The sequence below is a fragment of the Sphingobacterium sp. BS-2 genome, assembly GCF_046161205.1.
Taxonomy (GTDB): Bacteria; Bacteroidota; Bacteroidia; order Sphingobacteriales; family Sphingobacteriaceae; genus Sphingobacterium; species Sphingobacterium mizutaii.
In genome coordinates this window covers 1-57,671 of record NZ_JBIXGO010000021.1, presented here as the reverse complement: position 1 = coordinate 57,671, position 57,671 = coordinate 1, and the positions used below count along the sequence as shown (strand labels likewise).

Sequence of the window (57,671 nt, the reverse complement as noted above, 5' to 3'; positions counted from 1 at the left end):
CACCGATAAGGGTGATCCTGAAATCGATGCTACAACAATACCACCGATGATACCGGTCAAAATACCGGCAAATAGAGGCGCTCCAGACGCCATTGCGATTCCCAGACATAATGGCAAAGCCACTAAAAATACTACAATACTAGCTGGGAAATCATATTTTAAGTCCCTTTTTGATAATTTCAAAAAAGCGGACGTACGTGTACCAAACATAAACCTACGTTTTAAATTTTTAATTCAATAAATGTTAATTTGATTCAGTATACCTATTAAGACGTCGATCCAATGAGGTCAGAATAGGGTATACCCTTAGGATATTGAATTAACAATTAGGAGGTGGTGTGGGTACGGAGGCATGGTAGGCACAGATACTCTTTTCGTTTTTCAGGTAGTGTTTAATACCAGCGCTATTTTCTACGGTTGGGTTGAAAAGCATGAAATCGATATCACCTGGTCTAAAGATCTTGATACCTGTCTCGTGCAGGTCTTCATTGTTGCTGTTAGTACCTTTTGCGGTGTTTTCTATTTCAAGCTGCATGACTACTTGTAAGACCGTACCTTTATCCAGTACATCCACAAACATAGGCGTAATAGAAATCAGCATCTTCGTGAAGAAGATAAAGAAGCAAAGTTTTGCCGCCAATATTCTATATGCTTTTGTAAACATGTGATTCTTAGTAATCATTTCTGCAACAAAAATAAAATTAAATTTTAAAATAGTTTCTTTTTTGAAATTTTATTATGAAAAAATTACAAAAGTCGCCTCTTTAATCTGAATCCTTAATATTGTGTTAACATAATTTTGTTGAAAATCTTAATTTGAATAATTATATCTTTATTTATTAATTCAATTAGCGTTTTAATGCTATAACTTATGAAAGAACAGTTTATTGAAAGAATAATTGCCTCTTATAATCCAAAGGGGCCATTTATACAATTAGGTTCTGGTATCCTGAATGGGGAGATTGTAACAGAGGCCAGGGTTAACTTAGCCTTAAAGATGATGAACCGCCATGGCCTGATCGCTGGTGCAACGGGTACTGGTAAGACGCGGACCTTGCAATTGACGGCTGAACAGCTCTCAGATGCTGGTGTCCCTGTTTTTATGTTGGATGTCAAGGGTGACTTGTCCGGTTTAGCAGAACCTGGCAAAACCAATGATGCCTTGATCGAACGTGGAAATGCTGTTGGGATTCCCTTTGAACCTGCGAGTTTCCCGATAGAATTGTTTTCTCTTTCAGGAAACTTAGGTGCTCCAATGCGTGTTACGGTGGAGGATTTTGGTCCCGTACTCCTTGCACGTATCTTGGACCTGAACGATACCCAAGCCGGTGTGTTGAGTGCCATCTTCAAATATGCCGATGATACCCAATTGCCTATCGTCGATTTTCCAGACCTCAAGAAATTGTTGAGCTACCTGTCTGATGGGCCTGGTGCGGAGGAAATCAAGAATGACTATGGTAAGATATCCACTGCGAGTGCCAATACGATTTTGAGAAAGATCGTGGCCATCGAACAGCAGGGATTGGCCCATATCTTCGGAGAAAAGGAATTTGATATACAGGACCTGTTTGGAAAAGTGGATGGTAAAGGGGTGATTACCTTATTGAACATTTCTGATATTCAAGACCAACCCTTATTATTTTCAACTTTTTTATTGAGCCTCTTGGCCCAATTATTCAAGAAACTTCCAGAAGTTGGTGATTTAGATAAACCTAAATTGGTGTTTTTCTTTGATGAGGCACACTTATTGTTTAGTGGAGCATCGAAAGCTTTCTTAACCCAGATTGAACAAATCGTTCGTTTGATCCGATCAAAAGGCGTAGGGGTGTTTTTCTGTACACAGGCTGCCACCGATATTCCTGAGTCCGTATTAGGGCAATTGGGAAATAGGGTGCAACATGCTTTGCGAGCATTTACCCCGAATGATGCCGACAACCTGAGGAAAACGGTTAAGACCTATCCTACCTCTGAATTTTATGAGATCGATAAGGTTTTGACTTCATTAGGAACAGGACAGGCTTTGGTGACCGTCTTGAATGATAAGGGGATCCCAACAGAAGTGGTTGCTACGCATTTAGTGCCTGCAAGGGCGGTGATGGGGCCATGTAGCCCGCAGCTGTATGAGGAATTGGTTCAGAGTTCGGATTACCGATCGAAATATCAAGAACGCGTGGAAAGACAGACTGCCTCGGAAATCATCGAAGAGCGCATGAAGACTTTTGAAGCAAAGAAAGAGGCTGAGGAGGCGAAAAAAGAAGCGGAGAAAGCTGCAGGGAAAACGAGGTCGTCTGGATCAAGAAGGCAAACACCTTTAGAAGCGGCCCAGACCCAAGCGAGCAGGACCTTGGCGAGAGAAGGAGCCAAATTATTAGGCAAAATTGCCAATGGAATCCTTAACTCTATCTTCAAAAAGAGATAATATATAAAACATTATATTTGCAAACGAAAAACGAGTACTAAACAAAAATTTACATTATGGGAAAACCAACTTTGGTGGTTCTAGCAGCGGGAATGGCTAGCCGTTACGGTTCATTAAAACAAGTGGATGGTTTTGGTCCACATGGAGAAACAATTATAGATTATTCCATTTTTGATGCGATCCGTGCCGGTTTTGGAAAAGTAGTTTTCATTATCCGTGAAGAATTTGAAGCCGTGATGCGTGAGAAATTTGACGCCAAGCTTGCCGGTAAAATCGACGTAGCGTATGCTTTCCAAGATTTTAACTTGAGAAAATTCGGAATTGATAAAGATATTGAACGTGCTAAACCTTGGGGTACTGCCCACGCTGTAATGAGTGCAAAAGATGAGGTTGATGGACCTTTCTGTGTAATCAATGCGGATGACTTTTATGGTTATGACGCTTTCAAGAAAATGGCTGATTTCCTAACCAATGAAGCTGATGATAAGCACATGTCTTTGATGGGGTTTGCATTGGGTAATACCATGTCTGACTATGGATATGTTTCTCGTGGTGTATGTGAGGTAACTCCGGAAGGCCATATGGCTTCGGTTACTGAAAGAACGAATATCTATTATGATGGTGCTGATGGCGACAAGAAAATTGTATTCGAGGAAAACGGTGTGAAAAATGAATTGCCAGCTGATGCTCGTGTATCGATGAACTTCTGGGGATTCACGCCTAAGATCTTTGATGTAGCGATGGAGATGTTCCCTAAGTTTGTGGAAGAGAATGGCGATAATCCTAAATCAGAATTCTTTATCCCTTCTGTTCCTGATTATATGGTTAAAAAGGGACAAGCGGACTTTAAGGTAATCCCGACATCTTCGAAATGGTTTGGTGTAACCTATATGGAAGATAAGCCAATCGTACAAGAGAGTATCTCGAAATTGGTTGCTGACGGTGAATACCCTCAGAAATTATTTTAAGACCAAGTTTTAAAAATATATGGAATGGCAGGCTTCGTCCTGCCATTTGTTTTTCCACAATATTGATATCTTTATTTCTTTAATCGATCTATGATGAAGAAAGTTATGATGAGCCTTCTCTATGTTTTTATTGGATTAATCGTGTTTGCAGGTCTTTACTTTGCTTCGGATTATATCTTATCCAGGATTCCTGCAAGTAATGCGGATGGTAAAGGTGAGAAGAAGGATATTACAGTCTATGTGCTTTCCAATGATGTGCATACCGATATTGTTCTCCCTATTCGGAATGAATTACAAGACTGGACGGAAGTATTCCCCATTGAAAACAGTAAGGGCAAGGACATGAACCAACAATTCGTTTCAATAGGTTGGGGAGATAAGGGTTTTTATCTGAATACACCGGAATGGAAGGATTTGACCTTAAAGACGGCCTTGGTAGCAGGATTAGGGATTGGAGAGACTGCTCTGCACGTCACTTATTATAAGAATATGGTTGAAGATGATCTGTGTTATAAGGTTCAGATCGATAGTAATCAATACAAAATCTTAAAAACTTATGTGTTGAATTCGCTCGATTTGGGCAAAGATGGAAAACCTATTTTGATTGAGACGGATGCGCAATATGGCCCTGATGATGCTTTTTATGAAGCGAAGGGAGCCTATAGTTTATTTTATTCTTGTAATACTTGGACGAATGCTGCTTTGAAAAAGTCGGGAATGCCTTCAGGTCTGTGGACTGTCTTTGATAAAGGGATTTTGAGGCACTATAGGGATTAAGGTTGGATTGGTCTTGTCTGAATAAAAAAAAGCTGCAAACGCAGCTTTTTTTTATTCAGACAATAATTTTGTCAATTCTTTTTGGATTTCAACGCCTTTATCTTCGTTGTACCATCTTTGGATATTTTCTTTGATTTCCTCCATCGATTTACCTTCAGCTTTTTGCGTTTCGAAGATTTCTTGAAGTGCATCTGGACGTGGCCCCCAAACCACTTTATCATGCCCTACATCATTACGGATGATCAATTTTGGAATGGATTTTCCGCCGTTGGTCAAGTAATCGTCGATTAAATAAGGTTCAGTATCGCGAAGCTGGATATCTAAGTCAATAAAAGGATTGTCCTTTACGATTTTATAGATCTGAGCTACGGAGTGTGCTGCATCCCCACACCAAGGTTCAGTGATTAAGATCCAGTGTTGTGGATCTTTGATGTTTTCAATGCATACTTTCATTTCTGCTGATGGTTCAAATTTTTTCAACCATCTGTTCATTCTGGACCAATTGAGTTTAGAGTAACTTAAATAGTCAGGGTTAGATGAGTATGCTTCGTGTTTTTCGGTATTGTTTAAGATATCCTCGAAGTAACTCTGGTATTCGTCAAAAGTCATGTTGGATTAATTTTTCCAAAAATACATATATTTCCAATATTTGAGAAAAAATGACAGAATGTCACGCTCAAATGACAATTCCTTGCAGATTTTTCCGACTTTGGAATGACAAAGGCAGATAAAACCGTTTGGCATAAGCGTTGTTAATAAAGAATAAGTAATCATTAAACATTAAAGAAAACACAACAAGATATGTCAAAAATTATAGGAATCGACTTAGGAACTACCAACTCATGTGTAGCCGTAATGGAAGGTAATGAGCCGGTAGTTATTGCAAACAACGAAGGCAAGCGTACAACTCCTTCAGTTGTTGCATTCGTAGCAGGCGGGGAACGCAAGGTTGGTGATCCAGCAAAACGTCAAGCCATCACAAATCCACAGAACACGATCTACTCGATCAAACGTTTCATGGGGGTTACATATAATGAGGCTAAAGACGAAATCGATAAAGTTCCTTATAAAGTAGTAAAAGGCGACAATGATACTCCACGTGTTGAAATTGGCGACCGTAAATATACTCCTCAAGAAATCTCAGCAATGATTCTTCAGAAAATGAAGAAAACTGCAGAGGATTACTTAGGACAAGAAGTTTCTCGTGCAGTAATTACTGTACCTGCTTATTTTAATGACGCACAACGTCAAGCTACTAAAGAAGCTGGTGAGATTGCAGGTTTGAAAGTAGAACGTATCATCAACGAGCCTACAGCAGCAGCATTAGCGTATGGACTTGAGAAAGCAGACAGAGACATGAAAATCGTTGTTTTTGACTGTGGTGGTGGTACCCATGACGTTTCAGTATTGGAATTAGGTGATGGTGTATTTGAAGTAAAATCTACTGATGGTGATACGCACTTAGGTGGTGACGACTTTGATAACGCAATCATTAACTGGTTAGCTGATGAGTTTGCAGACGAAAACGGTGGATTGGACTTGAGAAAAGACCCAATGGCATTGCAACGTTTGAAAGATGCTGCTGAGAAAGCGAAAATCGAGTTGTCAAGCACTACTTCTACAGAGATCAACTTACCATATATCACTGCAGATGGATCTGGTCCTAAGCACTTAGTTCGTTCTTTATCACGTGCTAAATTTGAAAGCTTAGTAGGTCCACTTATCGAACGCACTATCGAACCTTGCCGTACAGCATTGAAAAATGCAGGATTCAATACTTCTGATATCGACGAAGTAATCCTAGTAGGTGGTTCAACTCGTATCCCAGCAATCCAAGATGCTGTTAAGAAATTCTTTGGAAAAGAACCTTCAAAAGGTGTTAACCCAGATGAGGTAGTAGCATTAGGTGCTGCAATCCAAGGTGGGGTATTGACTGGTGAAGTAAAAGACGTGTTGTTATTAGATGTAACTCCACTTTCTTTGGGTATTGAAACTATGGGTGGTGTAATGACCAAATTGATTGAGGCCAACACAACTATCCCTACTCGTAAATCAGAAGTATTCTCTACCGCGTCAGACAATCAACCATCTGTTGAGATCCATGTATTACAAGGTGAAAGACCAATGGCTGCTCAGAACCGTACTTTAGGACGTTTCCAATTGACAGACATTCCTCCTGCACCTCGTGGAATCCCTCAAATTGAAGTAGTATTCGACATCGATGCTAATGGTATCATCAAAGTATCAGCAATCGACAAGGCTACTGGTAAAGAGCAAAACATTCGTATCGAGGCTTCTTCAGGTCTTTCTGACGAAGAGGTTAAGAAAATGAAACAAGAAGCTGAAGCAAATGCAGAAGCGGATAAAAAAGTAAAAGAGGAAGTAGATAAATTGAACTCTGCTGATGCCTTGATCTTCTCAACTGAAAAACAATTGAAAGAATATGGCGATAAAATCTCTGCAGATAAAAAAGCACCTATCGAATCTGGTCTTGAGAAGTTGAAAAAAGCACATGCTGACAAAAACTTCGCAGAAATCGAAACTGCATCTACTGAATTGAATGCTGCATGGAGTGCTGCATCTGAAGAAATGTACGCTGCATCGCAACAAGGAGCTGGTCAACAACAAGCTCAAGGTGATGCTGGTCAAGCAAACAATGGCGGAAACCAAGGTGGTGGCGCTGATGACGTGCAAGACGTAGATTTCGAAGAGGTTAAATAAAACATTAAGTTTACCCCCTTATATTAAAAAAGGAGTTGCCTGGAAATGGTCAACTCCTTTTTTAGTATCTAGTAGGAAGTATTTAGTATTTAGACCTTGGGGATGGATAAATATGGATATAAATCATTATTTTGTTATATCTAAATACTAAATATTTAATATTAAATACTAAATACTAAATACTACTACCCATGAACATCGAAGAGCTTAGGGATTATTGCATTGCGAAAAGGGAAAGCACAGAGGAAACTCCATTTGGACCGGATACTTTGGTTTTTAAGGTTCTGGGGAAGGTCTTTCTTCTGGTGGGATTGGATCAAGTAGATCAACTTAGTTTCAATGTGAAGTGTGATCCTGAGTATGCGGTTGAATTAAGGGAGAAATACGAACATACGGTTTTACCTGGTTATCATATGAATAAAAAACATTGGAATACGGTACATGCAAACAGGCAACTGAATGACCAAAAACTATTTGAACTTATCGACCATAGTTATGAGCTAATCGTACAAGGATTGCCTAAGAAAGATCGCGAAAAATTGGCGTGATTGATTGCTAAAGCCTGAACTTTTCCTTTACTTCTTCAAGATAACTTCCGCCAATTGGAATCTCCCTGTCTTCTATCCAGATAGAATGACGGTCGAGTTTATTGATCTTGTTCATGTTGATGATGTAAGATCGATGGACCTGTAAAAAGGAATCATCAGCCCATTCGGATAAAAACTCCTTAATGGTCATCCTTGCCAATACCTCACGACCTTCCAGAATAAACCTAATATAATTTCCAACGGCTTGAAGCGCCAAAACTTCCTTCAAATCAATCTTTATCATTTGGTACCCATCCTTGACAAATAAGGTCGGGTTATTGTCGATGACGCCCTTCAGTTCCAAAAGCTCTTTTGCCCTTACCACTGCCTTTTCAAAGCGATCGAAGGTATAGGGCTTCAGTAGATAATCTAAGGCCTCCAGCTCAAATCCAGATAGGGCATATTCTGAATAGGCAGTAGAGAAAATCACAAGTGGTTTTTCTTCTAAGCCTTTGAAAAGGTCGATTCCGTTGATGTCGGGCATACGTACATCCAAGAACAACAATTGCACCTCATTTTGTTGTAGGTATTCTTTAGCCTCTAGACCATTCAAGAATTGCTTTTCTAAATTCAGGTACGGAATCTGATCGGCATATCTTCTAATGATATCTAGTGCAATTGGTTCATCATCTATGGCAATGGCTTTAATCATTTTCGTTGATTTTGGAGGCTATTTCCGAATGTGGGACTTCATCGAGGTCAATCGTCAGAAACACAAAATACTCTTGTTGGTTTTGTTCCATCACAAGCATATAGTGGTCTGGATAGGTTAGGTCCAATCTGGACTTTACATTTTCTAATCCTATTCCGGATTTAGTCCTTTCCAGGTCGGTCCCTGTACTTTTGTGGATGCTATTGTAAACGGAGAACTTCAATTGGCCATCAACGACATCCGCATTGACCTTGATCCAGGAAGGTTTACTCATACTGATGCCATGCTTGAAAGCATTTTCCACAAAGGGGATCAGGAGCATGGGGGCAATATACAGACTGTCCAGGCTGTCAATGATATCCTGCTCAATCTTGACGTTAGGGACATTCTCCGTCCTAAGGCTTTGGATCGCGATATATTCTTTCAGGTAACTCAAATCGCGAGAAAGGGGGATTTGATCCTGTTGGTTTTCGAAGATCAGAAAGCGCATCATTTGGCTCAGTCGTTGCACGGAGTCGGCAGTACGGCTAGCATTTTCCTGCAAAGCTATCCCATAGATGCTATTCATTACATTGAACAGAAAATGAGGGTTAACCTGTGATTGCATCAATTTGTATTCTGCTGCGGTCTTGCCCAAGTCTTTTCGCAGGTAGTCGATGGTCTTTTTGTCAGCTCGATATCGAAAAAAGTAGAGATAAGTCGCCAAAATCACTACTGAGGCAAATAAAGCCCCAACAAACAGGATCTTGTCGCTGTAGCGACCATGAATAAGTTGCACGAGGATCAGGAATGGGATGAAAATAAGGATTGCACTTAATATGCTTATCAATACATACTCCACTTTAGTGATCTTCTTTTTGACCAATAGCTCCAATAAGGAAAAGTTGTTCAAAGCATAGATCAGGTAGCCAAATGGAGCGTAAAGGAATAAAATGGCCAAATGTCTGTGTATGGTAAGTGAGATTATAAAGAATACTATAGACATCCCGATAACAAAGAGGAATTCAGTAATGAATCTCCTGAAGGTCATTTTATGGTTGGATTTAGTGCTGCTTACATTCATAATCGAATTATAAAATTATAAAAAAGAAAATAGTATTAGCCTAAAGAGGTTTTTTCTTGAGAATAATTGACCGAAAGAATCGGAAAATTGAGAAACTCATGCTGCTGATTTGGCAAGATTTCCAGATTGGGATCTATAAGTTGAATGATTCCTTGAGGATACTCTTCCTGTAAATTGAAATAGGATTCAATGGGATGAAAGGGTGCCTCAGGTGCCTGGTTTTGGTAGTTCATTTCAAATATGCTGGTCAATAATCGGATTAGATAATAAAACATCATAGCTTTTCAATTTTCTGCCTTTGTTTATTCCTAACACAATAATATTGAAGAATTTGATTGCCCCTAAATTTTTGTGATGAACCTATGGAATGAAATGATGAATCATGTTTTTAATGTAAAAAAGATGAATCAAACGGTAATATAGTTGGCGGAAATAATCGAAACGGGTCAAATAATTCTATCTTTTCCAATCATTTGGATATCTACCCATTTGAATATCTACTATACGTAAGTTAAAAACATGCCGCAATCAAAATTTATTTAGGCCCTATGGGGGGGCGTGTTCTTTATTTCAAGCTGTATTAAAGACGAGGCGAAAAACATGGAAGCTGATATTACTCAGGTTTCTATCGCCGATAGTTTGATTAATGTCAAACCTATCATCAACAACAGAAATGTTGTAATCTATGTCAAACCTTGAAAAGTGGATCTAAAGGAATTCGCTCTTGATTTTGACTTAACGCCTGGCGCTACTTCTCAACCTGCTGCAGGCTCTGTCCTAGATTTTTCTGCCCCTGTATTTTATGAGGTTACATCGGAAGATGGACAGTACACAAAACAGTATTCCGTGACCTTATTGGAGTCTTAGGTTCCTGAAAAGTTCGATTTTGAACTATTCAAGCATGATGAGCAGAAGAAGTGGATTTATTTCTATGAGGATGTCGAAGGTATCCAGCAAGAACTTTGGGCTTCGGGAAACTCGGGTTTTGCCTTGACCGCTGGTTCGAATCCTACTGAAAAATCTTACTCAACACAAGCCACCGATGATGCAAAATATGTGCAATCAGGTAAATACGCCGCTTATTTGGAAACTAAATCTACTGGTTTCTTGGGTTCGTTGGTTAAGAGACCTATAGCAGCCGGTAACTTGTTTATTGGTTCCATGTTCACGAAAAGTATCATTGATATCCAAACCCGTTTTGGTCTTCCATTTAATAAGATCCCGGTTTCTATGACAGGTTATTATAAATATGAGCCTGGTAAGAAAGTGATTGACATGAATGGCAAAGAAGTGAATGTAACTGATGAATGCGATATCTATGCGGTATTATTTGATCGTGTTGCCTTAATGCAAGCTACTGCAAATGATAAAGTGGATGCAGGAAGAACTTGGTTGAACGACAAAGATGTGTTGACTAGTCCGCATATCATCGCCCTTGCACAACTGAAGGAAACTTCTGCAACAAAAGGTGATGGCTTGGTGAAGTTTGATCTCCCATTTGAATTCAAGAAAGAATATAGCCAAAGAGATGCCGACGCATACCGTTATAGCATTGCCGTAGTGCTTTCTTCCAGCAAAAATGGAGCAATTTTCCAAGGAGCTGTTGGAAGTAAGTTAATTGTAGATGAAGTGAAAATCAACGTAAGATAATGAGATTAAGTAAAATCGAGATAAAATACGCTCTATTGAGTGTATTAGGTTTATTTTTTGCCTTGAACCTAAATGCGCAAGCATTAGAGCTAGGGAAATTTAGAGTAGATGCTGAGCTAGGAACTAAGATTGGCGGGGCATCTCCTTTGGGCTTGCCCGTAGAAATCCGCAAGATCAATGGTTTCAAACCTGCTTTGCCTTTCTTCGTAGGAGTGAAAGTTGATTATGGCATCGATGATAAATGGGGCGATCGCTCAGGACTGATCTTTGAAGGAAAAGGAATGAAAACAGAGGCTACCGTTAAGGGCTACAAAACCACATTTAATGCGGATGAAGATCCTTCTCAAAATGTTAGAGGCTATTACTACGGCGATATCACCACCAATGTAGAAAACCTATACTTCACCATCCCTGTAATGGCGACCTATCAATTAAATCCAAGCTGGCCCCTATGTTTCCATGGCTGTACAGCGCAAATTTTATGGAATGGCAACTGATGGCTATATCCGTGATGAAGTGCCCACTGGAGAAAGAGTCGGAATCGTAAATGCCGCTTACGATTTCAAGAGCCAGATTAGGAAAGTAGATGTTGGAATGAGCGTTGCAGGGAAATATGACTTTGCAAAACGTTATTATGCGACCGCACAATTTGACTATGGCTTCAACAGCATTATGAAAACTGGCTTCGAAAGCATCAGTTTCAATATGCACAATATCTTTATGAATGTTGGAGTAGGAGTGAGGGTTTTTTAGAAGAGATTAATAGATATGAGATTTGAGATATTAGAAATGTCCATCCTTAATTAGGTTTGACAGTTTTCTATCTCAATACTCATATCTCAATACTCATATCTCTCCTTACATTTTAAGTCCGATCTCTCTCAATCGCTCATCCAGATATTCGCCTGCTGTATAGTCTTCGTAGGCTTTAGGATGTTCTGCGTCGATACATGAATCCAATGAAGCCAAGCTCATGGTTGATTTTGGATGCAAGAAGAATGGAACTGAATATCTTGAAGTTTTCATTAACTCTCTTGGCGGGTTTACGACACGGTGGGTTGTCGATTTTAATTTGTTGTTGGTCAATCGCTGCAACATGTCACCTACATTCACGACGATATCTTCACCTTTTGCTTTGATAGCAAACCACTCACCATCTTTCGTCAATACCTCCAAACCATCTGCGCTAGCACCGATCAATAGGGTAATCAAATTGATATCCTCATGAGCACCTGCGCGCACCGCATCCGCTGGAATTGCATCAGGGTTCTCAATTGGGAAGTAATGGATAGCACGTAAGATAGAGTTACCATTGATCACGAATTTTTCGAAATAATCTTCAGGTAATTCCAGGTAAGTCGCAATTGCTTTCAGCAAGTTACGGCCCGCATCTTCCAGTTTTTTGTAAATCTCCGCAGTTACAGCATTGAATCTTGGTAGTTCGCTCACCTCAGGATTATCCGGGAAATCCACTTTCGAATACTCTTCACCAACGATCGTTTGACCTCTTTGCCAAAACTCCTTCAAGTCCGGAGTTTTCGAGTCTTTCGCTTTTTCTTTTCCTTTTGAAGTATAGCCACGCTGTCCAGCTAGTTCAGGAAATTCATATTTATCCTTGATTTCTGCAGGTTGGTCGAAGAATTCTTTCACTACTTTATAGAGCTCATCGATCAGTTCATGCGATAGGCCATGGTTGGCGATGGTTACGAATCCCGTTTCGTTGAATGCCTTGCCAATATCCGCAACAAATTGTTCGCGTTGTTCAGCACTGCCCTCGGTATAGTGCGTCAAGTCTAATCTTGGAATATTTACTAATGCCATGTTTCTTTTGTTTGATGCAAAGTTAATGTAATAATAATATTGAAGAGTAAAAAGTGTTTATAACCTGTTTTGTAATATTTGTAATACCTTGAGTTACAGTTTTTAAAAGTTATCAACATTTATCATTTTTAGTTCCAGAATACCGAATGTGAATTATTATAATCTAATTGTGTCAAGTATTTATTAAAAAATCACAAAACAGTTTGATTTATCAATTGTAAAATTTAAATTTGTTATGCTTGCATAATAAATGTTAGAAAACCCGAATATGAGCCAAGACAATACCATCGACTATTTTTTAAAGACGGCATGGCAAACAGTTGCCAACAAGTACAATGTAATCGCCTCTCAGCATGGTTTCACTCAAGCTGCTGGCTATATTTTGATCAATATCCATAAGGAAGGCACGCCAGTGTCACAGATAGCAAACTCTACCGGTGTCAAAACCACTTCCTTATCGCGCGTATTAAACAATTTGGAATCCCTTGGCTTTATATATAGAGAGACCAGTGATACCGATAAACGTTCGGTAAAGGTCTACCTCACAGAGTTGGGCCAAGAGAAAAGGAAGATTGCCAAGGACGTTGTCAGAGAATTTAATGAACATTTAAATACATCTTTTTCAGAAAAAGAAAAAGCCACACTAGTCAAGTTTTTAAAGAAAATAAATGAAGTAGCCACAAACTACTCCCCAGTAATACAAATTGAACCATAGGAAATTAGAAAATATACGTGATATGAATAGAAATATTAAAAAAGTAGCTGTATTGGGATCCGGAGTAATGGGTTCTCGAATTGCTTGCCACTTTGCTAATATAGGTTTAGAGGTATTGCTTTTGGACATTGTTCCGAGAGAGCTGTTGCCTGCAGAAGAAGCAAAAGGCTTAACATTGGAAAGCCCTGCTGTCCGAAATCGTATTGTGAACCAATCTCTGGATACGGCAATCAAGTCAAACCCTGCACCTTTATATAGCAAATCCTTTGCTACGCGTATTTCAACAGGAAACTTTGATGATGATATGAGCAAGATTGCTCAGGCAGATTGGGTAATCGAGGTGGTTGTTGAGCGTTTGGATATCAAAAAATCTGTTTTTGATAAAGTTGAGCAGTTCCGTAAACCAGGAACATTGATTACAACCAATACTTCTGGTATTCCGATCCACCTGATGGAAGAAGGACGTTCTCAAGATTTCAAAGAGAACTTCTGTGGTGCCCACTTTTTCAATCCGCCGCGCTACCTTCCTTTATTGGAGATTATCCCTACCAAGGATACCAAAAAAGAAGTCGTGGACTTCTTGGTAGCCTATGGAGATAAAATGCTAGGTAAAACCGTAGTACTATGTAAAGATACGCCTGCCTTTATCGGCAACAGGATCGGGGTTTACTCCATGTTGGCCGTAACACATCTAATCGAAAAATTAGGACTTACTGTAGAGGAAGTCGATAAATATACCGGACCAGCTATGGGGCACCCTAAATCAGCAACTTTCCGTACAGCGGATGTGGTTGGTTTGGATACCTTGGTGAATGTAGCTAAAGGTCTGGAGCAAAATGCTCCTAACGATGAAGCAAAAGGAGTATTTGTACTTCCTGAGTTCATCAGCAAAATGGTTGAGAACAAATGGTTGGGCGAAAAGACCAAAAAAGGGTTCTACGAAAAGGTTAAGGATGACAAAGGAAATTCTGAAATCCTTTCCCTTAACTTGAAAGACCTGACTTATGGTCCGCAACAAAAAGTTAAATCTTCAACCTTGGAAGCAACCAAACCTGTTGAAGATATCCGTAAGCGCATGAAAGTTTACGAACAGGGAACAGACAAAGCCGCGGAGCTTTTCCGTGCGATGCATTATCCTTTGTTTGAATATGTATCCAACCGTGTGCCTGAAATCACGGATGATTTCTTCCGTATCGATGATGCCATGCGCGCAGGATTCGGATGGGAAATCGGTCCGTTTGAGGTATGGGATGCACTAGGTGTTAAAGAAACCCTAGAAAAGATCAAAAAAGTAGAAAAACGTCTTCCTGGACAGTCTGGTGAAGTTGCTCAATGGGTAAAAGATATGTTAGATGCAGGATTTGATAGTTTCTATAAAGTAGAGAATGGAGTTCGTCATTATTATGATATTGCTTCCAAATCCTACAAACCAATCCCTGGAACCGAAGAGTTGATCGTATTAGACCACATCCGTGAAGCTAAGACCATCTGGAAAAACTCTGGAGTTTCCATCATCGACCTGGGCGATGGGATCATTAACTGTGAATTCCATACCAAAATGAACACCATCGGAGGTGATGTCATCCAAGGTTTGAATAAAGCAATTGATCTAGCGGAAAAGGAATACCGTGGTTTAGTTATTTCCAATGATGGCAAGAACTTCTCGGCTGGTGCCAATATCGGTATGATCTTTATGATGGCTGTTGAGCAGGATTACGATGAGTTGAACATGGCCGTTAAGATGTTTCAAGACACTTCGATGCGCTTGAGATATTCGGCAATTCCAGTAGTTGCAGCACCATTTCAATTAGCATTGGGTGGTGGATGTGAGTTCTCTATGCATGCCGACTTTGTACAGTTGCATGCCGAAACATACATGGGCTTGGTTGAGTTTGGTGTAGGTGTTATCCCAGGTGGAGGTGGATCCAAAGAATTTGCCCTAAGAGCATCCGATGATTACCGTCCTGATCAGATCGATCAAAACTTTATGAAAGATCGTTTCTTAACCATTGGCCAGGCAAAAGTATCGACTTCAGCCGTAGAAGCCTACGAATTAGGTTATTTACAAGAAGGAAAATATGCCATCACAATGAACCGTGCTCGCCTATTAGCTGATGCCAAAGCCAAAGCACTTGAGTTAGCCGACGCAGGATACGTTCAACCGGCACATCGCAAAAACATCAAAGTACTAGGAAACCAAGGTCTCGGAATAGTATACGTAGGAGCATCCTCTATGGAAGCCGGACACTACATCTCCGAACACGACAAACTGATTTCCGAAAAACTAGGTTGGGTAATGTGCGGCGGAGACCTATCCGCTCCTAACGAAGTCGACGAGCAATACCTTCTAGACATGGAACGCAAAGCCTTCTTGGAGCTCTGCGCCACCCGCAAAACCCTAGAAAGAATTCAAGCGATGTTGACGACGGGGAAACCTTTGCGTAATTAGTCTTTAGGGATTTGAGATATGAGATATGAGATCTGAGATAGAAACCGAATATCAAAATGCATAAACTGGAGGAACTTAAAGTGTGGCATAGAGCCATAGAATTATCTACTGAGATTTACAAAATAGTCTCAAAATTTCCTTCAGATGAAAAGTATGGTTTATCTTCTCAAATTAAAAGATCTGCTGTTTCAATAGCATCGAATATTGCAGAAGGAGCTGGGAGAAATTCTGATAAGGAATTTCACCATTTCCTCGGAGTAGCGGCGGGTTCGTCTTTTGAATTATTAACGCAGGTATTGATAGCGTCTAAACTAGGGATGATTTTTAAAGAAGATGCAGAAAGAATTTATATCTCATTGATTCAAATCCAAAAAATGATTTACGGTTTCCAAAAGAAGCTTAAACAAGGAAAACAAGGAGAGCCAAAAAGGCTCCATATTTAAAATAAATGTGAGGTTTTAGGTTTTCCAATATCTCAAATCTCAAATCTCACATCTAATATCTATTTAAAAAAATGGAAGCATACATTGTAGCAGGATTTCGTACAGCAGTTGGGAAAGCTCCGAGAGGAGGATTTCGATTTATGCGTGCGGATGATTTGGCGGCGGATGTGATTAAGCATTTAATGGCATCGGTTCCAAATGTAAATAAAGAAGATATTGACGATGTAATCGTTGGAAATGCCATGCCCGAGGCAGAGCAAGGGCTTAATATCGGACGTTTTATCTCTTTGATGGGATTGGATACCGATAAGGTTCCTGGGTTGACGGTAAACCGGTATTGTGCCTCTGGATTGGAAACCATTGCTACGGCAGTGGCGAAGATCAAAACTGGAATGGCGGATATGATCATTGCCGGTGGGGTAGAGGTGATGTCTGGAATGCCATTTGGTGGCTGGAAGATCGTTCCGAATGCCGTAGTGGCTAAAGAGCATCCGGATTGGTACTGGGGAATGGGCCTAACAGCGGAAGCTGTTGCCAAGGATTACCATGTATCCAGGGAGGATCAAGATAAATTTGCCCTAAAATCAAATGAGAAAGCTGTTGCAGCGATCAAGGCGGGTAAGTTTAAGGATGAAATCGTTCCGATCAAGGTGAAGGATAACTACGTGAAAGATGGCAAGATCGCAACCAAAGAATATGTAGTCGATACAGATGAAGGACCTCGTGCTGATACCTCTTTGGAGGCTTTAGGCAAGTTGAGACCTGTGTTTGATGCCAAAGGATCGGTGACTGCTGGTAACTCTTCACAGACTTCAGATGGGGCTGCTTTTGTCTTGGTGGTTTCTGAAAAGAAAATGAAGGAATTAAACCTGAAGCCAATTGCCAAATTGCTATCCTTCGCCGTAGCTGGTGTGCCACCGCGTATCATGGGTATTGGACCTATCTATGCGATTCCAAAGGCGCTGAAACAAGCTGGCTTGAAACAAGAGGATATTGATCTTTTCGAATTGAACGAAGCATTTGCTTCACAATCCTTGGCCGTTATCCGTGAATTGGGATTGGACGAAGAAAAAGTGAATGTGAATGGTGGTGCTATCGCATTGGGTCACCCACTTGGATGTACCGGTGCTAAACTGACAGTGCAAGTGCTGCACGAACTGAAACGCAGAGGCAAGAAATATGGTATGGTTACCATGTGTGTGGGAACAGGACAAGGCGCTGCAGGTATTTTTGAACTACTATAGACAAATTAAACTAACAAAATATAAAATCAGAAGAAGGTGCTTGTTCACTTATTCTAAATCAAAAAGGATATCATGAGCGAAGAAGTAAAAAATAAGGCAATCAAAGGTGGTGAGTTCGTAATTCGCGAAACTCCATACACTGATATTTTCATCCCAGAGGAGTTTGATGAGGAAGCGAAAATGATCCGTCAAACTTGTATTGATTTCTTGGATACTGAGGTTCTCAATAAATTGGAGAGAATCGATGCCCAAGAAGAAGGATTGATGCAGAGCCTAATGGACAAATCTGGTGAGCTAGGTATGTTAGGCGTATCGATTCCTGAGCAATACGGTGGGTTCGGTAAGAACTTCAATACGTCCATGTTAGTGGCTGATGCTGTAGGTGGGGGATTCTCCTTTGCCGTGGCATTATCTGCCCATACAGGGATCGGAACCTTACCAATCTTGTATTATGGGAATGATGCGCAGAAGGATAAATATATCCCTAAGCTAGCAACGGGTGAGTGGAAAGCTGCTTATTGTTTGACAGAACCTAATTCAGGTTCCGATGCAAACTCTGGCCGTACCTCTGCAAAGTTAAATGCTGAAGGAACACATTACTTGATCAATGGACAAAAGATGTGGATCACCAATGGTGGTTTCGCAGATGTATTCATCGTTTTTGCCAAGATTGATGATGATAAAAACTTAACGGCATTTATCGTAGAAAAGGATTTCGGTGGTATCTCCATGAACCCTGAAGAGCATAAATTGGGTATCAAAGGATCTTCAACCCGTCAAATCTTCTTCAATGACTGCCCTGTTCCAGTTGAGAACATGCTTTCTGAAAGAGAGAACGGATTTAAGATTGCCGTAAATATCTTAAATATTGGTCGTATCAAGCTTGGAGCTGCAACTATCGGTTCTTCACGTGCCGTATTGACCACTGCGATCAATTATGCTAACGAGCGCGTGCAGTTCAACTTGCCAATCTCGAAATTCGGAGCTATCCGTTATAAATTGGCAGAAATGGCTACCCGTCTATTCGCGAATGAATCTGCGGCATACCGTGCCGGACAGAATATCGATGATGCTTACGAAGCATTGATCGCTTCGGGAATGGATGAAGCAAAAGCGAAACTGAAATCAGTAGAGCTATTTGCCATTGAATGTGCTATCATCAAAGTATGGTGTTCAGAGATGTTGGATTATGTGGTTGATGAAGGCGTTCAGATCTATGGGGGTATGGGTTATTCCTCTGAAGCTCCAATGGAAAGAGCTTACCGCGATTCCCGTATCAACAGAATCTTTGAAGGTACCAATGAGGTCAACAGACTATTGGTGGTGGATATGTTGTTGAAACGCGCGATGAAAGGCGAGTTAGACTTAATGGGACCTGCTCAAGCCGTAGCAGGAGAACTGATGTCTATCCCTGACTTTGGCCCAGAAGATGAAACAGCATTTGCAGCTGAAAAGAAAATCGTTGCCAACTTGAAGAAAGCTGGTTTAATGATTGCTGGCGCTGCGGTTCAAAAACTGATGATGTCCTTGTCCAAAGAACAAGAAATCTTGATGAATATCGCTGATATTATCGGCTATGTATATGTTGCTGAATCGGTGTTGTTGCGTGCAGAAAAATTGCAGCATACACAACCAGGAGAGCATGCAGACTATGCTGCTGATATGGCTAAAGTATATCTATATGGAGCGATTGACAGAGTCAATGCTGCCGGTAAAGAAGCATTAAATTCCTTTGCAGAAGGAGATGAGTTGAACATGATGTTGGTGGGTCTACGTCGCTTTACAAAAGCACAACCATTCAATGTCAAAGAAGCTCGCCAAAGAATTGCGAAGAAATTAATTGAAGAAAATAAATACTGTTTCTAAGTATTAAAGGTTGATTATGATTAAAAGCCCCAGCAATGGGGCTTTTTCTTTTTTGTAGCCCTTCATTTTAGCAATTCACATTGCTTTATCTTAACTTTAAGATTCATAGCGATAATTTGAAAAGTTACGATGCCATTATAATAGGATCCGGACCCAACGGACTCGCCGCTGCCATTACCCTTCAAAAACAAGGGCTAAGCACCTTGATTGTCGAGGGTGCCGATACGGTAGGTGGCGGAATGCGAACCAAGGAACTTACTCTTCCGGGTTTTAATCATGATGTCTGCTCGGCAATCCATCCCATGGCTCTGGGCTCGCCCTTTATGCGCTCCCTTCCCCTAGAGGATTTTGGACTGACTTTCAAAACAGCGGAATATCAAGTTTCCCAACCCTTAGATTCAGGTCGTGCCGTTGTGTTACATCAGGATATGCAATTGATGCAACAGGAGTTAGGGCAGGATTTCAGATCTTACGATGCTCTCCTCGAACCTTTTGTCAAAAATTGGGATTCTTTGTCCAAAGACCTACTTGGTCCACTAAGAATTCCGAAAAACCCATTTTTAATGGCCAAGTTCGGTTTATCCGGATTGCGCAGTGCAGATGCCATTGCCGATCGATTCCAGACTGTAGAAGCCAAAGCTTTATGGTCAGGGCTAGTGGCTCATGGCATTTTGCCTTTCAACAAATTGAGTACAGCAGCGATTGGAATGGTATTGGGAACCTTGGGACATAAAGTAGGCTGGCCGATTCCGGTAGGTGGATCGCAAGCCATTGCGGATGCCATGTTGGCTTATTACCAATCATTAGGCGGAGAATTGCAGCTTAATTTTTGGCTAGAAGATGTCAATGATCTTCCAAAACATAAGCTTCTGATCCTTGACCTCACACCTCAGCAGATCTTAAAGATCAATGGCCTTGACTTGAAGGAAGGGTATAGAAAACAATTGGAAGCTTATCGTTATGGCATGGGTGTATATAAAATGGATTGGGCATTGTCCGAACCTACACCCTTTACTGATAAGAGGAGCCAATTGGCAGCAACCGTACATATTGGAAATACCTTTGAAGAAATTGCGAAAAATGAATTAGATACTTTCAAGGGCAAGCTTGTGGAAAGGCCATTTGTCTTATTCGCTCAGCCAAGTAGATTCGATCCTAGCCGAGCACCTGAAGGAAAACATACGGGTTGGGCTTATTGCCATGTTCCTCATGGCTCCTTTGCGGATCGCAGTGAGGCCATCGAAAATCAGATTGAAAGGTTTGCTCCAGGCTTTAAGGATACCATTTTGGCGAGGTCATGCATGAATACCCAGCAGCTGGAACAATACAATCCAAATTATATCGGTGGTGATATCAATGCCGGACAGATGGATGTGATGCAGCTTTTCACCAGGCCAACCCGATCCTTGACCCCTTATCGCACATCCAATCCTAATGTTTATATCGGTTCTTCATCTACTCCTCCAGCCGGTGGAGTTCACGGGATGTGTGGATTCCATGCTGCGCGGATAGCACTGAAGGACCATTACCACATCAAAATAAAAATTTAATTATGGCAAAGATCGTATTGGCGGGAGGCACCGGGAATTTAGGGAGTTTATTGATCAGTCTATTTAGAGAACAGGATCATGAGATCATCGTATTGAGTCGGAAGCGAATGGTCAAACATCACCCTCAGGTAGACTTTGTGTATTGGGATGCAGAAAACCTCGATTCTTGGCAAAAAGAATTGGAAGGAGCAGATGTGCTCATCAATCTTTGCGGACTTTCCATCAATAGGAGATTTACCAAAAAAAACAAAGAATTACTCCGAAGTTCGAGGATAGTTCCAACCCGGTTACTGGGCGAAGCAATATCGAAATTGAATGATCCGGTCAAACTCTGGATCAATTTCTCTGGGGTATCCATTTTCGATGGAGCCATAGGTCTAAAGGATGAAACTTCCACTGATTATTCCAATGACTTTCTAGGAACCTTAGCACAAGAATGGGAAAGAACATTTTTGGCGGCCAATACCCCACATACCGAAAAACTGATCTTGAGGATGAGTCCAATCTTAAGCAAGAGATCAGGGATGTTTGCCGAGCTCTATCCTTTGGCAAAAATGGGCTTGGGAGGAAAGGTCGGCGATGGCAAGCAGCTAATTTCCTGGATTCATGAGGCTGATTTCGTAGGGCTGATCGATTGGATTATCAAATCTGAGCAACGAGCCGACATTTATCATGCATGCAGCCCTAACCCTGTGAGCAATGCCGAGTTTATGCAAAAATTGAGGCAATCCTGCGGTGTTTCATTTGGTTTGCCACTGCCTGCTTTCATGGCCAAAATGGGTGCCTTCGTGAAAGGAGTGGATTCCTCACTCTTATTGGAAACCGTACCGGTAACAACATTATTAACGTTAAAAAATGGCTTTCAGTTTAATTTTCCCTATATTCAGCCCGCATTTGATCAATTAATTAAATCATCAACTTAAACATTTTATGTCTGCCAAAACATTTGAACTTTCTGAGGATTGGGTAGTTGTTATCTTGGGATTCGGAATCATTGGGCTTGCCCTGCTTGGTTTCGTCGTGCCTGTACCATCTTTCGGCTGGTCAAACTCTGCTGAACTCAGCTCAAAAGTACTTTCCGCATCCAATTTAGGGGCTATGGGCCTTCAATTCATTTTAGTCTATATTACCGCTATATTAGGCGCCCTCTTGCTCAAGAAAAGCCTCAAGGCCTTGCTGATCGTATTTCCAATGATCTATGTATTGACCCTTTTTGCATTGGTATTGGCGGGAAATTCAGGTGTTAAGAGTTTTAATTTAGAGGCAGTGATATTCAGTTTAGCTATTGGCTTGATCATCAGCAACTTCTTTAAGTTGCCCGATTGGTTCAAGGCAGCCCTGAATACAGAAATGTATGTCAAGATCGGTTTGGTCCTTTTAGGTACCACGGTCATATTTGGCGATATCTTAAAGGCCGGTTCCCTAGGGCTAATCCAAGCTCTAGTCGTGGTGGTATCTGTGTGGTACTTTGCTTTCTGGATCTGTAAGAAATTTAAGATAGATAAAGAAATGTCCCTGATGCTTTCCAGTGCGGTTTCGATCTGTGGGGTTTCCGCCGCGATTGCAACCTCTGGAGCAATCGAAGGCGATAATAAAAAGCTATCCTATATCATCTCCTTGGTGTTGGTGACTGCCGTACCGATGATGATCTTTATGCCTTATCTAGCAGAATTGATGGGTTTATCCCAAGAAGTTACCGGAGCCTGGTTAGGTGGTAGTATCGATACGAGTGGAGCAGTTGCAGCTTCCGGAACATTGGTTGGTGAGGAAGCGTTAAAGATCAGTACCATCGTTAAATTCTCGCAGAATGTACTGTTGGGTATTGCTGCTTTCTTCATCAGTATCTACTGGACATACTCTAAATCTGTAGATGATAAAACCAAAAGGGAAAAACCAACCTTGAAATTGATCTGGGAGAGGTTTCCGAAATTTGTGGTTGGATTTGTATTTGTTTCCCTGATGTTCTCCTTTGTGGTATCACCTGAAACCACAGCATCCATCAAGGACAGTTTAAAGAGTGTTCAAGGTCTTTGGTTTGCCATTGCCTTTACCTCTATCGGTCTGGAAACAAACTTTAAGGATCTGTTTAAACAAGACAATAAGAAACCATTATATGCATTCCTAATCGCACAAACATTCAATATCATTGTGACCTTGGTGTTAGCGATTGCCTTGTTTGGTTAATTCTTGCTATTCAAAATATATAAGCCTCGATCTGTATGATTTGAGGCTTTTTTATTTAGGCGGATGGATGAAAATATTTAAAATAAATTGTGCAAATTCAAGTCTGAAATCATCATATACATGAAGAGAAAATAGCATGGACGAAAAACAGTTGTTGCAATACTATAAAGAGACTGGCAGTTTGGATGCGCTGGGTAAGCTGTATGCACCATACATGTCCTTGTTATATGGTGTTTGCTATAAGTACCTTCAGGATGCCGAGCAAAGCCAAGATGCGGTCATGCAGATTTTCGATGAGCTAATAAATAAGTTGCGCGTGTATGAGGTGGATAATTTCAAGAGTTGGGTTTATGTATATGCGCGCAATTTCTGCTTAATGCAGCTAAGGAAAAACAAGCAGATCACGAAGGTTGATATTGAGGAAAACCTCTATGAATCGGAGAAGATGCTCAACGATGATGATGAGAAGAAATGGGGGGAGCAAGACTTTGAAAAATTGGAATCCTGCATCGCGGGCTTGAACCAAGAGCAGGAGCTCTGCATCCGGATGTTTTATCTGGAACAGAAATGTTATAAAGATATCGCTGACCAAACGGGATATGATATAGCCAAGGTAAAGAGCTATATACAGAACGGAAGGCGGAATCTTAAAATTTGTATGGAGAAAAAGTAATGGAAAATAATTATCAATTAACGCGGATTCACAATTACGTCATGGGGCTCATGAGTAAGGAAGAGATGTACGATATGGAACGTGAAGCCTTGAATGATCCATTTTTACAGGATGCCATCGATGGATATAAGCTCCAGCAAGGAGTGGATTCCCATCAACTGAGTATCTTGCAGCAACGATTGGCCAAGAAAATCGAAGCCAAAGCGGAGGATAAAAAACGGAGGTTCTACAACTGGCAACGATTGACAGTGGGAATGGCTGCTGCGGTATTGTTCTTGGTAGCGTCTTCACTGATCCTTTTCAAATATATCACCCATCAGAAAACGGAACGGAACAATGAAGTTATTTTGATGGAACATGAGATGCATGTGCAATCCATGATCATGGAAAATGCCGATGCGGTACCTATTGGAGGTTGGGCAAAATTCAATGAAGAGTTGAATTCCGAATTACGGGATATTAATGATAGGGGAAATGTACAGATTACTTTTAATGTAATCGATGGGAAACCTCAGGATATTCAAGTGACTTCCTCGACCAATAAAAATTTAGATGCGATTATCTCAACATTTATTGAACAAAAAGTGAGATGGACTGGTGAAAATGGGGGCGTAGCAATAGCGGTTGAGTAGTATGGTAATGGGCATAAGTAAAAGGTCAAGGAGTTTCTCCTTGACCTTTTTTATTTCTTATTCTTCCCAGCGGATTTTATCCTCGATTGGACCTCTAACAGGCTCTCTCGGTTCTGACTCATGGTGTCCCATGTAGAAAAACCCGATACAACGTTGGTTTTCTTTCAGGTTCAAGAATGGACCGATATGATTGATCAATCCAGGAGTCGCCCAATAGCCACCGATGCCGATAGAAGCTGCAGCCAACCACATATTCTCTACGGCACATGCTGTAGCTGCCAACTCTTCCCATTCTGGAAGGTCGCCTGAATAATCGACGATAATTGCTAAAGCAGCCTTGGATTGGGTCGCTTTCTTGGCCATATTCTGTTCAGTAGCCTCCGTATATTTTTCATCAGGCGTTACCGATTTATAGATTCTAGCGAGTTCATCACCTAAACGGATCAAACCTTCATTGCGGAAGATCACAAATCTCCATGGTTGAGTACGTTTATGGGTAGGAGCTGCATTTGCTGCTTCCAAAATGGTCAATAATTCCTCGCGAGTAACCTCTTGATCGGTGTAGTTCGCCTGGAATACCGCTCTTCTGTATTCTATGTTCTTTAATACTTCGTTCTGTAGCATATGGTCTAAATTTCTAGTTTTATTGTTTAATTATGAAAGCTCTTCCCAAAGGGCTGCAATATGTAAAATGGTCAAAACTGCCTTTTGCATATCTTGGATAGATACCCATTCCTGCTTACCATGGAAGGCATGTCCGCCAGCAAAGATATTCGGACAAGGTAATCCCATAAAGGATAACCTTGAGCCATCTGTACCCCCACGGATACTTCTTTTCTCTACTTTCATTCCTGCACGTTCGATCCCCATCATGGCTATTTCCACTACTTTGGTATCCTTATCCAATACCTCTTTCATGTTGCGATATTGCTCGATAACTTGGAATGTGTAGTTGGCACCAGGGTATTTGGCTAAAACCTCCTTAACGATGGCTTCTAATTCAGCCTCATGTTCAGCTAATTTTTTGGTATCATGGTCACGGATGATGAAGTTCAATGAAGCTTCCTCTACCGTACCTTCAATATTGGTTGGATGCACGAATCCCTCCTTGGCATGAGTGGTTTCAGGAGATAGACGTTCTTTTGGTAGGCTGTCCACAATGTCCGCAGCAACCTTGATCGCATTGATCATTTTCCCTTTAGCATAACCGGGGTGAATGGAAATTCCATCAATTTTGATTTTCACGCCATCCGCAGAAAAGGTTTCATCTTCCAAAGTACCTGCTCTTTCCCCATCCATGGTATAGGCATATTGAGCACCTAATTTCTGTAAATCTACATGGTCTACACCACGACCAATTTCTTCATCCGGAGTAAATAAGATCTTGATATCGCCGTGTTTAATTTCTGGGTTGCTCATCAAGATGCGGGCAGCATCCATGATTTCGGCAACGCCAGCTTTATCATCAGCCCCTAACAGGGTTTTTCCACTTGCCGTTACGATGTCATTTCCGATCTGATCTTTCAGGTCAGGGTGGTCGGCCATACGGATCACGATTTTTTCATCATCAGGAAGAACTAAGTCTTGACCTTGATAATTTTGATGAACCAATGGTTTAACGTTTGTTCCGGAAGAATCAGGAGAAGTGTCTACATGTGAACAGAAGCAGATTACCGGCACCTGTTTGTCAGTGTTGGAAGGGATTGTCGCATATACGTAGCCTAGATCGTCTAGGTGGGCATCTTCGATTCCCATAGCTTTCAATTCCTCAACCAATATCCTGCTTAAGTCTTTCTGTTTTTCTGTAGAAGGTACTGTACTTGATTGTGCGTCAGATTGGGTATCCACCTGAACATATTTGATAAAATTTTCAGCAACCTGAAAATCTTGAATCTGATTAATTTCCATTTAACAAAACTACAAATTTATTACCCTCTTAACTAAAAACACTGCCATTAAATCGTAATATATAGCAGTATTGTTGCCAGCCTATTTTATTGAAATTTTAAATTATCCTTTCAGGTTTTCTTGATCTTATTCGAGACATATTCGGAATTTTCGCAATATGTCTCGAATATGGGTAAAAGGAGTCCCGAAGAGAAGTTCCTGAAAATTTTCAAGGATATTGTTTTTTTCTAAAATAATTCTGCCCTAAAATAATTCTGCCCTTTTAGGGCAGTACGTCGCAAAAAATCCCTTTTATCCCTGTGTCAACCTGAGGCACGAAGGTTCTCGGAACTAAGCAAACCATGATTGGAATGGCGAACAGGTCATCCATCTTCGATGGATAATGACAAGCATATTTTGGGGCATTTTCGTACAGATTCTTCACTAATCGTTCAGAATTGGAAATGGGTTGGGGAGGGATTCAGAGCACCGCGAAGAATCTATTTTTTATTGATTTGACCCGATAAAGGTGATTTATTGAAAAATATTTCACCCCCGTTAGGGGTTATCCTTTAAGCGATTCAATTTTCTATAAAGATGTCACCCCCTCTGGGGGTTGCCTACCTAAACAAACATCAATCCTTCCGCAGGAAGTCCATTAGCCCCCGGCTCATTTCCTTGGCGGAAAAATGGATAGAATGCCGATGTCCTGTGCGATGGGATTGGCCTTGGAATGCTTTCAATAGATCATCCCATCAAAAGGGATGATCTATTGAAAGATATTCCCGACAACAAGGCATTCTTTTCATGTGCGGATGATTGTGCGAAAAGCCACCTTAAATGAGCCGAAGTGTTACGGATTCGAGTTGTTTTTGGTATCCGTGAGCTCCTTCGTCGGTTTTGGTTACTTTTGGGCTCCAAAAGTAACAATGAGATTGGTAATCCTTAAATGGGCCGAAGCGTTTACGGATTCGAGTTGTTTTTGGTTCCTTCGTCGGTTTGGTACTTTTGCGCTTCAAAAGTAACAATGAGTCTATTGTTGTTTTTTTCTTAACTTAATGACATTGCCTTCTGGGAGTTTCCAATTACCATTACCCAGAGAAGAAAAAAAATTAGGCAGAATCCTCATCCTACCTAATTAATCAATTTTTCTCGAAAAAAGGAGCTATGCAGTTCTCATATCTCCCATCTCATATCTCCCTTACTGCTTATCTACCCATCCAAACACCTTATCCAAGATTCCGGAATTTCTGGCGCCGCCGATATTTTTACGGATTTTAAGTTCTTGGTCGGCTACTTTTACGAATAGGCCATCGATAGCCTTTTGGGTAACATAAGCCGTTAGATCCGTTTCGATCTTATTGCCTAGGGGTAAGTTATTATAAGCGCTTGTCAATTGATTCCAATAAGTTGACACATTGTTTTTACCCATGGCAGTTTGAATAATAGGGCTAAACTTTGTCGTCAATTCAGAGGAAGTTGTTTTTTTGAAATAATTGGTGGCTGCATCTTGCTGACCGCTCAATAGAATGTTAAAAGCATCGTTGACTGTCATTTTAGACAGGGAATTGATGAATACCGTAGATGCTTCCTTAACGGCAGATTCTGCAGCATGATTCATGCTGGCAATAAATTGATCGCATAATTTGTTCATTCCCACGGCACGAAGGGCAGATTCTACTTTTCTAGCTTCTTCTGGCATCAAGATCTTTACTGCGGCATCCCCTAGGAAACCATTTTTGACAGATAATGTCTGGATACTTTGTTGCAAGCCATTGTTTAGAGCTTGTTTGACTCCGGTAGTAGCTTCAGCTTGGGTAATGGTTCCAGTAGATTGGCCGCTTCCAGATCCGCCTGTATTGGGATTTGTGGAACCTGTTCCTTGTGGTGGAAGGGTAATTCCTGCTTGGTTCAAGGTTTCACAGCCACTGATAAAAAGGCTGGCACTAAATAGGCCAAGTAGGGTTATGCTTTTGAAATGTTTCATAATTCAAAAATAGCTAATTCATAAGTAGAATGTTATAACAATTATAAGATGAATATGTTGTAGTAACCCGAAAAATTGTGTAAATGTATCAGATAGTTCCTGGTTTTACATCTTTTAAAATGGGAGTAATTGAAAACAAAAAAGGCTCCTCAGTGAGTAGTCATGGTCGGAAGAAATTCCGACCATTTTTTATGTTTTAAAAACTTTACCTGGGTCGCCTCCTGCAAATATGATTAGAATAGCAGTTATCATATCCCGGAGCTCCATGGCTATTCGTCTTTTAGCGGTTTTGTAGCCCAGATTATTGGCTTTTTTGTAGATCAACAAAAGCATCGCTGCAATCATTGTCATATAGACCATCACTTCAATCCCGTTCTTGTTCATTGAAACCAGGTGACTTAGGTTGAGTTCCTGTTTCAGGAACCTGAAAAACACTTCAATGTCCCACCGCTTTCTGTAATAATCAGAAATTTCCTTGGCAGAGAGTTTAAATTCGTTGGTCAGGAACCAGAATTCTTTGTTCGTTTTTTGGTTCCTGATGACCACCAAACGGAATAAGGTTTCTACTTTCTCTTGCCGGTAATGCAGTTTGCCCCGTTTGTTCTGGACGGGGCTTCCAGTGTAAAGCTTTACCTTGCTGTCTTTCAGCACTTCCCAATCATCCCATTTGGGAGATTCTTTCTCGTCAAGAAATGATTCAATCTCTTCAAATTTTCTGTTATCTTTCGAACGAATGATGAATTTCACGGACCCTTCCTCAAATTCTTTCTTCGACCGTGTTGATTGCAGGCCCCTGTCCATGACATAAATATTGTCGTGATGCTCTTCTTTTCTTACTTGTTTTAAAACAGCTTCCGGGAGTGCGGACTCTTCGGAAGAGTATTTCTGGCCTGTAAATACCTCTACTCCCGAAGGTAAGATGCCATCAAATGAAAAACTGAATTTCACTAATTTCTTACCGCTTTTCTGGTCAATCCCCTCTTTTAACTTAGAGCAGGCATCGGCAACAATAGTGCTGTCAACTCGTATCAGGTTGTACTTGGCTATCTCCGTTTTATTATAAGATTTCGCAAGCCGCAAATACATCTGCTCATAGATTTCTTTGAAATAACTGGGGTCGATCTTGGAAAGTCTCTCGGAGATAGAACTCCTGCGAACTTTTTCTTCTTCCCCCAATCCAAACAGGGCCTTAAAGCCGCTGCTGTTAAAAGTGTCCTCAAGTGTCCTCTGGCTCAATCTATCGTTGTCAAAGACGCAGAATAAAAGCAGATAGAACATTTTCCTCCCATGGAGCACTTTACTATAGTGGTCAACATTGGTGGTCGCTGAAAGATGGCTTAAAAGCGCCTCGGGAATGAAATCCAGAACCTGACTAAGGGAAACTTTGTGGTCATTGAATACTGATATAAATGTTTGATTATCAGTATAAACATACAAAATTTAAACGACAAAAACAAGTTAATTGTTTGATTATCAGATAATTATAAAATTATTTTTTGCACATATAAAAAACAAAAAAGTCGGAAGAAAATCTTCCGACCATGACTACTCAGTGAGGAGCCTTTTTCTTGCTTGTTATTTTTTATTTCCAGCTCAATTCTGCCATTACTGGGAAGTGATCTGAAGGGAATTTACCCATATAAGTATCGGTCAAGATCCCATATTTACGCACTGTAAATGGTTTTGTAATAAAGATATGGTCGATTCTTGCTTTTTCTTTAATGTTCTTGCCCCATGCATTGAAAGATGAATTTGGCTCATATTTAATTTTCGCCAGGTCGTACACATCTTGTACAACACCGCTTTTTGCAAGGGTGAAATAAGCTTCATTGGTTTCATCGATATTGAAATCACCAGTTAAGATCAATGGAAGGTCTTTTGCAAATTCCTTCGCTTTGGCAAGGATCAATTTAGCGCTTTCTCTACGTGCTTCTACGCCAACATGGTCAAAATGCGTATTCATAAAGATAAATTTCTTGCCATTAGATTTGTCCTTGAAAATACCCCAAGTACAGATTCTAGGAAGTGCGGCATCCCAACCCTTATTAGGTTTTTCCGTGTCGGTAGGGGATAACCAGAATGTTCCGCTTTTGCCGACCTCAAAACGTTTGCTGTCATAGAAAATTGAGGAATGTTCACCTTTATCCGCTCCATCATCACGACCAACGCCGATGTATTTGAAGTCAGGCAATTTAGCTGACATATCATTCAACTGTTCTTTAAACGCTTCTTGAACACCGAAGATTTCAAAATCATGGAATTTGATCAGGTCGGTCAGGTGCGTATAGCGATCTTTCCATAGGTTGCCCACATCACTGTCGGTTTTCATCCTGATATTGAAAGAAGCAACATTCATTTTTTGTGCATAGGAAAATCCCATACATAACACTAGGCTTAGGCTGATTAATAGTTTTTTCATCTTATTTGTTCAATAATGTTTTTAATAGTTCAGGTTCATCTGTCGTGATAAAATCAATTTTTTGATCAATAAAGAATTTCATGTCCTCTTCTTTATTCACGGTCCAAGCATTGGTTTTCAATTTCAGTGCCTTGAATTCCTTGATCAAGTTCGGGTTCTTTTGGAAAATGCTAAAGTGGTAATCTACCCCAGTTAATTTAGCTGCTTTTACCTCTGCTGGAGATTTGTCGCCATTTAAGTAGTGAACCTTGATCTTTTTGTCAAGTTCTCTGAATTTCAGGCATGCATCCCAATCAAAGGCAATGAATTCCACCATTTTTTCAGCTTTAAGTTTTTTGACCAGGGCCAATGAAAGTTCCACGTTTTTCATGGTTCTTTCTTTACCAAGCTTACTTGTTTTCAATTCATAGATCAATTTAGTTCCCTTTTGTTTCAAACCTGCTTTTAAGTATTCTTCAACAGTTGGGAGGGACTCGCCATTATCGTGTTTTTTCGCCAATAACTCTTGATAAGTAAGGTCTTCGATTTCTAGGCCATGGAAATCATGGTCATGATTTACCACCAAAACATCATCTTTAGTAAGGTGCACATCAAATTCACTTCCCCATGCTCCTTGAGAGATTGCAGCATCTAGGGATGCAATTGAATTTTGAGGAACTTTGCTGTTTTTCCATGCTCCGCGGTGAGCGATAATGGAAGTCTGTGCAAATAATCCTACATGGATAATCATGGTCATAGCTACTAAAAATACCTGTTTTTTCATTTTATTTTATTCTAATTATTTTAAATATATAATGTTGGCAACAGAACGCTGGCCTTCATGGTCAAATTTCTTGTTGTCCGATGGGTAATTGACAATGGAATTGCTGCCTTCTCCCTTGATGTACAGGGTGCTGCTGCCTCCGCCATCTAGGTTCATCGCATCCTTTGCTCCAATCCACTTCAATACTTGGCTCAATTCCTTTAGGTTCATTCCATTGGCCATATTGCTTCTACCGTCAACAACCATTAAGATCAATTTATGTTTTGAACTGATGGCAATGGCCGTGCGAGGATGGCGGTTGTCATTGAATGCATTCTTTGCGAGTTCTGCATATTGCCCTTCAACTAATAGGAGAGGTCCGGCAACCATAATGGATGGAGCTTTGGACTCTTCTACGTTTTGTTTTGTGTTTTCTTGGATCCTCAGTTTCTTCTTAGATATGCTAAAAACAGCATTTGCCCGAGCATTGGGTTTAACTTTGGACTGACTCAGTATTTGGTTGTTCAGTTTGAGATAGTCGACCGAACCGCCGTTTTTCATGTCAAAGAAAGAGGCATTGATGGCGACTAATGCTTGGTTTTGTTCCGCAAAGCTAGAGGTTGGGATTAATTTGGAAGGTTCTGCGGCAATATGTATGTTTTTGTGATATTTACGCAGGTCGATTTCTACCCAATTGATTTCTTGGACCGCATTGAATAGGTTTTCAAAATGGCCTTGATACCAAATGATGCCTTTTTTGATTTCTTTCTTATTCCAGTTTGCATGGGTAATTTGAACGGAGTCTTGTTCTTGGCTGAAGACTAGGTTAGGAAATAAGAATAGGCAGAATACAGTAATATGAATTAGCTGTCTGAATTTCATTCGGAGCATGTTTTTATGAAACATGTCCCGAATTTACCCAATTAATATTAAGATATTATTAATTTATCGATTTCCGTTCCATTCGCTATAAAATTGTTGCAGAAATGATTCCATGAATTGGTGCCTGCCCAGCGCAATTTTCTTGGCAGTTTCGGTATTCATTTTATCCTTCAACAACAGTAACTTTTCATAGAAATGGTTGATGGTAGGAGCGGTAGTGTTTTTATAGGTTTCCTTGCTTTGGTTTTCCAAAGGGGGGATTTCAGGATTATAGATTTCCCTGTTTTTATAACCGCCATAGTTAAAAGCACGAGCGATGCCTATGGCACCGATCGCATCGAGGCGGTCTGCGTCCTGAACGATTTCCAGTTCCTTGGAGTGAAAACTGACTTCGCCTAAAGATGCTTTATAGGACATGTTCAAAATAATATTTTGTACATGTTCGATGGCTGTATCTTCGACTTCAATGGATTTCAAGAATTCGCCAGCTACCCTAGGACCGATGCTTTCATCCCCATTGTGGAATTTACTGTCTGCAATATCATGCAACAGGGCTGTCAATTCGCATACAAAGGCATCTGCTTCCTCTTCTTTCAGGATCAGTTTGGTATTGTTCCAGACGCGGAGGATATGCCACCAATCGTGGCCAGACTCCGCATCTTTCAGTTTATCTTCGACAAAAGCAGCCGTCTTTAGGATGAGCTGTTCTTGCCTATCTGTCTTTAGAACCATCGTACAATTCGTATTGCAATAACCTACAGTCTAGTTTACCATTGAAAAACTCGAATCTTCTGGAAGCTTTCAAGCCAATTTTCTTGGCCAGGTCTGGATTTCCAGTGAAGATATAGCCACGGTATCCTTTGCAACTCTGTTTCATGAAGTCGCCAATTCGGGAATAGGTGATCTCCAGTTTGCTATGTACACCTAGGCGCTCGCCATATTCAGGGTTGAACATAATGACACCATCGCCTTCAGGAATAGTAGTTTCCGCAAAATCACAGGTTTCAAATTCGATCAAATGTTCCACACCAGCGGTACGGGCATTGAGTCTGGCAATTTCAACTGCATCGGCAGAGATATCAGATGCAATAATATGTGGAAGGTTGGACTTGTCGGTGATATCCTTTAATATACGGCGTTCCTCGAAGAAGACCTCCTCATTGTATCCGATGAAGTGCATAAAGGAATAGTTCATGCGTTGCAAACCAGGTTTACGGTTTTGGCACATTAGGGCAGCTTCGATAGCTAAGGTACCTGAACCACACATCGGGTTTACGAATGGGGTTTTGCCATCCCATTGGGTTGCCATAATGGTTGCAGTCGCCAAAGCCTCCAACATTGGAGCTTTTCCAGGATGTTTTCTATAGCCGTGCTTAGCCAAGGTTTCGCCAGAAGTATCCAAGAAGATTTCAGCGCGGTCTTCCATCCAATGCAGGTGGATGACAGCACGATTTAGGTCTGGACCTGAATTCGGACGCATCCCTTTTTTATCTTTGATACGGTCTACGATGGCATCCTTGACCTTCACGTTTGCAAAGAGCGGAGTGGTAATGGTCTCGTTGTGGACATGGGATGTTACCGAAAAGTATCCATCGATCGGAATCAAATCTTCCCATGGAATAGTCACTAATTGTTTATAAAGTTCGTCTGCATTATGGGCTCTAAATGATTTTAATTCATAGAGAACCTGACTCGCGATACGTAAGTTTAAGTTTAACTTGATACATTCATTTACAGAGGCTTGTAGCTCTACGCCGGTGTTGAATGCACGTTTGATATCAAATCCCAATTCACGGATTTCCTGTTCCAAATAAGGGGACAACCTACGGTTGCAAGTAACGATTACCTTATTCTGTTTGTTGAAAACTTCTGCCATATTTGTGCAAAGTTACTTATTCTCTTAGCAAAAAATGTTTAATTTTACGGTTTAATAAATAAGTTATGGAAATAAGAGGAAAAGTACATGAGATAGGGGCGACGCAACAAGTAACAGAGTCTTTCAAGAAGAGAGATTTGATCGTTGCCTATGCTGAAAACCCACAGTTTGTAGAGTACATTCGTTTTGAGTCGACACAAGACCGCGTCAACATATTTGATAATCTAGCTGTTGGTGATGAAGTTGAAGTATCTTTCAATCTACGTGGTCGTCCTTGGACGAATAAGGATGGAGTGACAACTTATTTTAACTCCCTAGTAGCATGGAGAGTCACTAAAGTAGCGAATACCGCTCAAGCAGCTCCAGCACCAGGTTACGCAGACATGCCACCGGTAGATATATCTGCAAATTCATCAGATGATGATGATTTGCCATTCTAAGGTTTACAGATAAAACAAAGAAGGGGTTTCAATAAAGAAACCCCTTCTTTGTTTTAGATATGAGATGTGAGATATGAGACTTGAGATATCAACCGGCTATATCATTTGTTGAAACTATCTCTTTTTTTTTCCTACACATAGTACGTGAAATTTCTCATATCTCATATCTCATATCTCATATCTCATATTTCACATCTCATATCTCAAATCTTCCTCATATCTTCCTCCCATTCTCATCATACAGCCCTATCAACAGGCTATTTCCGTTTTCGTCGATTTTTAAACCGCCATATTTGGCTTTTTCGTAGCGTTGGCCAGTTCCTTCTTCGAAGAAATAGGATTCTGCGCCTATATTGAGTAGCCAAGATTCAGGTCGGGTGTATTCTATCAGGAATTCTCCTGGGTTCAGGGGTTCTCTGTTGGGTTGACAGCGGATGCTTTTACCGACTTGGTTATTGTCAACTTTTAAGACAACAAATCCGCGCTTAGGGATGCTGTCTATGACAAAGTTATCCTGTATCTCATAAGCCAGTCGCATGTAATCGCCCTGCATCAGGGACCTTGGGTCAACGGGTGCCAATTCTAAAAGGACGAGTTTTCCATTTTTCAGGATATCTTCTTTTTGTCGGATGCTGTAATTGAAATAAATCAATAAAGCGATCAGATTGATGACTATGATAATAATGCTAAGCTTTTTCATGTGAAATTGATTTTTTGAAGATCATAAGGTACAACAGCAGGAAAAATACGCCAGAGACAAACATGGCAATGGATTTTTTCAATAAACTGATGTCAAGATCGTAGTAAAACATTCCGATGAAATAAATAAAAGCAATAATGCCTAGGGCAAATCCGGTTTTGTAATTGACCTTGAAGCTTACCAACAACAGCAATAAGGATCCGGAAATTGCAGGACTCATAGCCGTAAACCCTAAACAGATCAGGACAACTAAGGAAATAAAGATTTTCTTGCCGAGTTCTTCGCAAAGGAATCGATTGAGTAAGCAGTTGATGAGCCAAAGCGTCATGGCAATCAAAACGCCTGAGGTTGCCCAATCAATAATCCAAGCGTTTGGCATATAGTTCGGACGACTGCAATAATAAAGACAGATCAAATAAGAAAAAACCAAGCCTGTGCGGATTGCCAAATAACGCTTTCCTTGAATTGCCTTACGTTTCATCAATTTACCTTCGTTGAAAGTGAAATAAATGAAAAGGATAGCAACTAGGACCAAAAGGGCATTGTTTAGTTCAGGGACCTCTTTGTAGCTAAAGTAGGCCAAAAAAGTACCTGTAGAAATGAGGATAGCACAAAACGTCAGAATATAGCTCCTGCTGATGATAATCGTGAGGATTGCAAGTGCTTGGTAGACGAATAATGGCACATCTGTGTAGCCGTCGAATTTACTGTAGCCCATTCCAAACAGAATAAAGCTGAGTAGATAGATGCAGACAGATAAAGTGTCGAATAGGACACGGTCATATTTTTTGTTGATCCAGATGGCGGAAATAAAGAATATTCCAGATAGGATAAACAGCGGGATGTGATTGGAAGAGAAGTTGGCCAATTCCAAAAACAGTAAAAATGCACCTGTAGCTAGGATGCCTCCAATAACGGACAGGACCTTGATGGTCATGGACTGGCTATGCCTATCCTTTAGCAAGTCCCTGTTTATTGCGGCTTGGTCTATGTTTAGTTCTCTTCCAATCGTGCCTTGAACTTTTAGAAGTGCTTCTTGGGTTTGATTATTTTCCATGATTCCTCCTTTGCATTTTTATAAGGTTCCAGATAACAAGGCTGACGGTGACAATGAGATATACTGAAATCAATAGATACATCTGCATGCCATCGTAAATCTTCAACAGTACGGATGCGAAAATGATAATGCAGCTGAAGGGTATTAATCCCATATAGAAGGGATTGTTCTTTTTATTCCCATACCAAAGGCCTAAGCCATAAAATAGGAGAGTTGCTCCAAGAATTACTGGCATGTCATAGTATCGGTTCTCCATAATCCAATAGATGTTGCTATAGATGGACCAGACTGCGGCTGTTAATCCTAGGATATTGTTGAAATAGGCAGGGACTTCTCCTTTTTTCTGTTCGTTGATCCAGATACAGACTAAAAGAAAGGCTGCGTTTAAGACAAACAGGCCTGATGACAGGTAAATAAAATCCCAATACCTAGCCACCTGTTCGTAGTAGAGGTATATGCTGAGGTTAACGAGGCCTAGATACATAAGCCAGAGTGGCGGGAATTTGGATACCCATACCCAAAGGCTAATGAAAATGGTCCATGCAAGGAAAAAGTCATAGGCATTGGCACCCGTTTGGTAAACCTGCCCGAAGACGGCAAACATCACTCCGACTAGGAGGGAAGCAGCGGTTAAGATGATATCCTTGAATAGTTTGTTGGTTTTGAGGGTCAGGCTCAGGCTGGTCGTGATAATGACTAAGCCTTGTACAATCCCCAGTTTGATGAATTTATCGAGGTCTTCCCAATTGTAGGCGAAGAAAAAGACAATTCCGGCGGCCATGAAGCCGACTCCCAATGCCAATAGGACGATCTGTGTAAACCGTGCCCATGCGTCTTGTTTGGGGTATATATATTCTTCCAGAGACTGTTGGAGTTCGTTTTCCTTGATGTCGGAATGAACGGAGAGCAGCTCTAGGTCTTTTCTTTCTAGATCTTTCATGCGAAATCTATTAAGTTTCTAACGTGAAAATAACAATTAGCGTAAAAATCCCTGCAGGCCAATTGCTCGACACTGCAGGGTAACCGCTAAGTTATATGTTTTCCTCTTTAAATAATTTAGCGTCACGGGTGTTTTTCTGTACAGCTATGGCTGCAAAAACACTCAGGATAAACGATATTCCGTAAAATCCTTTTTCACTTAAGAATAGATCGGCATTCCAGAGGCCAATGATCAATAATATAATCGAGGCCAAGGTGGCAAACCAACTGATGCCATAATAGAGTTCGGTAACAGCAAGACCTTCTGCCCGGTCCCGCACACTTTTTTGAACGGAGATAACGGCGAATAGTCCGAAAAGAAGGATGACAAAGTAATATCCCTTTTCATTGAGCTCCATGGTCGCATTCCATAGACCTATGCAATAACCCACGATACCGGTCAGCATGGCGATCCATGAGGCGCCAACAAAGGCTGCTGTAGGTTTGAATGATTTTCTGTTCTCATCCGTTTGTTTTAATGGAGTTGACATCTCCTCAGTTTTGTTATTTAGCGGTTCCATATTTTTTTGTTTTTATGATTAATACTGACCCAAAGGTCGGCTAGAAATTTTGCCTATGAAACCAAATAAATATTGTAAACTGATGATATAAAATGTAGATTTATGTTGATTTTTAATAAATAAATGGCGTATGGATTCCTTGAATGAATTGATTAAAGTTTTGAATAATCAAGATATTATTGATTTTAAAGGCTATTTACAGAAGAAGAATAAAAGGGATGATGTCAAGAATATCAAGTTATTCAATTTGATAGAAACTGACGATATAAAATCAATAGATAATCTTTATAAAGGTGCAAAAAATAGGGATGCGTATCATGCATTAAGGAAAAGATTGCATGATAGCCTATTGTTGTTTCTCTCTCAAAAGACCTTTGAAAACAGTACGGATGAATCTTATGATATCTTGAGGAATTTTGTGGTGGCCAGATATCTTTTGGAAAATAATTTGGTCAAGATCGGTTTTAGGTCATTGGAAAAGGCTGAAAAACTGGCTCAAGCTCAAGAGCAATTTAGCCTGTTGAATGAAATCCTGTTGTTGAAGCTACAGTATTCGCACTTGGATGTTACGGTTAATCTGGATGAGTTGACCGAAAAGTTCAGAATCAATCAGAACCATATGCAAAGAGAGGCGAAATTGCGGCTAGCTTATGCTGCTCTGCGGAAAGAATTGAATGAGATTCATTTGAAAGCTAAAGTCATTAATCTGACTGAATTGATCGAGAAGACGATTAAGCATTTTCAGATCAATATGTTGGACTTGATGAATTATAAATCGCTTTATCAGATTCTGTTTATTGCCAATGAATATGCGGCTATCCAGCAGAATTATGGATTGATGGGTAAGTATTTGCAGAAGAGCCATAAGTTTATCGAAAGCCAAAAGATTAATCAGCCAACGCAGGTTTTTTATCATTTACACATTCTCTATTATCTGGCGAACTTTAGTTTAAGGAATAGGTCTTTTGCCGAAAGTTTGAAATACCTGAGGGAATTTGATGAATTGGTAAATCAGAATAAACAATATAGAGCGGTATTAAGCAACAGAAAACAATTGCTGTATGCTTTGAATTATTTTTTTTCTGGAAGGGCAGAGGAAGCAATTTTGTCGATCGATGATGCATTGGATAATTTAGGGAAGCAAAGTTCACAGATCGATATCGATGACCTGGTTTTAAGTAAGGCGATGTTCTTAGGTCAATTGAATGATCCTAAGACAATGCGGACCCTGTCAAAATTGACACATACTGACGCTTGGTATGAAAAGAAATTAGGGATGTTGTGGAGCATCCGTAAAAATCTGATGGAAATATTGCTGCATGCGCAGTTTGAGAATATTGAGTTGGCTATGTCACGGGTAAAGAGTTTTAAACGGCGGTATAAGCAATATCTACTAAAAGTGAATGAGATGAGGGTGCTGGATTTTCTAGGTCTGGTTGAAAAATATTTGATGAAACCGGATGTCATCTTTCAACAAAGTTTCCAGGAAACTGTTTATTCAATGTTGGAAATTGACGAGAATAGGGATATTTTCAATCTGAGTTTCATTTCTTGGTTAATATCTCGCTGGGAAAAACGAAAACCCTACGACATTACGTTAAGATTAATAGGAAAGCTTGCGGAGAATTCACCGACAAAAATGACGTAATGGCAGGTGATTTACCGCCAATTACCTAATACTATGGCATATCGCTATCATTGGAATAAGAATTGGTGTATTTTTACAAATAATATTTAAATTTAAAGAATGGGTTGGGCAACGAAAAAAAGTAGACCTTGGGAGATTAGACAGCTGGTATGGACATTTTTATCCATCCTGATGTTTCTTCCTTTGCCTATACATGTGCATCCGTTGGTGATGATGTCGCAGGCAAAGAAAGCTAAGGTACGTTCTTGGATGTTTACCGCTTGGATGCTATTGGCAGTCGAGATTGGTCTTCTTGTTTCCTTCGTTATCTTTTTTGGGACGCTAAGCCAAGCAATGCTATTGACTTTGGGAGGTTCGGTATTGTCTTATGTAGTCGGGAATGGTCTTTTACTGAATCAGGCAAAGCCGTACCTGCAAAGGCTGGAGCTATCTGAGGTCCGTGATCTGTATTGGATTTCCAGTGTAGGTTCGCAAAAACGCCTTGAGATATCCGCACCGACTATTGATACGCCTCAGTTTTTTGTTGAGCGACTATTGCACTGGCGAAAAGAAATAGACAATAATAATATCCATAAGGATATCGATAAGATATTGAGATTGTTCCAATTGTTGGAAAAGAAAGATAAACGGGAAGCTGAGAAGTTCTTAGTTAGGCACTCAACCATTGTAAATGTGCTGATGCAATACGATGAGTTGGAAAATGCTAAGTTGAATAACGCTGTGACCTTTGAGTCCAAGAAGAAATTAGAAGACGTGATACGCCAAGCTGCGGTTGCGGTAGAACAAGAAGTAACAAATCAATTTAAAATGGGAATGTTAGATGTGTCGGCTGAAACCGATGTCTATATACAGACCTTGAAAAGTAGAAACCTTTTAAAAGAATAATATGGCAAATTTAGATTTGACACATCTGGACGATGATCAAAACCAGAATAAGCCCTCAGAGGTGAAAGTGAATTTCTCAGAAGAGGAAAAACAATTAATCAAGCAATATAAAGACAAAATTAATTTGACCTCTACGACGGACATCATTCAGTTTGGAGTAGGGACGCAAAGTAATGTGAGCAACTTTTCGAATGAGATCTTGAAACAAGTTCGTACAAAAGATTTAGGAGGTGCTGAGGATATTTTGGTCAATCTACGTTCTGAAATCCGTGAATTTGATGAAAAGGTGAATAAGAAACCTTTATTGCCATTCTTTGATAACCTCAAAAAGAAAATTGGAAGAATGCGTACAGAGTATGCTTCAGTTGAAAAGAATATTCACTCCATTGAGTTGAAACTGGAAGGACATTATAAAAACCTAGCGAAGGATGTCAATATCTTTGATAAGTTGTTTGTTCAGAACCAACAATATTTCAAGGACCTTTCTCTTCATATCCAAGCAGGAGAGGAGAAACTTCATGAAGTGCTGACCAATACTTTACCTGCCTTGAAAGCAGAAGCAGAAGCAACCGGTGACCAGCATAAAGTCCAAGAGTATAAGGATATGGAACAGCATGTCGTGCGCTTCGAACGTAAGGTCCATGATCTGAAACTTACTCGTATGGTAGTCCTGCAAACTGCTCCGCAGATCAGGATGATTCAAAGCAATAGTAGCTCCTTGATGGAAAAAATTCAATCCAGTATTGTAAATACGCTTCCTTTATGGAAGAACCAGATGGTGCTAACACTAGGTATAGCTCATGCGCAAAGTGCCTTGGAAGCACAAAGAGCAGTGACGGATGCAACCAATGAATTGCTGAAGAGAAACTCAGAAATGTTGAAAGAAGCAACCATCAATGTTGCCAAGGAGACAGAGCGTGGAATCATTGATATGGACACTATCAAGAAAGCAAATACCGATATCATCACCACTATCGAAGAAGTCTTGCGAATTCAACGTGAAGGTCGCGAGAAGCGTAAGGTAGCAGAAGGAGAGTTATTGGTGGCCGAAACAGAACTTAAGAATCATATCTTAAAGTCTTCCGATGATAATAGGTTGATAAATTAAGATTTAAAACATAAAAGAAAAAGCCAAGGGATACCTTGGCTTTTTCTTTTATCTATAATTCCCAACGTTTCTTGGGAACACAGGTAATGTCTGCTGTTTTTCTCAATACGATAGGTCTGCTATCAAATTTGTTTTCCAATACCAAGCTATCTTTGCTTTTAGATTTTATCAAGAACCTTGGTACATAAGGCCCCTGTCTGTAGCAGCCAGAAATCTTTTGTTTTCCATTTTCTTTAGTGTAAACACCTTCGACGATCATGCTATCAGCACGTACCGAATATACCGCCTTGGCGTATTCGGTCCATTTTCCTTCCTTATAGCAGCTATCTGGGATGCTCTTCACATCGTTCTTAACATGCATAATGGCATAAACCGAATCACAAGTGAACTTAAACTCATGGAGCGTATAGTTCAACATCTGTTCTTGTCCAGGTATGCTATCCTGTACCCAGACCCCTTGCAGATAAGCTTCGCCTTCGCCTTGCATATCAGAATGCCTTTGGCAACTTGAGAATATAAAAAGCATACCCATCACAATCGATAAGTATGCTTTTAATTGAGAATATGTTTTATTCTGTTTATTCACTATGTTATTTTAAGCTACCTACCATCTCCTCAGGTTTCACCCACTCGTCAAATTCTTCAGCAGTTACATAACCTAATTTGATAGCTGTCTCTTTCAAGGTAGAATTGTTTTTATGTGCTGTTTGAGCAATTTCAGCAGCTTTATAGTAACCGATCTTGGTATTCAAAGCCGTAACCAACATCAAGGAGTTGTCTACTAATTGTTTGATACGGTCGTAGTTTGGCTCAATTCCAATTGCACAGTGCTCTTCAAAAGATACACATGCATCACCGATCAATCTAGCCGATTGAAGGAAGTTTGCTGCCATCACTGGTTTGAACACGTTCAACTCGTAATGACCTTGTGTACCTCCAATAGTAATTGCTACATCATTACCCATTACTTGAGCCGCTACCATAGTCAATGCTTCACATTGCGTAGGGTTTACTTTTCCTGGCATGATAGAAGAACCTGGTTCGTTTTCTGGGATCAAGATCTCACCGATTCCTGAACGAGGACCAGAAGCCAGCATACGGATATCATTTGCAATCTTATTCAAGGAAACTGCTAATTGTTTCAATGCACCGTGAGTTTCTACGATAGCATCGTGCGCAGCTAATGCTTCAAATTTATTCTCAGCAGTCACAAATGGCAAGCCTGTGAATTGAGCGATATATTTAGCTACCAATACATCATAGCCTTTAGGAGTATTTAATCCAGTACCTACAGCAGTACCACCTAATGCTAATTCAGAAAGGTGCGCTAAAGTGTTTTTTACAGCTTTGATGCCGTAGTTCAATTGAGCCACATATCCAGAAAGTTCTTGACCTAAAGTAAGTGGAGTCGCATCCATTAAGTGGGTACGGCCGATTTTCACTACATTCATGAACTCCTCAGATTTTTTCTTCAAGGTATCACGTAATTTCTCAACGCCAGGGATAGTTACTTCTACCACCGCTTTGTAAGCTGCAATGTGCATACCTGTTGGGAATGTATCGTTTGAAGATTGTGATTTATTTACATCGTCATTAGCTTTCAACACCGGTTCACCTTCGCCTATTTTACCACCAGCTAATACCTGAGCACGGTTAGCAACAACCTCATTGACATTCATGTTGGATTGGGTTCCCGAACCTGTTTGCCAGATTACCAAAGGGAATTGATCGTCAAGCTTTCCAGCAAGGATCTCATCACATACTGCAGCGATTGCATCACGCTTTTCTTGCGCTAATACACCTAATTCGCAGTTTGCATAAGCAGCTGCTTTTTTCAAGTAAGCAAATCCTTCGATGATTTCGTGTGGCATAGAAGCTGCCGGCCCGATTTTAAAGTTGTTTCTAGAACGTTCAGTTTGTGCACCCCAGTATTTGTCCGCTGGAACCTGAACTTCACCCATGGTGTCTTTTTCTATTCTGAATGACATAATTACAATGTTTTGATAGGCAAATCTAAGGAAAAATAGAGAATTAAGCTAAAATAAGCCAGCCTAATACCCTATATTTTAGGATAATCTCTTTTGTATATGTTCCTCGATATGATGATATACCTGTTTCGGTTTTAAGGTACGCCAAGGAAAGTTGTTGAGGTATTCGCCGAAATTGATATAGTAGTCTATATGGTTGTCCACGAACTCCTTGATCACATGCTCGCGGAAGTCAATTCCAGCGATCCAGCCATCCTCGATGTCATTGAACCATTCCTCATAATAGGAGTCATCCGAAGCATGGAAATTCAGGATATTTTCACCGATCAGGATAAACTTGTTGATGCCCTCTTCGATCAATAGGTCGATCAGCTCCCTCTTAAGGACCATGATATCATTGTAAATAGCATCGTTCCATTCACCGATAAACTCAATGATACAGTATCTTCTGTCGTAATCGGCGTATAAGATCTTCAGGTAAAGGGTCTGGGAACCAAAGTAATCCCATTGCGGATGAAGGAGGTAATTGTAGATTTTTTTATCGTATTCAAACTCACTATAAACAGTCCCAAAGAATGGACTACGTTCATCCTCTGAGGCTATATAATAGTCTCGCCAGTTGTAATATGGTTCCAATTCATGCATCTAACTGTAAAATTATTGAAAATTGCGGAGATATTATGCTTCAAGGTGCTTTTTGGACTGTTAATTGTTATAAAATATTTATTATAAATTTCTTTTAAACAATTGGTTATTCATTAATTTTGCGGACCAGACCGTAAATGCAAAAAGGTAGAAAACGAAATATTTTTGTTGCAGCAACTTATGCCGCCACCCTATTATTGGGATTGATCCTAGGCCAGAATTATTCTGATCAACAAGGATTCAATACCGGCGGGTCCCTAGTGCCTATTGGTCTGTCTGATAATTCCTATAAAATACAGCAGGTCGTCGACCTGATTTCCAATCGATATGTAGATAGCATCAATATGGACTCGGTCCAAAATGGAGCCATTAACCATATTATTTCCCACTTAGACCCCTATTCCACGTTTCTAACACCGAATGAATCAAAGAGCCAGAGCGAAGTCCTAGAAGGTACCTTCGAGGGTATCGGTATGGAATACTTCAGCATGAACGACACTTTATTGGTCGTGGGGGTCATTACCAATGGACCTGCAGATAAAGGCGGTTTCAAAGTTGGGGACCGAATCCTGAAGATTGGAAAACGTGATGTAGCAGGTACCTCTGTCAGTAAAGATGAGGTGGAAAAGCTAATGCGAGGAAAGCGAGGTTCGGTAGTTTCCATGGTGATCGAAAGGGATTCCATCAAATTGCCGGGACCACTAAAGGCCATTCGTGACCAGATTAATGTGAGCTCTTTGGATGTAGCCTATATGATCAAACCCACCATTGGTTTTATCCGCATTCGCAGATTCTCTTTAAAGACAGCAGAAGAATTTAAAAACGCAGTCATTGACCTTAAAAAGCAAGGCGCAAAAAGCTTGATTCTTGACTTAAGGGACAATGGAGGCGGATATTTCCATATTGCCATTAAGATGGCAAGCGAATTCTTTCCTGATCAGCGTTTGATGGTCTATACTGAAGGTGCCCACGAAGACCGATTAGATTATCTTTCCGAAGGGAAAGGGACCTACAGCCAAGGTAAATTGGTACTCTTGGTCAACGAAAGAACGGCGTCTGCCAGTGAGGTCGTTTCCGGAGCCGTACAAGATTGGGATCGCGGAACAATTATCGGAAGGAGAACCTATGGGAAAGCGACTGTCCAAGAGCTCTTCGATTTCTCCGATGGATCCACCATCAACCTCAGTATTGCAAGGTATTACACACCCCTGGGTCGTAGCATTCAACGGAAATACAGTCCTAATTGGACGATTATGAACGATTATGTCAATATGTACAAAGGCCTGTGGTCTTTGGATACGACTTATGCCCATGCCCAATCCTACCAAACTAAATTAGGAAAGAAACTCTTCAGTGGAGGAGGTATTGTGCCCGACGTCATTATCCCCGTCGATTCCAATGAGGTGAGCCTGTTGTACAAAGACCTGGTCCAATCCAGCCTGATCGAACAATTCGTTTATAGCCGATTCACCAAGAAATTGCCGGCCTATTCCATTGAAAACTTCCTGCAAGGCTATAACCTGCCGGTTTCTGAATACAATAGCTTTATCAGCTTCTTGACCGATAGGGGCTGGAACATTTCAGCTAGCAAGCAAAGAGATCTTCACGACCTGATTCAAAGTGATATTGAAGCTTTATTGGGAAGGTATTACTTTGGAAGGGAAGCCTATTACAAGGTCAAAAATCGATATGATGCCTTTGTAGAATCTGCACTTGAGCAAATTGAGGGCAATAAGACCTAATTTATCCTTAGATCGGCATAAATAGGGTAGTGGTCCGAAAGCTTTTTCTTGACTACCTTATAATTATTCACCGTAAAGTTATTCTCACAAAAGATATAATCAATTTGCAAGATTGGCAATAATTCAAAATGGGTCACGCCCCAACCATTGCCCTTTTCTTGAAATGCATTCTTCATGCCCTTGCCAATCAAATTAACCGAATAGGACATCGGGGTGTCATTAAAATCACCCATCACGATCTTTGGGATCTTGGTTTCCTGCATGTGAGCAGACAGCGACTCCGCTTGATCACTGCGTTGTTCAAAAGCCCATTTCAGCTTTCGGCCAACTTGCTTGGTCTTTGTTTCCTCCATACCATCTCCCGTCTTAGGATTCTGGATGAACTCCTTATCCTCATTTTGCAAGCCAAATGAACGGAGGTGAACATTATAGACACGTACCGTGTCCTGGTTTTTCACAATATCAACATAGATTACCCGGTTGATGCCATATTCATTTTTCTTGATCAAACCAGAATTGATGATCGGGAACTTTGAAAATATGACCTGCCCATAGGCATCGTATTCATTCTGTTGGGAAGGCGCGAAATAATAACTATCAAAATTGATCTTCGATTTGATCTTTTCGCTGAATCTCTTGTTCCCTTTGATGGTGCTGCTGAACTCCTGTATGCATAATATATCCGGATCGACCTCTTTGATGACATCAGTGAACTCATCCTTTGCCGGCTTATCCGTTTTCTCGACTGCTTCAAGCATGTGCACATTATAGGTCATCACACGAAGGGAAGAGTCATTCTTGACCACTGGGTCAGGAGAATTGAAAGTGACATGTTTGGTCATCAGGTTCCAACCGATCAAGATGGCGATCAAGGAGAAAAGGGAATACTTCGGTTTACGAAGGATCCAATAGAAAATAAAACCTAGATTGATCAATAAGATGGGTAGATAACCCAGGCCGAGGAATGATATTGGCCAGAAGGATTTAGGGTTAATAATGGAGGCCGAATAACATAAAAAAAGAACAGCTATGGCAGCCAGGTTGGCCAGCATAACGGTCTTGCTAAAGAAACCTAAATTCTTTTTTTTAATCAACATTATTCTTGCTCTTCTCTGCTTACCCTGAACAGTATTTCTTTTTCCCGTGAAGATAGACTTTCATAACCATTTTGAGAAATTTTATCCAAAATTTCATCTATTACCTCTTGGTTAGGTAAATCGCCTTTGTAGCTTTTATATGTTGGTGTTTTTTTAACTGAGTGCAGCACGCGAAGTTTCTTTTTGGGTTGGTATACAAATAATTTGCTCAAGTCCCGGCCTGCCTGCAATTGGTACATAAAAGTCATGCCCCATAAGATGGCTAACGGAAATGCTGCCGCTGCCGCTCGGTTGGCGAATACATAGAACAAGAGCTGCAGCGCTAAGAATATGATGGCAATAGTACGGAACTTGACAATCCCAAACAGGAACAATCTGATTTCCATTTTGGGAGTCAGCACCAATAGACTGGCTACTATGGCTGCAAGCCCCATGGAATTTGAAAACAGATATGGGATCGGTCCTTTTGCTAGGAAATTGATTTCAGAAAGCGCTAAGAAACTGATGCCCGAAATGGCAAAAGCCCCCAAGAAAACCGTCATCAACTGCCTCTTGTTCAGGAAATTTAAAAACGTACTGCCCATCCAGTATAGCCATAAACAGTCGAATACGACATTGAACAGTCCGATGTATACAAATGGATAGGTCAATAAGGTCCAAGGTTTCAGGATAAATGCCGAAAAACTGTTCGGTAAGGTCAAATTACTGAGCAACCAGTCGTACAGTGGAAACTGGATGACTCCTAGGTCTACCAAAAGATCCGCAATATGAATCAGGATAAATACGAATATTTGAAACGAGATGATATAGGGGATAGGAGAACCTGTTTGATAGGTAGTCCTTAAGAACATCTTTATGCCGTTTTCCTTTTTCATATCTTAGGATACAATCTTAATAATAATTTGTTCTTCTGATACCCCAAATTTTTAACAGGATAAATCCAAATAACGCTCCGCCCACATGTGCTAAGTGGGCAATTGAGCCGCCCGAGTTTGAAAAACCTAAAAAGATCTCGATAACGATCAAGATGGGAATGAAATATTTTGCTTTGATCGGGATAGGCAAGAAGATCAGCATTATCTCGGCATTAGGGAATAGGTATCCATAAGCCAATAATAATCCGTAGATCGCTCCAGAAGCACCAACCAATGGCGTTCCATAAATGGAAAGTAAGGTGTCCAATTGATCTTTGCTGATCGGCAGATTGGTCGAAACCATTCCGCTTGTGAAGTTAAAGTTCAGAAATTGAGAAGCTCTCACGGTTCCAGCGATATTGTAAACCTCAATCGCTTGGATACCATATTGCAATACCAATGCGCCTAGTCCACTGATCAGGTAGTAGTTTAAGTACTTCTTTGGTCCCAAAATACGCTCAATCACCCCGCCAAACATCACTAAGGCAAACATATTGAAAAAGATATGCGCAAAACTTCCATGCATGAACATGTAGGTGATGACTTGCCAAATCTTAAAGAATGGGGAGTCCGGATAGAACACACCAAAGAAAGTTGTGGCCTGCTTAAAAATCATCGACCCAATAAAACAGATGATATTGATGATCAATAGATTCTTTGTAACTGTTGGTAAATTGCCGAAAAGGTTATTCATATCTTAATTTCAAAATTAAATATTCCTGCCAAAGCGTTCTGCCAGCTCCTGCAAGGTGTATGTGATGATGACAGGTTTCCCAGAAAGCGAAATATTTGGCGACTCACAGGCAAACAGTTTGTCAATCAATTCTGCCATGCCTTCATTCTCCAGTTTTGTTCCCGGTTTGATGGCTGCATTCTTGGCTAAGCTTTTTGCCAGTCTCTCTCTTTTGTTTAGGCGTAGATCACTCAGATTCTTGAAATCTTCCAATAATTTTTCAATGATCTGCCCTTCATTGATGTTTTCTAGATCTGCAGGAATACCATCTACAATATACGTAGTTTTCCCGAATGGTCGCAACTGAAATCCCAACGCATGGATTTCAGGAAGAATCTCCTGTACCAAAGCAAAATCGGCTGAATTCAACTCAATGGTCTGTGGAAACAAACTTTGCTGGCTTGAACCCTGGTTATGCTGCAATTGTTGCTGGAACTGTTCAAACAGAATTCGCTCATGTGCAGCCTGCTGATCGATCAACATAAAACCCGAATGGATTTGCGATACTATATAACGATTGTGCAATTGAAAAAATTGCTTCTTCGGTTGGTCTGATGGCTGAATGATTTCGGCCTCCGATCTCGCCTCTTTTTCCTCCGGCAACAGGCTTAATTGCTCCGTTTCTTCCGTTTCGGTAATCTCGTATAGGCTGTCCCAATTCTGGGGAATGCTGGTCTTTCTTTCGATTTGCTCCGGATAGGTATACCTTCTCGGTTGCTTTGGCATCCCATCATCAAAAGGATTAAAGTTTGGATTAAAATTGATGGTAGGGGCCTGGATCTCCTCCAAAGGTTTTGGTGTGATCAGGTCATTGAAGCCGGTCTCCTGCTCAAAATCCAAGGATGGAGCGATGTTATACCTTCCGATGCTACGCTTTACCGCAGACCGCAAGATGGCATAGATCGCTTTCTCGTCTTCATACTTGATTTCCGTTTTGGTAGGGTGCACGTTGATGTCGATTTTCGAAGGATCGATATCAATGAACAGCACGTAGAGCGGAAATGTATCCGCAGGCAGGATTTCCTCATAGGCATTCAGCACCGCATGGTTTAGATAAGGGTCCTTGATAAAGCGGTTATTGACAAAGAAGAATTGCTCCCCTCGGGTCTTCTTCGCAAATTCCGGTTTACCGATAAATCCTTTGATGTTCAAAATACTGGTAGTCTCCTCAACAGGTACCAGCCTTTGGTTATAGTTGTTGCCAAACAGGTGGACGATCCTTTGCTTTAATGTTTCCTTCGGCAAATGGAACATTTCATTGCCATCGCTATGGAAAGTGAAGAAAATATCAGGATGTGCTAAAGCAATACGTTGAAATTCATCAATGATATGCCTCAATTCGACAGAATTGCTCTTCAAGAAATTCCTTCTTGCCGGAATATTATAGAATAGGTTCTTTACCGAGATGCTGGTCCCCGCTGGAGCCTGATCTGGGTATTGTTGGATAACCTCCGAACCTTCAATTTCTATCACCGTACCAAGCTCATCCTCAATACGTCTGCTCTTAAGTTCCACGTGGGCGATAGCGGCAATAGAAGCCATAGCCTCCCCACGGAAGCCCATGGTCCGGATAGCGAAAAGGTCTTCGGCTTTTCGGATTTTGGAAGTTGCGTGACGTTCAAAACAAAGACGCGCATCCGTTACACTCATCCCACAGCCATTGTCGATCACTTGGATCAATGACTTGCCCGCATCCTTAATAATAAGTTTTATATGATCTGCTCCCGCATCAATAGCATTCTCCAATAGCTCCTTGATCGCCGAGGCTGGTCGTTGTACAACTTCACCCGCCGCGATTTGGTTTGCTACTGAATCTGGAAGCAATTGAATAATATCCGACATAATCTACAAAGGTACAAAAATGACACCAATCGTTCGGATTTTCAGGCCTTCTCTTCAAGCAAATTTTTATCAAAATTCCGATCTTTTTTGAATCAGCGAAATATGGGTTTATAACCTATTGGAAATAAGGATGGAAGATGCATCGCTTGGCTGTTGTTGTCTGATTGGAGCGCTGAAAAAGTTTAAGGATACTAAAAAAGAAGGTTTAGTTTTCTAGTGGAAAAATATTTCACCCGCGCTTGCAGTTTTTTGGCAGAAAAATCAAACTTTCCAGTGTCAGCCTGAGGAACGAAAGGTCTCGGAACCATTCAAGACAAATGATTGATTTTCATTCCTGATACAACTGTTTTGAACCAGGATGTTCGGGATTGGAGGATGGACCAAGATCATTGGCGGAATGCCAATCATATATTTATTTTCCATTTTCCGCTGTCATCCTGAGAAGTAAAAATTTGGACTAAATTTATTGGAAGGTGATGACAGCATGTTGGCAATGAAAATAAATTAGCTCTTTTATTTTTTAAATATAGAACCCCTTTTGGGGTTCCATTATTTTAGCTGGCATGGTACGTTAGCCTGGAAGTCGCGCAAAAACGATATTCGATTAATCGAACATCGTTTTTGCATTACCCCTATATTGTTAACCATCTATGCTAAAATAATTTATCCCCGCTGGGGATGTATGGCGGATAACAAATATTCTTCAAGAGAGGAAATATAGGTCTAAATACCTAGAAACACAGATTTAACAAACGTGTCATTGGTTCGCAGGAAGGATCTCGGGACAATACAAAACAAATAATTGAATATCAATCATTTAATCAAACGAATTGAATATTTATCAATACAATTCTTACTGCAGATTTTCCCCAAACCAACCCACAAAAAAAAATCCCGACCTTTCGATCGGGATAATCAATTATACTTAATCAACCACTTTATCTACGATAGATATCGCTTTATCTAAATCCTCTTTGGTCACGGTCAAGTGCGGCCTGAACCGGATGCTCCTGTCACCACAACCCAAGATCAACATATTCTCTGCCATTGCGTCAGCTACAAATTTGTCCCTAATTTCTGGGCTAGGAAGGTCGAATGCGACCAACAATCCTTTTCCACGGACATTGCTGATGGCAGGATGCTTTTCCGCAAGCTCCATCAATTTAACCTGAAGATATTCGCCTAATGATTCCGCTTTGTTCACCAGACCCTCTTTCTCAATGATCTCCAAGATCAATTTGAAACGGATCATGTCAACCAGGTTGCCACCGAAGGTAGAATTGATACGGCTAGACTCTTGGAAAACATTCTTTTCCACACGGTCAAATTTCTCCTTATTGGCCAAGATGCCACAAACCTGTGTTTTCTTTCCAAAGGAAATTACATCCGGAACAATTCCATAGTGTTGATAGCACCACATCTTACCTGTCATGGCGATCCCGGTCTGCACCTCATCCAAAATCAAGATGATATCGTTCTTGTCACAGATCTCCCTCAGCTGCATGAAGAATTCCTTGCGGAAATGATTGTCACCACCTTCAGCTTGGATCGGTTCCAAGATCAAACAAGCGATATCATTCGGGTTATTGGCAATAGCGTTTTCAATTTCTTGGATAGCCTGTTTTTCCAATTCAATGGTTGCCGCAACCGACTCCTCTGTTAAAGGGAAAGTCAATTTCGGATTGCTGATCCTTGGCCAATTGAATTTCGGGAAATACATGTACTTCCTTGGGTCCTTGGTATTGGTCAAGGAAAGGGTATAGCCCGTCCTGCCATGGAATGCCTGTTTGAAATGTATGACCTGGCTAGCCTCTTGGTCGATGCCATTGGCTAGGTTCAGCCTTGTTTTCCAGTCGAAAGCAGCTTTCAGGGCGTTTTCAACAGCCAATCCGCCACCATCGATAAAGAAACAATAGCTCAATTCCTTTGGAATCCCTACGCGTTCAAAGACATCCATGAAATCAGCGTACTCATCAGGATAGATATCCGATAAGGCTAATTTATTGATGGAAACCTTTTCCAACTGTTTTTCATTGGCTAGGATATAAGGATGGTTATATCCCACTGGTGATGATGCGAACATGCTGAACATGTCCAAATATTCCTTGCCATCGATGTCTACAATGTATGAACCATGTGATTTCTCCAAGTCCATGACAACTGGAAGACCGTCTGCCAAGATATGTTTACCTAATCTTTTATGTGTTTCTCTTATCATAATCGTTTATAATCTAAATGTTATAAATCAAATTTAATCCCCTGCGCCAATGGTAGGCTAGTGGTATAATTGATGGTATTTGTTTGTCTACGCATATATACTTTCCATGCATCCGAACCCGATTCACGGCCGCCGCCAGTGTCCTTCTCTCCCCCGAAGGCGCCACCGATTTCAGCTCCCGATGTACCAATGTTTACATTTGCAATACCGCAATCTGATCCGTTCTGGCTCAAGAACAACTCTGCCTCACGCAGGCTATTGGTCATGATCGCTGAGGAAAGGCCTTGTTTTACGCCATTTTGCAAAGCAATCGCTGCATCGACCTCACCGCTGTATTTTATTAAATAAAGGATAGGCGCAAAGGTCTCATGTTGCACGATCTCGTAATGGTTCTCCACTTCGGCAATAACCGGAGTCACGTAGCAACCACTTTCATAACCTGCACCAGCCAGTACTTCTCCTTTGGTCAATAATTTTCCGCCTTCAGCTTTTATTTTTCCCAAAGCTTCTAGGTACATGTTCACTGCTGCGGTATCGATCAATGGACCCATGTGGTTATTGCTATCCAGCGGATCGCCAATTTTGATCTGTTTATAGGCATCCACCAATGATTTTTTCACTTTGTCATAGATGCTTTCGTGGATGATCAATCGGCGGGTACTAGTACAACGTTGCCCCGCTGTACCCACTGCTCCAAACACGGCTCCGATAATGGTCATCTTTAGATCCGCACTCGGGCTGACGATAATGGCATTGTTGCCACCTAATTCCAACAAGGATTTACCCAGGCGTTTCGCAACCACCGCGGCAACCTCTTTACCCATGCGGGTAGATCCCGTTGCTGATACCAATGGAATGCGTTCATCTTCCGACATCCATTTCCCTACCTCGGCATCACCGACAATAATCGAAGAGATACCCTCTGGTAATTTATTAGCTTTTAATATGTCGGCGATGATATGTTGGCAAGCTACAGCACACAATGGTGTTTTCTCGCTCGGTTTCCAAACTACCACGTCTCCACATACTAAGGCCAATGCAGCATTCCATGACCAAACCGCTACCGGAAAGTTGAATGCCGTAATGATGCCCACGATTCCTAGTGGATGGTATTGGTCATACATGCGGTGACCTGGTCTTTCTGAATGGATGGTATTACCATATAATTGTCTGGATAGACCTACTGCAAAATCACAGATATCGATCATTTCCTGTACTTCGCCCATGCCCTCTTGGTAGGATTTTCCCATTTCATAGGAAACCAGTTTTCCAAGTACCGGCTTCAACTCACGAAGTTTCTCTCCCAATTGGCGCACAATCTCGCCACGCTTTGGCGCTGGAATATCGCGCCACATCAATTTCGCCTTTTCAGCTTCTTGTATTACTTTTTCGTATTCTTTCTTGGTCGTACTCTTTGCCTTGGCAATTAACTTGCCATTGGTAGGCGAATAAGATTCAATCAACTCACCCTGAGCAAACCATTTGCTCCCTGTCGACGTCCCTAGGTTTTCAACCTCGATTCCAAGTGTTTTTAATTCTTTTGATGTCATAATATGGTTTATATTATTCGAAATTTCTATAAATATAGAGAATATATTTTGTTGTTACATGGGTTTGGTCGAATTTATTTTGTAATTTGGACATAAGATGATGCGCGGAAAACATAAGTCCTACGCGATTTGAGGAGGTTATGCGAAAATGTTTGTTGCAAGGATGATTTTGGTCATTTTTCAAACAGCTTAATATCGGTAGATTCGAATAGCATTTGGCGCTTTGTGTACAGTGTTTTTTCTGTTGCTTTCGCCTGTTGTCTATAAATCTAAATTATCCATGGACTACTACCAAATAGAAGAATTATTAAGCCCTGAACAGCTCCTGGTTCGGGATGCCATCCGTGAATTCGTGAAATCCGAGATCGTTCCGGTGATCGACCAGTATGCCCAAGAGCATAAGGAGATCCCCGGTCTGATGAAAAAATTGGGTGCTATTGGCGCCCTTGGTCCCTTTATCCCCGAAGAATATGGGGGAGTAGGGCTTGACTATATGTCCTATGGTTTGATTATGCAGGAGCTGGAATTTGGTGATTCGGCCATCCGCTCTGCCGCTTCGGTGCAATCCTCATTGGTCATGTTCCCGATTTATAAGTTTGGTTCGGAAGATCAGAAACACAGGTTCTTGCCTCGTCTAGCGAGCGGCGATCTGATCGGTGCATTTGGACTGACCGAACCCAACCATGGTTCTGACCCAGCCAGCATGGAAACCAAGTTGGTCAAAGATGGAGATGGATATCGTCTATCAGGTTCAAAAATGTGGATTACCAATGCGCCGATCTGTGATATTGCCGTGGTATGGGCGCGTGATGAGGATAAAAAGATCCGTGGAGTGATCGTAGAAAGGGGCTTTGAGGGCTTCAGTACGCCTGAGACTTTGAATAAATGGTCACTCCGTGCTTCCAAGACCGGGGAGCTGGTCTTTGACCAGGTTTTTATACCGCAAGAAAATGTACTTCCTGAAGTTAGTTCCATGAAAGGACCTTTGTCCTGTCTGAATTCTGCACGATATGGAATTTCTTGGGGAGCCATTGGCGCTGCGGTAGATTGTTATGAAACGGCCTTGAAGTATGCTAAGGAACGTAAGCAATTCGGGAAACCTATTGCTTCCTTTCAGCTGCAGCAGAAGAAATTGGCTGAAATGGTCACGGAAATCAGCAAGGCGCAGTTGCTGTCCTGGCGATTGGGCCAGTTAAAAAATGAAGACCGTGCTACACCCGCGCAGATTTCCATGGCTAAACGCAATAATGTGAACATGGCATTGCAGGTTGCCCGCGAAGCTAGACAAGTTTTAGGTGCCATGGGCATTGTCGGCGACTATCCGATCATGCGTCACATGATGAACCTGGAATCGGTCATTACCTACGAGGGTACCCATGATGTCCATCTCCTGATTACGGGGAATGACATCACAGGCATCAATGCTTTTTAACTACCTATTATAAGGATAGTCCTGCACCCAGCGGAAAGTCCGGGTCTTGAGGTCGATATTGTCCATGTCTATCTTTTCCAAAAAGATAGATGTGGAATCCTTGCTACCGGCTTCAATGAGTATTAATCCATCCTCCTTTAATCGGTATTTCAGGTCCAGCGAAAGTTCGTTTGGTTTTCCTACGATTCTAAATTCCTTACTGTCTTTTTCGGGAATGATTTGATAACTGTCCAGCTCCATCTGCTCATCGCGAATGAATAAGGTATGCTCATCTTTGAACATTAAATAATGCCAATGGTCTGGGATGTTTATTTTCTTGCGGTTCAGATGTTCCTTAAAGGGGATATAATATGCACCATAGAGTTCACTTTTCACACCCTTTCTTTGGGCCATGTACTTTCTGGTTGCATGAGTCCTTGGGATAAGGGAGGCGATCGTCAAAATAATGAACAGGTATTTTATGGAGATAAATGCAATTCGTTTCCAGCGTTTGCTGAAGGTTGGCTGTGGTGGCCTGCTGAGTTGTACAGGTTTCTGTTTGATCAGGAGAACATAGAACTTTTGGATATTGGGTGCCAATAGAAAAAGACTTAACAAGACCAAAGCTGTGGAAACCATCTTCACGGGTACGTCATAAAAGTAATTTGTAGCCATCACGTTGATGCTGACCCCTAGCATAATCAATGCACCCAAGGTGCTGGTCCTTCTGAACAGCAGCAAGATCCCCAACATTTCGGCAATACCTATAAATATATTATAGGCAGGCGATGCTCCATAAAAGGTCCATGCCAAGCCCATCGGTGAGAATTTGTACAGGGGTTCGGTCAGACTGATGATATCTGGAAATGGAAACTGGCTGGAAAATACCTTGACAAAGCCATACATAAACATGGTGATTCCAATGTAATACCTGATCAGTACCGTGAGCCAATAGTATAATCTTGGATATACCTTGTTTTTTCGATCGATCGAGGTCCAAACGATGCATCCTATTATAGATACTATAGTTATTAATAAAAGGAGTAGCCATTGCAAGGTGGTGTCTCCGCTTCCACTCTTAAAGGGCATGTTCGCATGGATCTTCACAAAGTCTGAAGCCAGGAACTTTAGGAGGTCGGTTAAGACTGGGGCGAGAAGGCGCTCCAAAAAGAGTAAGAAAAAGAAGCTGCTGTTGTTTATTAAGATAATAAACAGGGTTATTAATAAAAAGCAGAACCTAAATAGGATGGGGTTTCTAGGAAATACGTCGATCGGCTGTTTCTGGTCAGTGGTATCCATAATATATTATTGGTTTCTTAAATATAATGAATATTGCTTGAGGAAATTTTGTGAGAGCTATTTTTTAAATGTTTTTAACGAATGCAAGAGGCTGCTACGAGTTTGTGATCAAATACAATAAATGAGGTGTTTTTCTGGGGGTCTGGTTCGGGACTCATTCGGGGCATGTTCGGGAAAGCTTCGGTGGAGAGAGCTGGATAGGCCGTAGCGTACCCGAGGTTGGAAGTGGGACGCTGGGGGATCGGGAGGGGGATGGCATGGTTTGCGTTGCGAGATTTCCGAATGTGGGTGGGATGGGGTAGGGAGGAGAAACCATTCCGATGGTTGAGCGGAGCCGAGACCCGGCACAGGATCATCGAGAGGGATGGACCATGATCACCACCACGGTAGGGGCGAATCGAATTCGCCCGCCCCATGCATTTGAACCAGGATGGAGGGGATCCGAGGATGGGCCAAGACCATGGAAAGGCCCGGGAAGCCTCCCTTTTGCCCCTTTTTCCCTGCCTCCCTGAAAATTTATCTGGCAATGCTACAGCGAGTTATGCCGCCTGGCGAAAAATACTTTGCCCGCCCCCTTGGAAGTGAAGGTATTTTGTCCCTATCTTTGCACCACTCCGCAAGGGAGGGACGGCCGCAGGGCCACTGACAACAGGGAAGGAAAAAGGGGAGCGGGACGGTGCACAGCACG

General features: G+C 41.0%; 54 protein-coding genes and 1 pseudogene (1 of these 55 running past the window's edge). 25 read left to right on the top strand and 30 right to left on the bottom strand.

What is annotated here, in order from left to right:
• Nucleotides 1–210: the beginning of a SulP family inorganic anion transporter gene (locus ACK2WI_RS16435; protein WP_409151613.1), read on the bottom strand. The gene continues 1,371 nt to the left of window position 1, outside the view; 210 of the gene's 1,581 nt are visible here — the first part of the coding sequence; it begins with the start codon at nt 208–210; the stop codon falls past the left edge of the window.
• A 109-nt stretch (nt 211–319) separates the two neighbouring features.
• Entirely contained in the window at nt 320–664 is a 345-nt protein-coding gene (locus ACK2WI_RS16430; protein WP_237219504.1) for a hypothetical protein, read from the bottom strand.
• A gap of 207 nt (nt 665–871) precedes the next feature.
• Between ACK2WI_RS16430 and ACK2WI_RS16425 the strand changes: the two genes are divergently transcribed.
• The 3 genes from ACK2WI_RS16425 to ACK2WI_RS16415 all read left to right on the top strand — a co-directional run bounded on the left by ACK2WI_RS16425 (nt 872) and on the right by ACK2WI_RS16415 (nt 4,164).
• On the top strand, nt 872–2,419 hold the full coding sequence (locus ACK2WI_RS16425; protein WP_409151612.1) for a helicase HerA-like domain-containing protein: 1,548 nt from the start codon (nt 872–874) through the stop codon (nt 2,417–2,419).
• Nucleotides 2,420–2,475: 56 nt separating this feature from the next.
• Nucleotides 2,476–3,387, top strand: coding sequence for an NDP-sugar synthase (locus ACK2WI_RS16420; RefSeq protein ID WP_409151611.1), 912 nt, complete (start codon nt 2,476–2,478; stop codon nt 3,385–3,387).
• Nucleotides 3,388–3,477: 90 nt separating this feature from the next.
• Complete coding sequence (locus ACK2WI_RS16415; RefSeq protein ID WP_409151610.1) at nt 3,478–4,164, top strand: TIGR02117 family protein; 687 nt, start codon at nt 3,478–3,480, stop codon at nt 4,162–4,164.
• A 51-nt stretch (nt 4,165–4,215) separates the two neighbouring features.
• Here the strand turns inward: ACK2WI_RS16415 and ACK2WI_RS16410 are convergent, their stop codons facing one another.
• Nucleotides 4,216–4,773 (bottom strand): thioredoxin family protein, encoded by a 558-nt coding sequence (locus ACK2WI_RS16410; RefSeq protein WP_093101525.1) that lies wholly within the window; start codon nt 4,771–4,773, stop codon nt 4,216–4,218.
• A 192-nt stretch (nt 4,774–4,965) separates the two neighbouring features.
• Between ACK2WI_RS16410 and dnaK the strand changes: the two genes are divergently transcribed.
• Nucleotides 4,966–6,885, top strand: coding sequence for a molecular chaperone DnaK (dnaK, locus tag ACK2WI_RS16405; RefSeq protein ID WP_409151609.1), 1,920 nt, complete (start codon nt 4,966–4,968; stop codon nt 6,883–6,885).
• Between the two features lie 191 nt (nt 6,886–7,076).
• Complete coding sequence (locus ACK2WI_RS16400) at nt 7,077–7,433, top strand: MmcQ/YjbR family DNA-binding protein (protein WP_093101522.1); 357 nt, start codon at nt 7,077–7,079, stop codon at nt 7,431–7,433.
• 7 nt (nt 7,434–7,440) lie between these two features.
• On the opposite strand, the gene ACK2WI_RS16395 is transcribed toward ACK2WI_RS16400, so the two are convergent.
• Genes ACK2WI_RS16395 through ACK2WI_RS16385 form a run of 3 tightly spaced genes read right to left on the bottom strand, consistent with a single transcriptional unit; the run spans nt 7,441 to nt 9,465 of the window.
• Nucleotides 7,441–8,124 (bottom strand): LytR/AlgR family response regulator transcription factor, encoded by a 684-nt coding sequence (locus tag ACK2WI_RS16395; RefSeq protein ID WP_409151608.1) that lies wholly within the window; start codon nt 8,122–8,124, stop codon nt 7,441–7,443.
• The gene (locus ACK2WI_RS16390; RefSeq protein WP_409151607.1) at nt 8,117–9,187 is read right to left on the bottom strand and encodes a sensor histidine kinase; all 1,071 of its coding nucleotides are present in this window, start codon (nt 9,185–9,187) and stop codon (nt 8,117–8,119) included. The genes ACK2WI_RS16395 and ACK2WI_RS16390 overlap by 8 nt, the downstream gene beginning before the upstream one ends.
• A 35-nt stretch (nt 9,188–9,222) precedes the next feature.
• Complete coding sequence (locus ACK2WI_RS16385) at nt 9,223–9,465, bottom strand: hypothetical protein (protein WP_409151606.1); 243 nt, start codon at nt 9,463–9,465, stop codon at nt 9,223–9,225.
• A gap of 424 nt (nt 9,466–9,889) precedes the next feature.
• Here ACK2WI_RS16385 and ACK2WI_RS16380 point away from each other — a divergent pair, with 424 nt between their 5' ends.
• From ACK2WI_RS16380 to ACK2WI_RS16365, 4 genes and pseudogenes are all read left to right on the top strand, one after another.
• A complete protein-coding gene (locus ACK2WI_RS16380) occupies nt 9,890–10,054 on the top strand; it encodes a hypothetical protein (RefSeq protein ID WP_409151605.1) in 165 nt (54 codons plus the stop codon).
• 27 nt (nt 10,055–10,081) lie between these two features.
• Nucleotides 10,082–10,837 (top strand): annotated as a pseudogene (locus ACK2WI_RS16375) (PCMD domain-containing protein); the annotation flags it as partial.
• Entirely contained in the window at nt 10,837–11,334 is a 498-nt protein-coding gene (locus ACK2WI_RS16370) for an outer membrane beta-barrel protein (RefSeq protein WP_409151604.1), read from the top strand. The pseudogene ACK2WI_RS16375 and the gene ACK2WI_RS16370, both read left to right, overlap by 1 nt.
• Nucleotides 11,324–11,590 (top strand): hypothetical protein, encoded by a 267-nt coding sequence (locus tag ACK2WI_RS16365; RefSeq protein ID WP_409151603.1) that lies wholly within the window; start codon nt 11,324–11,326, stop codon nt 11,588–11,590. The genes ACK2WI_RS16370 and ACK2WI_RS16365 overlap by 11 nt, the downstream gene beginning before the upstream one ends.
• Nucleotides 11,591–11,695: 105 nt before the next feature.
• On the opposite strand, the gene ACK2WI_RS16360 is transcribed toward ACK2WI_RS16365, so the two are convergent.
• A complete protein-coding gene (locus ACK2WI_RS16360) occupies nt 11,696–12,658 on the bottom strand; it encodes an isopenicillin N synthase family dioxygenase (RefSeq protein WP_409151602.1) in 963 nt (320 codons plus the stop codon).
• 268 nt (nt 12,659–12,926) lie between these two features.
• Here ACK2WI_RS16360 and ACK2WI_RS16355 point away from each other — a divergent pair, with 268 nt between their 5' ends.
• The 10 genes from ACK2WI_RS16355 to ACK2WI_RS16310 all read left to right on the top strand — a co-directional run bounded on the left by ACK2WI_RS16355 (nt 12,927) and on the right by ACK2WI_RS16310 (nt 24,414).
• On the top strand, nt 12,927–13,373 hold the full coding sequence (locus tag ACK2WI_RS16355) for a MarR family winged helix-turn-helix transcriptional regulator (RefSeq protein WP_093101528.1): 447 nt from the start codon (nt 12,927–12,929) through the stop codon (nt 13,371–13,373).
• A gap of 22 nt (nt 13,374–13,395) precedes the next feature.
• Nucleotides 13,396–15,822 (top strand): 3-hydroxyacyl-CoA dehydrogenase NAD-binding domain-containing protein, encoded by a 2,427-nt coding sequence (locus ACK2WI_RS16350; protein WP_409151601.1) that lies wholly within the window; start codon nt 13,396–13,398, stop codon nt 15,820–15,822.
• A 56-nt stretch (nt 15,823–15,878) separates the two neighbouring features.
• Nucleotides 15,879–16,265, top strand: a complete 387-nt coding sequence (locus ACK2WI_RS16345; protein WP_409151600.1) for a four helix bundle protein — start codon at nt 15,879–15,881, stop codon at nt 16,263–16,265.
• Between the two features lie 71 nt (nt 16,266–16,336).
• Nucleotides 16,337–17,509, top strand: coding sequence for an acetyl-CoA C-acyltransferase (locus ACK2WI_RS16340; RefSeq protein WP_093101510.1), 1,173 nt, complete (start codon nt 16,337–16,339; stop codon nt 17,507–17,509).
• 72 nt (nt 17,510–17,581) lie between these two features.
• Nucleotides 17,582–19,375: an acyl-CoA dehydrogenase family protein gene (locus ACK2WI_RS16335; RefSeq protein ID WP_409151599.1), complete on the top strand. Its 1,794-nt coding sequence runs from the start codon at nt 17,582–17,584 to the stop codon at nt 19,373–19,375.
• 116 nt (nt 19,376–19,491) lie between these two features.
• Nucleotides 19,492–20,925, top strand: a complete 1,434-nt coding sequence (locus ACK2WI_RS16330; RefSeq protein WP_409151598.1) for a phytoene desaturase family protein — start codon at nt 19,492–19,494, stop codon at nt 20,923–20,925.
• A 2-nt stretch (nt 20,926–20,927) separates the two neighbouring features.
• Nucleotides 20,928–21,848, top strand: coding sequence for a TIGR01777 family oxidoreductase (locus ACK2WI_RS16325; protein WP_409151597.1), 921 nt, complete (start codon nt 20,928–20,930; stop codon nt 21,846–21,848).
• Between the two features lie 7 nt (nt 21,849–21,855).
• A complete protein-coding gene (locus ACK2WI_RS16320; protein WP_093101506.1) occupies nt 21,856–23,109 on the top strand; it encodes a YeiH family protein in 1,254 nt (417 codons plus the stop codon).
• A 136-nt stretch (nt 23,110–23,245) separates the two neighbouring features.
• Complete coding sequence (locus ACK2WI_RS16315; protein ID WP_093101504.1) at nt 23,246–23,782, top strand: RNA polymerase sigma factor; 537 nt, start codon at nt 23,246–23,248, stop codon at nt 23,780–23,782.
• 50 nt (nt 23,783–23,832) lie between these two features.
• Nucleotides 23,833–24,414 carry a hypothetical protein gene (locus tag ACK2WI_RS16310; RefSeq protein WP_139185546.1) on the top strand — a complete coding sequence of 194 codons (582 nt, stop codon included), beginning with the start codon at nt 23,833–23,835 and terminating at the stop codon, nt 24,412–24,414.
• A gap of 57 nt (nt 24,415–24,471) precedes the next feature.
• On the opposite strand, the gene ACK2WI_RS16305 is transcribed toward ACK2WI_RS16310, so the two are convergent.
• The 9 genes from ACK2WI_RS16305 to ACK2WI_RS16265 form a co-directional block, all read right to left on the bottom strand.
• Nucleotides 24,472–25,038 carry a nitroreductase gene (locus ACK2WI_RS16305; protein WP_313368115.1) on the bottom strand — a complete coding sequence of 189 codons (567 nt, stop codon included), beginning with the start codon at nt 25,036–25,038 and terminating at the stop codon, nt 24,472–24,474.
• Nucleotides 25,039–25,068: 30 nt separating this feature from the next.
• On the bottom strand, nt 25,069–26,322 hold the full coding sequence (gene pepT, locus ACK2WI_RS16300) for a peptidase T (RefSeq protein ID WP_409151596.1): 1,254 nt from the start codon (nt 26,320–26,322) through the stop codon (nt 25,069–25,071).
• 1,180 nt (nt 26,323–27,502) lie between these two features.
• Complete coding sequence (locus ACK2WI_RS16295) at nt 27,503–28,288, bottom strand: DUF4197 domain-containing protein (protein WP_093101497.1); 786 nt, start codon at nt 28,286–28,288, stop codon at nt 27,503–27,505.
• A gap of 189 nt (nt 28,289–28,477) precedes the next feature.
• The gene (locus ACK2WI_RS16290; protein WP_409151595.1) at nt 28,478–29,725 is read right to left on the bottom strand and encodes an IS4 family transposase; all 1,248 of its coding nucleotides are present in this window, start codon (nt 29,723–29,725) and stop codon (nt 28,478–28,480) included.
• Between the two features lie 145 nt (nt 29,726–29,870).
• Nucleotides 29,871–30,707 (bottom strand): endonuclease/exonuclease/phosphatase family protein, encoded by an 837-nt coding sequence (locus ACK2WI_RS16285; RefSeq protein WP_409151594.1) that lies wholly within the window; start codon nt 30,705–30,707, stop codon nt 29,871–29,873.
• Between the two features lies 1 nt (nt 30,708).
• On the bottom strand, nt 30,709–31,470 hold the full coding sequence (locus ACK2WI_RS16280; RefSeq protein ID WP_093101494.1) for a glycerophosphodiester phosphodiesterase family protein: 762 nt from the start codon (nt 31,468–31,470) through the stop codon (nt 30,709–30,711).
• A gap of 15 nt (nt 31,471–31,485) precedes the next feature.
• Nucleotides 31,486–32,331 (bottom strand): phosphodiester glycosidase family protein, encoded by an 846-nt coding sequence (locus tag ACK2WI_RS16275; RefSeq protein WP_409151593.1) that lies wholly within the window; start codon nt 32,329–32,331, stop codon nt 31,486–31,488.
• Between the two features lie 63 nt (nt 32,332–32,394).
• Nucleotides 32,395–33,063, bottom strand: coding sequence for an HD domain-containing protein (locus ACK2WI_RS16270; protein WP_409151592.1), 669 nt, complete (start codon nt 33,061–33,063; stop codon nt 32,395–32,397).
• A complete protein-coding gene (locus ACK2WI_RS16265) occupies nt 33,044–34,207 on the bottom strand; it encodes a class I SAM-dependent RNA methyltransferase (protein WP_409151591.1) in 1,164 nt (387 codons plus the stop codon). Before ACK2WI_RS16265 ends, ACK2WI_RS16270 begins: the two co-directional genes overlap by 20 nt.
• A 65-nt stretch (nt 34,208–34,272) precedes the next feature.
• Here ACK2WI_RS16265 and ACK2WI_RS16260 point away from each other — a divergent pair, with 65 nt between their 5' ends.
• The gene (locus tag ACK2WI_RS16260; RefSeq protein WP_093101488.1) at nt 34,273–34,647 is read left to right on the top strand and encodes a DUF3127 domain-containing protein; all 375 of its coding nucleotides are present in this window, start codon (nt 34,273–34,275) and stop codon (nt 34,645–34,647) included.
• A gap of 214 nt (nt 34,648–34,861) precedes the next feature.
• On the opposite strand, the gene ACK2WI_RS16255 is transcribed toward ACK2WI_RS16260, so the two are convergent.
• From ACK2WI_RS16255 to yiaA, 4 genes are all read right to left on the bottom strand, one after another.
• Complete coding sequence (locus ACK2WI_RS16255; protein WP_409151590.1) at nt 34,862–35,347, bottom strand: GDYXXLXY domain-containing protein; 486 nt, start codon at nt 35,345–35,347, stop codon at nt 34,862–34,864.
• Nucleotides 35,334–36,404 (bottom strand): DUF4401 domain-containing protein, encoded by a 1,071-nt coding sequence (locus ACK2WI_RS16250; protein ID WP_409151589.1) that lies wholly within the window; start codon nt 36,402–36,404, stop codon nt 35,334–35,336. Before ACK2WI_RS16250 ends, ACK2WI_RS16255 begins: the two co-directional genes overlap by 14 nt.
• Nucleotides 36,394–37,344 (bottom strand): DUF2157 domain-containing protein, encoded by a 951-nt coding sequence (locus ACK2WI_RS16245; RefSeq protein WP_409151588.1) that lies wholly within the window; start codon nt 37,342–37,344, stop codon nt 36,394–36,396. The genes ACK2WI_RS16250 and ACK2WI_RS16245 overlap by 11 nt, the downstream gene beginning before the upstream one ends.
• Nucleotides 37,345–37,435: 91 nt before the next feature.
• Entirely contained in the window at nt 37,436–37,903 is a 468-nt protein-coding gene (gene yiaA, locus ACK2WI_RS16240; protein ID WP_313368105.1) for an inner membrane protein YiaA, read from the bottom strand.
• A 130-nt stretch (nt 37,904–38,033) separates the two neighbouring features.
• Between yiaA and ACK2WI_RS16235 the strand changes: the two genes are divergently transcribed.
• The 3 genes from ACK2WI_RS16235 (at nt 38,034) to ACK2WI_RS16225 (ending at nt 41,544) form a co-directional block, all read left to right on the top strand.
• Complete coding sequence (locus ACK2WI_RS16235) at nt 38,034–39,551, top strand: hypothetical protein (RefSeq protein ID WP_409151587.1); 1,518 nt, start codon at nt 38,034–38,036, stop codon at nt 39,549–39,551.
• Nucleotides 39,552–39,650: 99 nt separating this feature from the next.
• Nucleotides 39,651–40,436 carry a hypothetical protein gene (locus ACK2WI_RS16230; RefSeq protein WP_093101477.1) on the top strand — a complete coding sequence of 262 codons (786 nt, stop codon included), beginning with the start codon at nt 39,651–39,653 and terminating at the stop codon, nt 40,434–40,436.
• 1 nt (nt 40,437) lies between these two features.
• Entirely contained in the window at nt 40,438–41,544 is a 1,107-nt protein-coding gene (locus tag ACK2WI_RS16225) for a toxic anion resistance protein (RefSeq protein WP_093101475.1), read from the top strand.
• Nucleotides 41,545–41,596: 52 nt separating this feature from the next.
• Here the strand turns inward: ACK2WI_RS16225 and ACK2WI_RS16220 are convergent, their stop codons facing one another.
• From ACK2WI_RS16220 to ACK2WI_RS16210, 3 genes are all read right to left on the bottom strand, one after another.
• Nucleotides 41,597–42,070, bottom strand: a complete 474-nt coding sequence (locus ACK2WI_RS16220; RefSeq protein WP_409151586.1) for a fumarate hydratase — start codon at nt 42,068–42,070, stop codon at nt 41,597–41,599.
• 64 nt (nt 42,071–42,134) lie between these two features.
• Nucleotides 42,135–43,532: a class II fumarate hydratase gene (gene fumC, locus ACK2WI_RS16215; RefSeq protein WP_093101471.1), complete on the bottom strand. Its 1,398-nt coding sequence runs from the start codon at nt 43,530–43,532 to the stop codon at nt 42,135–42,137.
• Nucleotides 43,533–43,610: 78 nt separating this feature from the next.
• On the bottom strand, nt 43,611–44,177 hold the full coding sequence (locus tag ACK2WI_RS16210; RefSeq protein WP_409151585.1) for a hypothetical protein: 567 nt from the start codon (nt 44,175–44,177) through the stop codon (nt 43,611–43,613).
• A gap of 137 nt (nt 44,178–44,314) precedes the next feature.
• On the opposite strand from ACK2WI_RS16210, the gene ACK2WI_RS16205 reads away from it, so the two are divergent.
• Entirely contained in the window at nt 44,315–45,919 is a 1,605-nt protein-coding gene (locus tag ACK2WI_RS16205) for a S41 family peptidase (protein ID WP_313368099.1), read from the top strand.
• Here ACK2WI_RS16205 and ACK2WI_RS16200 read toward each other — a convergent pair.
• The 6 genes from ACK2WI_RS16200 to ACK2WI_RS16175 all read right to left on the bottom strand — a co-directional run bounded on the left by ACK2WI_RS16200 (nt 45,916) and on the right by ACK2WI_RS16175 (nt 54,273).
• Complete coding sequence (locus ACK2WI_RS16200; protein ID WP_093101466.1) at nt 45,916–47,016, bottom strand: endonuclease/exonuclease/phosphatase family protein; 1,101 nt, start codon at nt 47,014–47,016, stop codon at nt 45,916–45,918. The two genes, ACK2WI_RS16205 and ACK2WI_RS16200, sit on opposite strands and share 4 nt — an antisense overlap.
• The gene (locus ACK2WI_RS16195; RefSeq protein WP_409151584.1) at nt 47,016–47,891 is read right to left on the bottom strand and encodes a rhomboid family intramembrane serine protease; all 876 of its coding nucleotides are present in this window, start codon (nt 47,889–47,891) and stop codon (nt 47,016–47,018) included. The genes ACK2WI_RS16200 and ACK2WI_RS16195 overlap by 1 nt, the downstream gene beginning before the upstream one ends.
• 16 nt (nt 47,892–47,907) lie before the next feature.
• Nucleotides 47,908–48,624 carry a rhomboid family intramembrane serine protease gene (locus tag ACK2WI_RS16190; RefSeq protein ID WP_093101462.1) on the bottom strand — a complete coding sequence of 239 codons (717 nt, stop codon included), beginning with the start codon at nt 48,622–48,624 and terminating at the stop codon, nt 47,908–47,910.
• Between the two features lie 15 nt (nt 48,625–48,639).
• Nucleotides 48,640–50,505, bottom strand: a complete 1,866-nt coding sequence (mutL, locus tag ACK2WI_RS16185; protein WP_093101460.1) for a DNA mismatch repair endonuclease MutL — start codon at nt 50,503–50,505, stop codon at nt 48,640–48,642.
• A 925-nt stretch (nt 50,506–51,430) separates the two neighbouring features.
• Complete coding sequence (gene lat / locus ACK2WI_RS16180) at nt 51,431–52,723, bottom strand: L-lysine 6-transaminase (protein WP_093101661.1); 1,293 nt, start codon at nt 52,721–52,723, stop codon at nt 51,431–51,433.
• 20 nt (nt 52,724–52,743) lie between these two features.
• Nucleotides 52,744–54,273 (bottom strand): aldehyde dehydrogenase family protein, encoded by a 1,530-nt coding sequence (locus ACK2WI_RS16175; protein WP_409151583.1) that lies wholly within the window; start codon nt 54,271–54,273, stop codon nt 52,744–52,746.
• Nucleotides 54,274–54,553: 280 nt separating this feature from the next.
• Between ACK2WI_RS16175 and ACK2WI_RS16170 the strand changes: the two genes are divergently transcribed.
• Nucleotides 54,554–55,705 (top strand): acyl-CoA dehydrogenase family protein, encoded by a 1,152-nt coding sequence (locus ACK2WI_RS16170; RefSeq protein WP_409151582.1) that lies wholly within the window; start codon nt 54,554–54,556, stop codon nt 55,703–55,705.
• On the opposite strand, the gene ACK2WI_RS16165 is transcribed toward ACK2WI_RS16170, so the two are convergent.
• Complete coding sequence (locus ACK2WI_RS16165) at nt 55,706–56,983, bottom strand: hypothetical protein (RefSeq protein WP_409151581.1); 1,278 nt, start codon at nt 56,981–56,983, stop codon at nt 55,706–55,708. It lies immediately after the preceding gene.
• Between the last annotated feature and the right edge of the window lie 688 nt (nt 56,984–57,671).

Coding starts and splice junctions, on each gene's coding strand:
- ACK2WI_RS16430 (WP_237219504.1), bottom strand. CDS start 664: ATGTTTACAAAAGCATATAGAATATTGGCGGCAAAACTTTGCTTCTTT.
- ACK2WI_RS16425 (WP_409151612.1), top strand. CDS start 872: ATGAAAGAACAGTTTATTGAAAGAATAATTGCCTCTTATAATCCAAAG.
- ACK2WI_RS16420 (WP_409151611.1), top strand. CDS start 2,476: ATGGGAAAACCAACTTTGGTGGTTCTAGCAGCGGGAATGGCTAGCCGT.
- ACK2WI_RS16415 (WP_409151610.1), top strand. CDS start 3,478: ATGATGAAGAAAGTTATGATGAGCCTTCTCTATGTTTTTATTGGATTA.
- ACK2WI_RS16410 (WP_093101525.1), bottom strand. CDS start 4,773: ATGACTTTTGACGAATACCAGAGTTACTTCGAGGATATCTTAAACAAT.
- dnaK (WP_409151609.1), top strand. CDS start 4,966: ATGTCAAAAATTATAGGAATCGACTTAGGAACTACCAACTCATGTGTA.
- ACK2WI_RS16400 (WP_093101522.1), top strand. CDS start 7,077: ATGAACATCGAAGAGCTTAGGGATTATTGCATTGCGAAAAGGGAAAGC.
- ACK2WI_RS16395 (WP_409151608.1), bottom strand. CDS start 8,124: ATGATTAAAGCCATTGCCATAGATGATGAACCAATTGCACTAGATATC.
- ACK2WI_RS16390 (WP_409151607.1), bottom strand. CDS start 9,187: ATGAATGTAAGCAGCACTAAATCCAACCATAAAATGACCTTCAGGAGA.
- ACK2WI_RS16385 (WP_409151606.1), bottom strand. CDS start 9,465: ATGATGTTTTATTATCTAATCCGATTATTGACCAGCATATTTGAAATG.
- ACK2WI_RS16370 (WP_409151604.1), top strand. CDS start 10,837: ATGAGATTAAGTAAAATCGAGATAAAATACGCTCTATTGAGTGTATTA.
- ACK2WI_RS16365 (WP_409151603.1), top strand. CDS start 11,324: ATGGCAACTGATGGCTATATCCGTGATGAAGTGCCCACTGGAGAAAGA.
- ACK2WI_RS16360 (WP_409151602.1), bottom strand. CDS start 12,658: ATGGCATTAGTAAATATTCCAAGATTAGACTTGACGCACTATACCGAG.
- ACK2WI_RS16355 (WP_093101528.1), top strand. CDS start 12,927: ATGAGCCAAGACAATACCATCGACTATTTTTTAAAGACGGCATGGCAA.
- ACK2WI_RS16350 (WP_409151601.1), top strand. CDS start 13,396: ATGAATAGAAATATTAAAAAAGTAGCTGTATTGGGATCCGGAGTAATG.
- ACK2WI_RS16345 (WP_409151600.1), top strand. CDS start 15,879: ATGCATAAACTGGAGGAACTTAAAGTGTGGCATAGAGCCATAGAATTA.
- ACK2WI_RS16340 (WP_093101510.1), top strand. CDS start 16,337: ATGGAAGCATACATTGTAGCAGGATTTCGTACAGCAGTTGGGAAAGCT.
- ACK2WI_RS16335 (WP_409151599.1), top strand. CDS start 17,582: ATGAGCGAAGAAGTAAAAAATAAGGCAATCAAAGGTGGTGAGTTCGTA.
- ACK2WI_RS16325 (WP_409151597.1), top strand. CDS start 20,928: ATGGCAAAGATCGTATTGGCGGGAGGCACCGGGAATTTAGGGAGTTTA.
- ACK2WI_RS16320 (WP_093101506.1), top strand. CDS start 21,856: ATGTCTGCCAAAACATTTGAACTTTCTGAGGATTGGGTAGTTGTTATC.
- ACK2WI_RS16315 (WP_093101504.1), top strand. CDS start 23,246: ATGGACGAAAAACAGTTGTTGCAATACTATAAAGAGACTGGCAGTTTG.
- ACK2WI_RS16310 (WP_139185546.1), top strand. CDS start 23,833: ATGAGTAAGGAAGAGATGTACGATATGGAACGTGAAGCCTTGAATGAT.
- ACK2WI_RS16305 (WP_313368115.1), bottom strand. CDS start 25,038: ATGCTACAGAACGAAGTATTAAAGAACATAGAATACAGAAGAGCGGTA.
- pepT (WP_409151596.1), bottom strand. CDS start 26,322: ATGGAAATTAATCAGATTCAAGATTTTCAGGTTGCTGAAAATTTTATC.
- ACK2WI_RS16295 (WP_093101497.1), bottom strand. CDS start 28,288: ATGAAACATTTCAAAAGCATAACCCTACTTGGCCTATTTAGTGCCAGC.
- ACK2WI_RS16285 (WP_409151594.1), bottom strand. CDS start 30,707: ATGAAAAAACTATTAATCAGCCTAAGCCTAGTGTTATGTATGGGATTT.
- ACK2WI_RS16280 (WP_093101494.1), bottom strand. CDS start 31,470: ATGAAAAAACAGGTATTTTTAGTAGCTATGACCATGATTATCCATGTA.
- ACK2WI_RS16275 (WP_409151593.1), bottom strand. CDS start 32,331: ATGAAATTCAGACAGCTAATTCATATTACTGTATTCTGCCTATTCTTA.
- ACK2WI_RS16270 (WP_409151592.1), bottom strand. CDS start 33,063: ATGGTTCTAAAGACAGATAGGCAAGAACAGCTCATCCTAAAGACGGCT.
- ACK2WI_RS16265 (WP_409151591.1), bottom strand. CDS start 34,207: ATGGCAGAAGTTTTCAACAAACAGAATAAGGTAATCGTTACTTGCAAC.
- ACK2WI_RS16260 (WP_093101488.1), top strand. CDS start 34,273: ATGGAAATAAGAGGAAAAGTACATGAGATAGGGGCGACGCAACAAGTA.
- ACK2WI_RS16255 (WP_409151590.1), bottom strand. CDS start 35,347: ATGAAAAAGCTTAGCATTATTATCATAGTCATCAATCTGATCGCTTTA.
- ACK2WI_RS16250 (WP_409151589.1), bottom strand. CDS start 36,404: ATGGAAAATAATCAAACCCAAGAAGCACTTCTAAAAGTTCAAGGCACG.
- ACK2WI_RS16245 (WP_409151588.1), bottom strand. CDS start 37,344: ATGAAAGATCTAGAAAGAAAAGACCTAGAGCTGCTCTCCGTTCATTCC.
- yiaA (WP_313368105.1), bottom strand. CDS start 37,903: ATGGAACCGCTAAATAACAAAACTGAGGAGATGTCAACTCCATTAAAA.
- ACK2WI_RS16235 (WP_409151587.1), top strand. CDS start 38,034: ATGGATTCCTTGAATGAATTGATTAAAGTTTTGAATAATCAAGATATT.
- ACK2WI_RS16230 (WP_093101477.1), top strand. CDS start 39,651: ATGGGTTGGGCAACGAAAAAAAGTAGACCTTGGGAGATTAGACAGCTG.
- ACK2WI_RS16225 (WP_093101475.1), top strand. CDS start 40,438: ATGGCAAATTTAGATTTGACACATCTGGACGATGATCAAAACCAGAAT.
- ACK2WI_RS16220 (WP_409151586.1), bottom strand. CDS start 42,070: ATGCTTTTTATATTCTCAAGTTGCCAAAGGCATTCTGATATGCAAGGC.
- fumC (WP_093101471.1), bottom strand. CDS start 43,532: ATGTCATTCAGAATAGAAAAAGACACCATGGGTGAAGTTCAGGTTCCA.
- ACK2WI_RS16210 (WP_409151585.1), bottom strand. CDS start 44,177: ATGCATGAATTGGAACCATATTACAACTGGCGAGACTATTATATAGCC.
- ACK2WI_RS16205 (WP_313368099.1), top strand. CDS start 44,315: ATGCAAAAAGGTAGAAAACGAAATATTTTTGTTGCAGCAACTTATGCC.
- ACK2WI_RS16200 (WP_093101466.1), bottom strand. CDS start 47,016: ATGTTGATTAAAAAAAAGAATTTAGGTTTCTTTAGCAAGACCGTTATG.
- ACK2WI_RS16195 (WP_409151584.1), bottom strand. CDS start 47,891: ATGAAAAAGGAAAACGGCATAAAGATGTTCTTAAGGACTACCTATCAA.
- ACK2WI_RS16190 (WP_093101462.1), bottom strand. CDS start 48,624: ATGAATAACCTTTTCGGCAATTTACCAACAGTTACAAAGAATCTATTG.
- mutL (WP_093101460.1), bottom strand. CDS start 50,505: ATGTCGGATATTATTCAATTGCTTCCAGATTCAGTAGCAAACCAAATC.
- lat (WP_093101661.1), bottom strand. CDS start 52,723: ATGATAAGAGAAACACATAAAAGATTAGGTAAACATATCTTGGCAGAC.
- ACK2WI_RS16175 (WP_409151583.1), bottom strand. CDS start 54,273: ATGACATCAAAAGAATTAAAAACACTTGGAATCGAGGTTGAAAACCTA.
- ACK2WI_RS16170 (WP_409151582.1), top strand. CDS start 54,554: ATGGACTACTACCAAATAGAAGAATTATTAAGCCCTGAACAGCTCCTG.
- ACK2WI_RS16165 (WP_409151581.1), bottom strand. CDS start 56,983: ATGGATACCACTGACCAGAAACAGCCGATCGACGTATTTCCTAGAAAC.